This window comes from Collinsella sp. HCP28S3_B9 (assembly GCF_052066095.1).
GTDB lineage: Bacteria > Actinomycetota > Coriobacteriia > Coriobacteriales > Coriobacteriaceae > Collinsella.
This window is the reverse complement of record NZ_JBQHST010000021.1, coordinates 1-40906: the sequence shown is the minus strand read 5'-3', so window position 1 is coordinate 40906 and position 40906 is coordinate 1. Positions and strand designations below refer to the sequence as shown.

Here is a 40906-nt window from a genome sequence, read left to right as displayed (position 1 = left end):
GGACATGTCGAAGCTGGAGGAGATGGACGAGCTGAGGGGAAAGACGGAGGGCTAGAAGAGGACGGGGCCGGAGACGGCTAAATCAATTTGCGAAAGAATCTTGACGGTACCTGCCCCTTTCGCTGTTTCGCGGCTTTGCCGCGAAAGTCGCGCTACTTTGGGGATGGATGGAGGATTTGGCTGTTGCCGCTTCTTATCCCTTTGCTTTTTCGCGGCTTTGCCGCGAAACGCGCAGCACCTTGGGAAATGCATTGATGCGTGGGCGGGGCTGGATTGCGGATTCAAATGGCTAGAGAGATATGGGTGCGAACGAGAAATCGTTATTGGGGTCATCCTTTTCCATAAACTCATCGAGACAAAACGTCATGTAGATTGGAACGTACAGAACCTTGCCCTCTTTGCTGAGATTCTCGTGGCTCAGTACAACGGCCTCGGGAATTTTGTACTCGCCTACACTCATCAGACGATCGAGGGCCGCATGCGCTCGAACTTTCTTGCCCGATTTGACCTCGATTGGGACAACATGCCCGTGGGCGCCTTCGATCACAAAGTCAACTTCACCGACCTCACGCGTTTGGTAGTACCATGCATCCGCCCCGAGGGCAACGAGTTCCTGCGCGACCACGTTCTCATAGAGACCACCAAGGTTGGGAGTTTTCATATCAAGATAGACAGCGCGTGCAGTGCTACCGGGGTATCGCGATGCGAGCATGCCTGTATCAGACTCGTATAGTTTGAAGGCTGTCGTTTTCTCCGTCCTCTTGAGAGGACTCCGTGGCTCCGTCACCCTGGCGACCATCAATCCAACACCTGCGTTAACAAGCCACAGGAAATCCTGCTCATATTTTTTAAGGCGAGCTCCCTCACCCAGAGACGAAACAACAAAGCGATGAGACTCCGCCTCAAGCTGAACGGGAATTTGCTCAAAAATCGACCGAACGTTAAACGCTCGAGTCGATGCATATTTTGAGATATCGCTTTTGTACTGATCGACCAACTGAGTTTGAAGCTCACGTGTGCTCACGAGCGAATAACCCGAATCAATATAATTCTGAACGACCTCCGGCATGCCGCCGCAAACGATATAAGCTCTATAGTTCTTGAGCATCGCCTCATGAATATAGTTTTCGACAGGATGTTTCTCGACAAGGCAGCTGCGAATGCCTGCAAGCACATTCTCGCTAACGCTGTTTGCCCAACAAAACTCTTCAAAATCCATCGGGCGCATAACAATGTGCTCTACATACCCCACCGGAAAAGAAGAGATCCCCTTAAACTCAGTCCCAAGCATAGACCCCGAGAAGACATAGCTAAAGCGCCCATCCTCGACCAACGCCTTCATGAGTGTAACGATCTGCGGATACTCCTGAATCTCATCGACAAAGACAAGCGTATCGCCCTCAACAAGCGGCGCATCCGCAAGAAGGGCTACGCGGTTGATAAAGTCAACGGAGTTCTTTGCGCCAACAAGTGCATTCCTTGCTTCGATATCGAGTAGTAAATTGACCTCAAAATACGAAGCGTAGTTGCTTTTTCCAAACGCGCGAATCGCATAGCTCTTGCCGATCTGACGCGCACCAGTAACAAGTAATGCCTTATTGGAGTTATTCTTCCAGCTCAAAAGCCTATCAGTGACCTTACGGCGTAGCATTAAACCCCCAAATGACAAAAATTGACAGATAGAGTCGCCTAAAATCATACAAAAATTGGCAGATAATAACGTCGTAAATATACAAAAATTGGAAGATAGCAAAGGTCCGATAAGGTCTCAAAGCCACTGAAACAGCGCTCTACTTTGCGAAGGGGCTGGGGACGCTGTTGCGTGCGTCTCCAGCCCTCTGATTCTTACTTTGGGTCCCGTGGTGGGACTATGTTGGTGCTACCTGGCTGTTTTTACCTTGTCTCGCCGCTCTCTGTGCGTAGGCGGTAGCCGTGGACGAGGTCGCTAATAGCCGGCCAGGGAATCTGGCGGTCGACCCAAAATTGGAGCTGGACCAGATAGCGCTCAGTGGCACGGGTGAGGGCCGCGAACTGTTCGTGAGTCTCTACCTGGGCGTAGAGGTCGCGGCTGTGGGCGAGGATTGCCGTAGTGTCATTCATTTTGCCGGTGACGTCAAAGGCGCCCGAGAACCAGTCGCACAGGCGCGCGGCACTGTTGTTGATTGTTGCGAGGTCGGCGGTGCCGTCGTTGGCGTTTTCGTTGGCCTGGGCACGCAAGAGGGAGAGGGCGTCGGCGGCGTTCATACAGTAGCCGACGGTGAAGTTCCAGACGGCGAATTCGCGGCCTGTGTCGAGCTTGCGGCGGCGCATGTAGTCGATATCGCGCGGTTCCTCGAGCATCATTTGGTCGGCGAGGGCCTCAAGTGCAGTGGTGTACTCGGCAAGGTCGAGTGTGAGCAGGGTGTTGATATCCATCATCTTTAGGCCTCCGTTTCGATCTCGACGATTTCGTTTTTAATGTACATGCCCTGGTTGTCCCAGACATTGCGGCAGGCGGCGGCAAAACGCTCGCGGTCGGCTTCGCAGATGCGGGCGAACATGTTGCAGGTGCCAAAGGGCTCGCACACGTCAAAGAAGATGCAAATTGACGACCAGCCGCCATACCAGCTCACGGCGCCCGCCGGCTCGTGAAAGACGGGGTTCTCGATGTGCTCGTAATTGGCGATGGGGCCCGATACGGGATAGGTTACCTCGGCATCGCAGATCTTGGCCGAAAAGATACGTGACTCGACCGGACAGGACGATTCGAACAGCTTGCATGCCTCGGGAGCCTTGTCCCAGAGCATGTCGGCGAGAAACGTCTCGCCATTTAGCGTGATCTTGAGCATTTTTGTCATAGTAAGGACCTCCTCAATCCGTCGCTCAAGGGGTTCGCTGGCGGATAAGGAGAAGACAGCAGCGGGGTCGCCGAACCCAAACTTCACGACAGATCTCTGTCGCCCCAGCCCGTGCTGTTCCTCGCTAAAGTACCATGCCGCAATTGCGCGCGCAATATCAGTTTTTGAATTTCTGGAAGCGGCAATCGACGAGACGGCTCGCCGGCTACCGGCCGACGCGCGGTATGAACACTTGTCTATTCCTTATGCTGGATGAAAAACGCCATGTTATTGCAGGGCTGCATACTCGTCTTATAAATGCATAGAATCTCGTATAGTGCGAGTAAGATATTGCGCTGTCTGTTTTGTGTTTAGCAAAGATATAGTTTGCATAATCTGGTCTAATCCCTGCTCTATCAAAATAAAGTAGCACGTAAATAGCTTAGATATGCTTGAGCTGGGCATCTTTACGCTGAACGGGTAAAAACGACCGTTCACCGTTCAACTGTTTTCAAAATGAATAAAATGAGCGATAAAGAGAATATAAACCTTAATAAACTCGCGTATTGCACGGACGTGGGTTATTAATGGGATGTAGGCCTTTTACAGAAAGGATTCCAGCAATGTCTAAGCCTCTTGGCAAGCCCGATCGTATTGTCGTCGCCCTTGGCGGCAACGCCCTCGGCAACAACCCCGTCGAGCAGATCGAGGCCGTGAGCAACACCGCCCACGCACTCCTTGGTCTCATCGAGCAGGGTAACGAGATCATCATCACCCACGGCAACGGCCCGCAGGTCGGCATGATCCAGAATGCCTTCGCCGCCGCCCACGACGCCATCGGCACCCCCGAGATGCCGCTGCCCGAGTGCGGCGCCATGTCCCAGGGCTACATTGGTTATCACCTGCAGCAGGGCATCGGCCGCGAGATGCACAAGCGCTATAAGCGTTGGCACGCCGCCACCGTCGTCACCCAGATCGAGTGCGATCCCGACGATCCCGCGTTCAAGAACCCGACCAAGCCGATCGGCCCCTTCTACACCGAGGAGCAGGCCAAGGAGTTCATGGCCGAGGATCCCTCCAAGGTCTTCGTCGAGGATTCCGGCCGCGGCTGGCGCCGCGTCGTCGCCTCCCCCGATCCCAAGAAGATCGTAGAGGCCGACTCCATCCTCAACCTGCTCGACAACGAGTTCATCGTCATCGCCTGCGGTGGCGGCGGCATTCCCGTCGTCCGCGACTACGAGAACAAGGGTTGCTACAAGGGCGTTCCCGCCGTCATCGACAAGGACCTGGGCGGCGAGCTGCTGGCCGAGGACTGCGACGCCGACGTTCTGTTCCTGCTGACCGCCGTTGAGCATGTCGCCATCAACTTTGGCAAGCCCAACCAGGAGGAGCTCGAGGACCTCACCGCCGACGAGGCCGAGCGCCTGGCCGACGAGGGCCAGTTCGGTAAGGGTTCCATGGAGCCCAAGGTCCGCGCTGCCATCAAGTTTGCCCGTTCCCGCAAGGGCCGCACCTGCATTATCGGCGCCCTGGACAAGGCCGCCGAGACCATGGCCGGCCTCTCCGGTACCCGCATCCACGAGTAGTCTCTACTCTGTTGCCTCTCTTGTGGGCGCCAGGCAAAGCGACCACAAACTAGCCTCTCTTCATGAGCCCCGCAGTCCGCTCCGACTGCGGGGCTTTTGTTATTGAGGTGACTGTTCATGAGAAGCGCTGAAGACCGCGGAAACCCGGCACTTGGGGACGTTCCTTTTCTGCCGGCATCTTGGGACAGTCCTTTTCGACAGCGCGAGCGGTCCTCTGCAAAGACGTCCCCAGTGGCTAGTCATTTAATGGCTGGTCATTTAAGTCTGTCCCCAATGACTAGTAGTAGGCCCACATGGCTTCGATTTCGTTGAGGACTTCTACGATGCCCCAACGGCGGGCGCTACGGCTGGGCGAATTGGGATCGTAGACACCGATTTGGTCGGCGTCGTCAATGCCGTAGAGGACGATGTAATGACCCACGTTGGTAAACGTGCCGGGACGCACGACGGCGATTACGGGAGCACCCGAGCGCAAGGCCTGGACCATCGAGTCTCGGTCGTTGTAGAGCTGCGTCCCGTTAAGCCCCAGCTGCGCGGCGCCGCTCGTCATAAACGACCACTCGGTGGCACCGGTGGGGGCATAGTTGCCCGCCTCGGAAAGGGCGCACATATCGACCGGCGTCATATCGGTGCGTCCCGTCTTAAAGATGTAGACCATGGTGAGGCACGTAGGCCCGCAGGCATTTTGGCGGATGGTGCCGCCGGCGTAAGGCAGCTCCGACCACGCAGGGTCGATCTGATAGACATGGGGCATCGTGCCGGCTTGCCATTGCGAGCGCGGGGTCGAAAAGGCGAAAGAATAACCGGGCGCGACGGGGGCCTTGAGCAGCTTGTCCTCGGCGGTGGGCTCGAGACCGGCCAAGCCGTGGGACATACAGGAGCTCATAAACACAAAGACCAGACAGGTGAGGATAGAGCACAGTGCGAGGCGAAGTCGACGAGCCGGCAGGGCGGGGGCATTCACGTGCGATGTCGAGCGGTAAGGCTTGCCGTTGCGTCCGCCTTGGGGATGCGAAAAGAAGCGGTTGATATGGATGCCGGGCTGACGTACGCCGTTGCGGCGCAGCTGCGGAACCTCGGCCTGACGCTGTCGAGTGCGCGCGCCCAAGCGGCTATCTTGCTGCGCGCTTGTGCCTATGCTCGGACGGCCACTCTGCCGCGTTCTGCTTGTCTGCTGCCGAGACGAAGGCCTGGGTTGCTCTTGAGGGCGTTGCGGATTGCTGCTCGTGGCACTTCTGGGCGTCGGCGTGGTACGGCCAGCAAGGCGAACGCTTTGTCGCCGTTGATCACCGTCGTTATATCCGTATGCCATTCGTACCGCCTTGTCTCATGTATAACCTGTCTATCCTACAAAAAAGATGTGCAACAAATGGGTCTGCGCGTCGAAAGCTCGGTAAACGGTACGAAAGGCGCAAAACACACGGCTTCAAAAACATCTCTCTATGCGTTCGATGAACGTACGCCCGTCGGGCGGGCGGCAGCAATGAGCGGCAAACCGTGCCGTTCGTCCCAAAAACGGCGCCGCTCGTTTTGCAGTTCTGCCTTCGGTCGAGCTACGAGTGGCGTTGCCGTGCCAGGGCCGTATCTTAAAGCCATGAAATAAAAGTGCGCGGCAAAACAGGCCGTGCAAGGGGTGACGCCAAGGGGCGTCAGAAAGGAAAGGAGGGGAACAATGGCGGACAAGAACGCAGAAGTTGCAGTCGAGGATACCGGCGGCATGAAGAAAACGCTTTCGCTCTGGAACTTCTTCACCATCGGTTTCGGTGCCATCATCGGTACCGGTTGGGTTCTGCAGGTCGGCGACTGGATGGTCGTGGGCGGCGGTCCCGTTCCCGCTATGATCGCATTCCTCTTGGGTGCAATCTTCCTCGTGCCCGTCGGAGCTGTTTTCGGTGAACTTACGGCTGCTATCCCCATCTCGGGCGGCATCGTCGAGTATGTCGATCGTAGCTTTGGCCGTACACTGAGCTACATTACCGGTTGGCTCCTGGCCCTGGGCAACGGCATCCTATGCCCGTGGGAGGCCATTGCCATTTCGACTCTCGTGTCCGAGATGTTCGGTAGCCTGCCCGGTCTTGAGTGGCTGCGCGCCGTCAAGCTCTACACCATCCTGGGCGCCGACGTTTACCTGTTCCCGACGCTGATCGCGCTCGGCTTTGCAGTCTACGTCATCTTCCTCAATTTCCGCGGTGCCAGCTCGGCCGCCAAGCTCCAAGCCTTCCTGACCAAGGCCCTGCTCTGCGGCATGCTACTCGCCATGGGCGTCTCGCTGTTCACCGGCTCGCCGAACAACGCCATGCCTGTGTTCTCCCAGGTCGCCGGTGCTGGCGGCGGTAAGGCCGCCACCGAGGGCACCAGCCTGTTCGCCGGTATCGTGTCGGTCCTGGTTCTGACCCCGTTCTTCTACGCCGGTTTCGACACCATTCCTCAGCAGGCTGAGGAAGCAGCCGAGGGCCTTAACTGGAACAAGTTCGGCAAGATCATCTCCCTGGCCCTGCTGGCCGCCGGCGGCTTCTACATGGTCTGCATTTACTGTTTCGCACTATCCTTGACTGGCATGAGTTTGTTAAGAGCCCCGTTCCCGCGCTTGCCTGTCTTAAGGGCATCAACATGCTCCTGTACCTGGCCATGCTCGTCATCGCCACGCTTGGACCCATGGGCCCGATGAACTCCTTCTACGGCGCCACGAGCCGCATTATGCTCGCCATGGGCCGCAAGGGCCAGCTGCCCGAGAAGTTTGCCGAGGTCGATCCCAATTCCGGCGCTCCCAAGCTCGCCTGCGTCGTTCTGGCCATCATCACCGTCGTCGGTCCGTTCCTGGGCAAGAACATGCTCATCCCTCTGACCAATGTGTCGGCTCTCGCCTTCATCTTCTCTTGCGGCATGGTCGCTCTTGCCTGCCTGCGCATGCGCCTCACCGAGCCCGACCTACCTCGTCCCTACGAGGTACCCGGCGGCAAGTTTGGCATCTGTCTCGCCATCGCTGCCTGCGCCATCATCATCGGCCTGCTCGTGATTCCGTTCTCTCCCGCCTCCCTCAACATGGTGGAGTGGAGCATCGTGATCGGCTGGTTGGCTATTGGCCTGGCTCTCATGGCTTTCACCAATTCCCGTAAAAAGTAACGCCTAACCGGGGCGGATTGGGTGCGCGGTGCCCTCTCTCCCGCGTACCGAATCCGGCATCACTTGGGTAGCTTTGTGAGGCCTTAACCCAACACGGCCTCACCCACTATATGGATCCATAAGGAGGAACCATGTCCACTAAGTATGCAATCGTTGGCGGCAAGCTCATCGACGGTACCGGTGCCGAGCCGGTCGAGAACTCCCTCGTTCTCGTCGACGACAACGGCAAGATCGAGTACGCCGGTGTTATGCAGGACCTTCCCGAGGGCGTTGAGGTTATCGACGCCGCCGGCAAGACTGTCCTTCCCGGCCTGATCGACACCCACCTGCACTTCTCGGGCAACCTGACCGACGATGATACCGATTGGGTCATGCAGCCGCTCCTCGAGAAGCAGGCCGTCGCCGTCAAGCAGGCCTACGACTGCCTCACCCGCGGCCTCACCACCGTCTGCGAGATCGGCCGCTTTGGTATCCAGATTCGCGACTGCATCGACAAGGGCGTCTTTAAGGGCCCGCGCGTTCTGGCCACCGGCCTCGGCTTCTGCCGTGTTGCCGGTCACGGTGACTCCCACCACTGCACCCAGGAGCTCAACAAGGAATCCCATCCCTGGGGCGACCAGGTCGACGGTCCTTGGGATCTGCGCAAGGCCGTCCGTCGTCGCCTGCGCGAGAACCCCGATGCCATCAAGATCTGGGCTACCGGTGGCGGCATCTGGCGCTGGGACTCCGGTCGCGACCAGCACTATTGCTCCGAGGAGATCCAGGCCGTGGTCGAAGAGGCCAAGATGGTCGGTATCCCCGTGTGGAGCCACTGCTACAACAACCATGCCGCCGCCTACGATTCCGTTCGCTTTGGCTGCGAGCAGTTGATTCACGGCTTCGATATCGATGAGCGCACCATGGACCTCATGGCCGAGCAGGGCACCTTCTTCACCCCGACGATCGCCTTCCTGCCCACCTGGTACGCCACCTATCCTCCCGTCTATGTCCCCGAGCTGCACGACAAGTACGAGGGTACCCTGGTCGAGAAGGAGCTGCAGCGCAACTATGACTGCCTGCGCGAGGCCAAGAAGCGCGGCGTCGTCATGACGATCGGCTCTGACTCCTTCTCCTTCGTCACCCCGTACGGCACCTGCTCCATCGAGGAGATGTACGAGTTCGTCGACAAGATCGGCTTCACCCCGGTCGAGACCATCACCTGCGCCACCCTCAACGGTGCCAAGATGTGCCACATCGAGGACGAGACCGGTTCCATCGAGGCCGGCAAGTGCGCCGACCTGCTGGTCGTCAACGGTGACGTCGCCGCCGACATCCACGTGCTCAACACCGATAACATGGACGTCATCATGAAGGACGGCTGGATTGTCGAGGCCGGCACCTTCGGCAAGCCAAACAAGTACAGCGCCTAGAGTTCATCATCGAGCTAAGAGAAAGGGGCTCTGTGAGCCCCTTTCTAAAGATGCGATATGCAATGTACCTGGCGATTACAAAACGAGCATTAGAACGGTGACAAACGAAACGGTAATCACGGTAAGCAAGGCCATGTATTTGGCGGCCGTCTTGATGTAAGTTGCGTAGCTTACCTGAGCAAGCTCGAGACCGGCCATGATGGATCCACAAGTGGGAGTAATCATGGCTACGACACCATGTGTGGCGAGGTAGATTGCGATCATGGCTTCGGGGGCAAAGCCCAGCGATGCCGCCAACGGTCCCATGATGGGCATGGAAACGGTTGCCATGCCGGTGCTCGAGGGGATCAAGAAGGATAACGCAAAGTACAGGGCGTACGAGAGCGGCGCGAACACTGCGGCGGATACGCCGGCGAGCGCGTTGGCGGCGTTGGTGAGGATCCACACGTCGAGTCCGGTGATGGACATGAGTACGGAGACGCCGCGGGCAACGGCGACGACGAGCGCGACGGAAACCAGGTCGGCACAGCCATGAAGGATAGTATCGACGAGCTCTTTCTCCTGCATGCCGGCAACCTTGCCGATGATGATCGTCATCGTGAAGAACCAGATGCCGCATTCGGTAAAGTACCACTGGCCAAGCGGCAGGCCGGTCAAAAGCGCGCTCCATGCGGTGCTGAGGTCATCGCCTGTGGCGCCGATATCAAATAGGCCAACTCCGAACGTCTGCCACGGAATAAAGCCGATAATCATGACGACAAACGTGAGGGCGAAGAGAACAAGAACGCGCTTTTGAATCTTGGAAAGCTCGACGTGCGTGTCCTCGGCGGAATCGCCGCCCTTATCGCCGTAGAGGCGTTCTGCGGTCTTCCATTCCTCGGGGGTGAGCGATGAGGCGGCGCGGTCGGCGCGAACGCGCTTGGCATACCGCATGACAAAAATGATGCCCGAAATCTCGGCAATGGCGAACATTGCCAGGCCGATACCGATCATGAGTCCCTGGTCATAGGGGATGCCGGCCGCCTTGAGAGCATCGAGTGCGAGTCCGGTCGAAAACGGGTTGACCGTCGACCCCAAAACGCCAAGGCCGCAGCCCATCAGGACGACCATGCATCCTACGAGCGGATCCCAGCCCATGGCAAACGTGACCGATGCCAGGAGCAGGTAGAAGGGGACGGATTCCTCGAGCATGCCGTATGTGGATCCGCAGATGCCAAAAGCGAGCATGAGAACGGGGACGAGCAACAGGTCGTTGCTGCCCAGCCTGCGGACGAGCACGGCGATGCCGGTGTCGAGTGCGCCCGTTTTTTGGACGACGCCCAAAAAACCGCCGAGCACAAGAATGAACACGCAGACCTGCATGGCGCTCTCGAAGCCCAAGAAGGGGGAGGCCATAAAGTTGCCAAGCGTTGCAGCCTGCACATCGGGACTAAATGACGAAACGACCCACGAGGCGATGGCCACGAGCAGCAGGCAGCCAAAGAGGATGGTAAAAGATGATGGCATCTGGCGTGGCTTGCGCTCTTTGCCAGATGCGGCAGCCTTATCGAACATACCGAGCTCCTTCACGACGAAACACGTCCCCGCGAGGGGGATGCGCCTCTAAATTTAGTGGTGAGGTCTTGACTCTGTTGTCGACTTGAAGGCTGCACCCTTCATGTCGGGGAAGCGATGCGTTTAATAATACGTGCATCACATATCAATGATATCATCTGGGGAGTATGTGAGAACGTCTTTGGCGGCATGTATTCCGCAAACGAGCCGACCTATCGGTAAACGTACAATGCGATATACGTTATTGCAATATATATGCAGGTACTTTAAAGGACTATCCCCTAAAGATCCCTTTGCTGTTGGTCTTGTGGCCCCTGCTATTTAGGTTTGTGGTGACTGTATGTCGCTTTAGCGATAGGGGGGAGCAATAAAACGGGATGAAGGTCAGACCTTCATCCCGTTGGGCCACATGTTTTGGAAACCGTTTGGACTCCTACAGCACGTTTGCGACGGGAACGTCGTTAACCAGCTTGAAAAGCTGGTCCTTTTCACCCTTTAGGAAATGACCGATGTTGTTGCACGGGAAGATCATGAGGTCGCGCAACGATGAAGACGAATAGAACGCGGAGTGCGGCGTGATAATCACGTTGTCGCGGCCGACGAGCGGATGATTGGCAAGGTCGGGGGTCTCGTCGTAGAGCACATCGGCGCCAAATGCGCGAATCTGGCCCGAGTCGAGCGCCTCGATAAGAGCGGGCTCGTCCATGCAGAGGCCACGGCCCAGATTGATCACGATCGGCTTTTTCTTCATCTTGGCGAACTTCTCGGCATCAAAGTAATGGTAGTTCGTCTCGTTGAGGTTCATATGATTGATGATGATGTCGGCCTCGGCCAATACCTCATCGATTTCTGCCTGTTCAACACCGTTTTGCTCAAAGAGATCCTGATCGATAAACGGGTCGTTGGACACAATGCGCTTGACGAGGCCCTTGGCTTTGCGGGCGGTGCACTTGCCGATTTTTCCAAAGCCAAAGATGCCGAGCGTTTGGTCTTCTAGGCGAGGGACTTCGGGCGCCGCCGCGTAGTCCCAGCGATGCTCTTGCTCGATCTGCCCGATGTAGAACTTAAAGTTCTTGTTGAGGGCATACATGTAGGCGATGGCGCTTTCGGAAACATCCCAGGTGCAGTACTCGCCGACGGGGCAGACTCCGACGCCGCGCGCGGTAGCCTCGTCCATGTCGACGTTGTCGTAGCCGGTTGCGTTAATGGCGATAACTTTAAGCTTGGGGGCGTGCTCGAACGCTTCCTTGTCTACCTTGATGAACGCAGTGAGCAGGGCGTCGGCGTCGGCAAGGTGCTCATAAAACTCCTCGCGCGCCTCGTCGGTATACGCGTAGACCTCAACATCGATATCCTCACCCAGATGGGATTTGAGGGTCTCAGTCTCGAGGTCGTGCTGGGGCATCATGCTCTCGGCATAATCGCTGATCAGGATCTTCATGGGTGTTTCCTTTCCCCTTTGAGGGGCTTGTGGGTAAAAAGGGGCGCCGCTGCGCCGGAATCCAGCAGAGCGGCGCCCCATGAGAGGCTCGGACAAACTGTCCAGGCGAAACGTTCGGACTACGGACGCTCGATCGGCTGGGTCAGGCAGTGCGGACCGCCACCGGCGTGCAGAATCTGGTCGAGCGGCACGTCGATGACCTCGATGCCCAGGGCGCGCATCTTGTCGTTGATGTGCTTGTTCTTCTCGATGGCGATGACCTTGTTGTTGCCGATGCACTGGACGTTGCAGCCGTGCTTGTACATATCCTCACTGGCGACGGGGATGAGCTCAAAGCCGCGGCGCTTGAGCATCTGCAGGAAGTTATAGGGCAGCTGGTCAATGCAGGCGAGTGCAACTTGGGGGGCGACGATGTTAAAGATCATGTCGAGGTGCAGGTTGTCGGGCGGGCAGGGAACGCCAACGACGGTATAGCCAAACTTCTCGAGCTGATGGCGGAGGCTGGCGACTCCCTGTTCATCGGTACGATCGACCATGCCCCAGGCGAGCGTATGCTCATCGATCATCCAGAAGTCGCCACCCTCCATGCAGCCTGCGTTAACGCGGGCGACGATGGGGACACCCATCTCCTTGAGCTTTGCCTCATAGGACTGGGCCTCGATCTGGCGGACCGGATGACGGAAGTGGCCCATGACGGCGCCTTCCTTGATCATGCAGCCGTAGTCGCGGGCAAAGGTCATGACCTCGTACTTGGGGTTAGCTTCGACCTCGACGACCTCGATGCCGTTATCCTTGTAGGCGTCAACGAGCATCTGCCATTCCTTGACCATGATGTCGTTTTGCTCGGTGTCGCCCTTCTTCATCCACTCGGAAGTGATGACGTTGATGCCGTTGAAGGTGTAGTACTTCGGCGAGCACATCATGACCTTTTTGAGCGGATTGGTGGCGTTGGAGACGTAGATTTTCTCTTCAGACATGGCAGGTTCCTTTCTGTAAGACCTTACATACCTTAGGTGGAATGCGCGCGGCGGGAAAAACGGAGGGGCTTGCCCGCCGCGCGAGAATCCCCGCGGGGGAGGGCGCCTAGAGCATCACGAGGACGCAGAGGAAGGCGCAGCAGGCGGCGAACAGGATGGCGACGATGGGGGCGATCTTCTTGACCCAGTCGCCGTAGCTCATGTGCGCCGCGGCCGTGCACGTCATGACGACGATGGAGCACGGGGTGATCATCTTGGCCAGGCCGAGCGCCATGAGGTAGATGATGACCATGATGTAGACGTCGACGCCGGCGAAGGTGGACAGCGTGCCCATGATGCCCATGGTGGCGGCGGCCAGACCGGTGGAGCTGGGGATCAGGCAGGCGATGAGGAAGTAGCAGACCAGGGCGACGACGACGAAGGCGAAGGGCGGCAGGGAGGCAAGCGCGTTCTCGCACATGTTGAGGATGGACGGGGTGATCTGGCCGTTGTCCATGACGACTTGGATGCCGCGGGCCAGCGGCACGACGAAGGCGGTGGAGACCAGGCCGGAAGCGCCCTTGAGAATCGTGTCGATGATGGCGTCGGCGTCATAGCGCATAACCACGCCGATAAGGATGACCATGATCAGGGTGATCATCGAGAGTTCGGGGAAGTACCAATTCCCGAAGGCGGTGATGTCGGTGCCCAGGATGTTGCGCAGGACCGGGGTGGCGGCGATCCAGGCGGTAAAGTCCTCGAAGAATGTCCACTCGGGATTGAGAGAGGTCCAGGGAGTCAAGCCGACAATCATAAAAGCGAAGGTGAGTACGAACAGTACGAGCGCGCCCTTCTGACGACCAGTGAGGGTGAGGTCCTCGTCGTCGGCGGCGGGGAACTCCTTGAGGTCCTGCTCGCGGCGGAAGAACTGGACGGACTTCTCGGGATGCGCCTTGATCTTGTCGGCATAGCGGCAGATGAGAAGGATGACAAGGCCGGTGAAGATGATGAACATCGCGATGCGGGGAATCATGCCCTCGCCGGGGGAGATGCCGGCGATGCCCGATGCGATACCCGTGGAGAACGGGTTGATGATCGAGGAGAGGCAGCCGATCTGGGTGCCGAGGACGACAATCATGATCGCGGTGACCGTATCGAGGCCGAGTGCCAGGATGACGGGCACGAACATCAGGAAGTAGACGATGCCTTCCTCATAGGCGCCTTCGAGTGTGCCGAAGAAGGCCATTAGGATAACGAGGATGGCGATGAGCGCATGCATGTTGTTCTGATTGGCTATGGTGATGCGCTTAATGGCCGTCTTGAGGGCGCAAGTGCGATCCATCATCTCGAGCAAGCTGCCGAACAGCATGATGGTGAGGGAGATGGAAATGGCGCCGGAGACTGTGCCGCCACCGAGCATGCCGGTGATGGGTGCCATGAAGATGTCCCAGAGGCCCTGGGGGTTGCTCTCGACCACGTGGTAGGTGCCGGCGATGGCATCGCCGCCCTCGGAGAGCTCGTAGGCTCCGCCGGGGACGAACCAGGTCAGGAGGGCGATGAAGGCGATGACGGCGAACAGGATCACGTACGTGTTCGGCATCTGGAATTTCTTCTTCGCCGTCTTTTCCTTAATTTCTTCAGCCATGGTGTGTTTCCTTACATGAGGCGCCGCGGCCCGGAGGGGGCGGGTCGCGGCGTGCGGTCGGTCCGTGGCGCGGCTAGACGCGCGGGATATAGAGGTTGCCGAGGGTCGCGGCCATGATGGCCTTGATGGTGTGCATGCGGTTCTCGGCCTCCTCGAAGCAGCGGGAGTGCTCGCTGTAGATCACGTCGTCGGTGCACTCCATCGCCTCGATGCCGTGCTCCTCCTTGATCTTGGCGGCGTACTCGGTCTCGGCGTTGTGGAAGGCCGGGAGGCAGTGCAGGAAGATCCAGTCGGGGTTCTCGATGTGGGAGACGAGCTCGGCGTTGACCTGGAACGGGGACATCAGGCGGACGCGCTCAGCGAACTGGGACTCCTCGCCCATGGCCGCCCAGACGTTGGTATAGACGGCGTCGGCGCCGCGGACGGCGTCCACGGGGTCGTTGGTGACGCGGATGGTGGCGCCGGACTCGGCGGCGAACTCCTGCGCGAGGGCGACGATCTCGGGGTCGGGCTCGAGCTCCTTGGGTGTGGCGTTGACGTAGTTCACGCCCAGAATGGCGGAGGTGATCATGAGAGAGTTCTGGACGTTGTTGCGACCCTGGCCGCAGTAGGCGAGCGTGAGGCCCTCGAGCTCGCCGAAGTGCTCCTTGATGGTCATGAAGTCGGCCAGCATCTGGGTGGGGTGTTCGCGGTCGGTGAGGCCGTTCCACACAGGGACGCCGGAATACTTGGCGAGCTGTTCGACGTGATCCTGCTTGAAGCCGCGGAACTCGATGGCGTCGAACATGGAGCCGAGCACCTTGGCGGTGTCGAGGACTGTCTCCTTCTTGCCCAGCTGGATGTCGCCCTTGCCCAGGTACTCCGGATGGGCGCCCAGGTCGATGCAGGCGGTGGTGAAGGCGGCGCGGGTGCGCGTGGAGGTCTTCTCGAAGAGGAGCGCGACGTTCTTGCCCTCGAGGTAGCGGTGCGGGATGTTGCGCTTCTTGAGGTCCTTGAGGTGCTCGGCGAAGCCGATGAGCCACATCAGCTCGTCCTTGGTGTAGTCCCTCGTGGAGAGCAGGTGGCGACCCTGGAAAACCGATTCAGTCATAGTTTGTCCCCTTTCATCGGTTCTTGCCCTATCCCCGACGGACGCCCGCGCGGGCCCCTCCAGACAGGTCAGGCGTTTCGTTCGCCCCGGTTGGGGCATCGATACCTGTTATCGGGTGCCGGTGCAGCGGCACGTCGAATCCATGACTCAAAGTCTAGGAGCGCCAAGATGTCGCGTCTTTGGTGCCAACTCAAAGTCTTCTAGGGGTCTATTTGTCACTATTTACAAATGAACAGGTTTTAGGAGCGATTGAGGACTTGTATGGCCAATCATTTAGGCATATTCAGAGTCATTTTGTGAGATATAACGATTTGGCTCAGCTTGTTTTATCTGTTGAGGAATGCAAGCGAAAGGAAGACGAGTAACTCGCGATCGCGTGAGTCGCTCATGTCGAGGAGTGTGCGAATACGCCGCAGACGGTATCGGACGGTGTTGGGGTGTTGATGCAGGTGCTTAGCGGTGTCGACGATATCGCCGCTGCAGTGCACAAAGGCGCGTGCCGTCTGGACTAGTTCGGTAGAGTTTTGTGCGTCATATTTTTCGATACGGCTACGGAAGCCCCGTGCGGTGCGCTCGAACATGGGGTTGGTCTGAGCCGCGTACGAGAAGGCGTCCATTGACAGGTCCGACCACTCGAGTCTGCGTGTTCCACGCAGATGGGCTTCGTTGAGCAGGATAGTTGCCTGGCGAATAGAGATATCAGCCTCGCCCAAGGGTACTAGGTCGCCCACGCCATAATAGTTGACGCCAACGCCTCGAATCGCATTCTCCAGGTCATGGAAGATGTCATCATGCTGTTCATCGATAGCGTACGAGACAAAAACCAGTAGTGCGTCGTGGTATCGAAATGCGCAAGCGTTTTGGACCTCTTCGTGCCGCTGACGAAACGAGTTGAGAAAATCGTTAAGTGTATCTTGAATTGCGTACAGTGAGCATCGGTCATCCTTTTCAGCCGAGATGGCGATGCAACGCATCGTCGAGCCGGTAAGACCTGCCAGTTTGTTGATTTCTTGCCGTACTTGAGACTTCGATCTTCCCACCAAGAACTGATCAACGGCATCGCTTTTGTCAGATGCGTCAAGATCGCGTTGAAGGAGATTGAGCGATTCGAAAGCGACGCGTTCGTGGTAAGCACCGGAATAGAGGTACACCGGGACACCCATACGCACACTTGCTCGGGCGACTGCATCGGTGAAGCAAGGCGAGTACACGCGTTTGACCGCAATGGCTGCGACGCGCCGCTCGATCATGGCAATGAGCGACGCGTCGGAGAGGGCGGGGTCATCGTAGCAAAAGCCTAGATTGGTGAGGATGAACTCGCCGGGCATGTACGCGTCGTAGCCGTTGATCGAGGGAGGGCAATCTAGGATGCCGACGTTGTAGACGCGGTGTTCTCCGGCGTCTTTGATAGGCGCGACTAGGTTGATTTGCTCAAATGCCGGTAGGGCCAAAATATCGGCGACTGTAATCATGGGTGTCTCCGTGCGACGTGAGGCTGTTTAATGGATGCGAGGCAAGCGCTGCCTGTTCATTAGATAGTATGACGGGAATTGGGTGCGAGGTGCACATGTTGATATTAAACGATAACCCCTGCTCCACATCGGGGCCGCAGTGGAGAAGGCGTGGGCAGTGGAAAAGACTGGCTGCAGTCCGCATGCCATCGTTTGCCGACGCAGGTTTGGCATGGGCGCGCGGTGGGCATAATGGGTGACATCGAATGAAATCGAAAGGATCATTATGCCTGCGCTTATTACGCATCATCTGTTTGGCGAGGAAAGCATCGATCATCTGCCGCAGGGCGTCATTACGTCCGACGAGGAACGCATTGCCTTTATCCTGGGCAACCAGGGTCCCGATCCGTTTTTCTTCCACATCCTGACGCCGCGCGTTTCCGACTGCACGCTGCTGGCGCAGGCCATGCATCGCTCGCGCATGTCGCGCCAGTTCTCGTGCCTGCGCGACGGCGTGTCCCATCTGCTCCCGCGCGATGCCAACTTGGGCCGCGCCTTTGCGCTGGGCCTGCTGTCGCACTACGTTCTCGACCGTAATGCGCACCCCTTTGTCTACGAGCAGCAGTTTGGCATTGTCGAGTCCGATCCCGAGCTGGAGGATTCGGGCAGCCAGGTCCATGCGGTGCTCGAAAGTGACCTGGACGTGTTGATGCTGCAGCTCAAGCGCGACGGGGCCACGGTCGAGGACTATCCGCCGGCGGGCGAGATCGTCACCACCGACCGCATCAATCGCGTGGCCGGCGTGCTGATGAGCTATGTTGCCGGGCGTGTGTACGGTATCGATATCCCAGCGGGGGAGTACGGTGCCGCCGTTGCCGACATGCAGCTGCTCTATCGCGCCATTGAACCGGCGGGCTCGGCCAAGACGCGTGCAATTGCCTTGGTCGAGGGCCTAGTACACGACTACTCCCTGCTCGATGGCCTTGCTCACCGCGTGACGACCGAGCCGCCCGAGCGCACCGGCAATCTGGGCCATCTGACGTGGAAGAATCCCTTTACCGATGAGGTCTCGAACGAGAGCTTCCCCGAGGTCTTTGACCGCGCGCTGGTCGATTACGAGTGCACGGTCACCCGCTTTATCGAGACCGGCGATATGGAGGCCGTGACCAACCACGTCAATTACAGCGGTCGCGTACTCGGCGCTGACGAAGAGTTCGACCGCGAGGAGTAGGGTTCGTGCGTGTCCCTTTGCCGAATCCTTACCGGTGCCTCTGTGCAATTGGGGTACGATGAACTGACTGCATATCGGGCGAATACGAAGGGTCCCTGTCCATGAAATACACCAAGCTCGAGCGTAACTGGGTTATGTACGATGTGGGCAATTCGGCCCTCGTGTTGCTCAACACTTCGGTGGTGCCCATCTACTTTAACGCCATCAATACCGGTGCTTCCTCGGCCGACCTGGTAGTCGCTTGGGGTAGCGCGCAGACGATTGCCTCGCTGGTCATTGCCATGCTCATGCCCATTCTGGGCGCGCTTGCCGATTACGCCGGCAACAAGATCAAGTTCTTCTTGGGCTTCTTCCTCACGGGCTTGGTGCTTTGCCTGGCGCAGGCTATCCCAATGTCCGCCATGGCATTTTTGGCCGTGTACGTGCTGTGCACCATCGGCCTTAACTCTTCTATGACGTTCTATGACGCCATGCTGCCCGACATTACCACCGACGAGCGCATGGACGCCGTGTCCAGCTCGGGCTATGCCTGGGGCTACATCGGTTCCACCGTGCCGTTCATCATCTGCCTGGCGCTTATCATGGGTGGTCCCGCTCTTGGCGTCCCCACCATGCTGGCAACGCGTCTGTCGTTTGTCATCACTGGCGCCTGGTGGCTCATCTTTACCCTGCCGCTCATTCGCACCTATAAGCAAAAGTACGGTCGCGAGCGCGGTCCCGAGGACACCATCGGCCACATCGTGGGCGGCGTGTTCTCCGAAGTCGTACACACCATGCGCGAGATCGCCCACAACAAGACCGTGCTGGTCTACATGATCGCGTTCTTCTTCTACATCGACGGTGTGCACACGGTCATTTCCATGGCAACCAGCTACGGTTCGGCTCTGGGCATCGACTCGACCCAGCTGGTACTGGCCCTGCTCGTTACACAGTTCGTGGCCTTTCCGTCCGCCATCATCTACGGCAAGCTCGCCGGACGCGTGGGCACGCTCAACATGATCCTGGTGGCGGTCGCCGCCTACATGGGCATTGTGCTGTTCGCCGCGTTTTTCCTCAAGACCGCCTTTGAATTCTGGGTGCTTGCCATTATGGTCGGCCTGTTCCAGGGTGGCGTGCAGGCACTCAGCCGTAGCTACTTTGGCCGCATCATCCCCAAGGAAAAGTCCAACGAGTACTACGGCTTCTTTGACATCTTTGGGCGCTATGCAAGCGTTATGGGCACCTTTCTGGTGTCGGTCGTCACCTCGCTGACCGGCAACCCGTCGCTGGGCGTTCTTTCCATTGCTGTGCTGCTGGTCGTTGGCTTTATGCTGCTGGCCCGCCTGTCTCGCATGACTCGAGCGGCAGAGCATGCCGCATAGGAGCGAGCGGCTATTGTGCCTGTCCGCGGTACTCTTTTGGGGTTATCCGCAATAAACATTGCGACTTGCGAGCAATGATTTGCCCAAGTGGGTATGATGGAATCAGCTAGGTCGCGGGGCGTCGCCTGTGTTTGGCGGCGCCTCGTTTTTGTGTTGCAGGGAGGGAAGGCATGAACGCCACGGTTGTGATTCCAACATATTGGGCGGGCGATGATGCCCATGCAAACGCTCCCGGTGTCTATGACCACTCGACGAAGCTCAACGCCACCAATCCCGAGCTCGATCACTGTCTTGCTTCGCTCGAGCAGGTACGCGATATTCCGCGAATCATCCTTTTGGTGGTCTGTCCCATCTCGGCCACGGCGGATGTGTCGAAGCGTGTACGCGAAATCGTCGACGCGCACCCTACGCTCAAAGTTACCGTAGTCACCAATACCCAGGCATCGCGTATCGCCGACCGCGTAGCGCAGATTGCGCCCAAGGGTTCGGGAGAATGCGTGAGCCTGCGCGGCTATGGCGCCATCCGCAATATGGGACTTGCCTGTGCCGCCGTGCTGGGTCACGATGCCGTCATCTTTTTGGATGACGACGAGACTGTCATCGATGCCGACTTTATGAAACGCGCGACTTACGCGTTGGGGCAGCAGACGCGTCAGGGCCTGCCGATCTTGGTTAAGAGCGGCTACTTTTACGATCGAGACGGATCGCCGCTGGCCCCCACGGACAAGGTGGGCATCTGCCACCGTTGGTGGACCAAGCGTATTGAGTTCAATCGCTGGATGAAAAAGGCGCTCTCGGGCACCCGTATTTCGCGTTCAAACTATGTGTGCGGCGGCCTTATGGCCCTCCATGCCCGCGCCTTTACCCGCGTGGCATTTGACCCGTTTATCACTCGTGGCGAGGACCTGGACTACCTCTTTAATATGCGCATATTTGGCTACGACGTATGGTTTGATAACGAGTGGACCGTGCGCCATCTGCCGCCCGAGTCCGAGAAACGCTCGCCGCGCTTTATGCAGGACGTGTACCGTTGGTACTACGAACGTGCCAAGCTAACGTTTGCCGCGCATCAGAAAGAGCTCATTCCCGTTACAGCCGCGTCTCTCATGCCCTATCCGGGCCCGTGGATTTCGCGCGAGCTTGACGATCGCGTGCGTAAGACTGCCATGGTCCGCAGCATTTTTACCCGCGAGCACGAGGGATACCTACGCATTTGGCGCCACGGTATTGACGAGGCCAGGACCTACGCACGCCAAAACGCCGCAAGCTACCTGCGTTTCCAGAGCTTCTGGCCCAAGATTATGGATGAGCTCTGGCGTGACGCCCAGCTGACCAGCATCCTGGAGGGGACTGAATGATCGACCGCCGCGCCCAGCGCGATAGTTCAATGTCAATCTTTCGCATCATTGCCGTATCCTGCGCCATTTGTGTGCTGGTGTACTTTGTTTTTGCCCTGGCGACTGGAATCGAGCCAATCGCGACCGTGGTCGCCTGTACGCTGCTATGCATCTTCCTGTGTATCTTTATCTTTTTGACGCTCAATCCCGATTCGGTTCGCTCGCAGTACACCGAGGAGACGCTCTCGGTGGCCTCGGCCATGCTCGAGGACATTAAAGGCGGTCTGACGCAGGAGTCAGCACGTCTGGTGTGCCAGCGCATTTTGCCCGAGACACGCGCCATGACAGTTGCCGTTACCGACGAGAGCAACGTACTGGCCTGCGCGGGCGAGTTTGAGGAAAAGCTGCTGCCCAATTCTCCCATTCATACGCTCGCCACGCGCTACGTCATCGAACACGGTATCGTCCAGTCGTTCAACCGCGTGGTGGACGTGGTGGGTTCGGATGGCTCACACAACCAGGTCCCCGCTGGCATCATCGCACCCATCAAGGTGGGCGACCGCACCGTCGGCACGCTCAAGTTTTATTACAAGACCCTGCGTGCCGTCGACCGTACCCAGTATGCGCTCGCCTCGGGTTTTGCCGAAATCCTGTCCACGCAGCTCGCCATTCACGAGCTCGAGGTGCAAAAGGAGCTCACGGCCCGTGCCGAGGTGCGTGCCCTGCAGGCGCAGATTAACCCGCACTTCCTGTTCAACACGCTCAACACCATCGCATCGTTTACGCGTACCGACCCGCTGCGCGCCCGCGAGCTGCTGCGCGAGTTCTCCTCGTTCTATCGCGCAACGCTCGACAATTCGGGCTCGCTCATTCCCGTGTCGCGCGAGGTCGCACAGACCAAGCGCTACCTGACGTTTGAGAAGGCGCGCTTTGGCGAGGATCGCGTGCTGGCGACCTTTGACGTGTCCGAGGACGTCGAGGACACGCTGGTCCCGGCATTTGTGATCCAACCGATTGTCGAGAACGCCGTGCGTCACGGCATGGGTGATGCCAGTGCGCTGAAGATTGACGTGACGGTGCGCAGGGATGGTGACGATGCGATTTTGATTTCGGTGGCCGATGACGGTGTGGGCATGGACGAGGGCATCGCTGCCAGACTGTTTGACGAGCGCTCTGCCCGTCCCGACGCCAGCTCCCCGCAGGGTGGCGGCGCCGGCGTTGCCATGCACAATATTTCGGAGCGCATTCATCGCTTTTATGGGCCGCACTCCTATACGCGCGTCGAATCGGCGCCGGGTAAGGGCGCTAAAGTGCTCCTACATCTCGATTTGTCGGAGAGCATCTTCGACATTCAAGAGTAGAATAATTGGTCACGGGCTTAACGCCGGTTGGCGTATGCCCGACGTAGTTAGTTGACGAAAGGTTTTATCCCCATGCTGCGTGCGATGATTGTGGATGATGAGGCACCGGCCCGTTCGGAACTTCGCTTCTTGCTCGAGCAGACGGGCAAGATCGGCACGATCACAGAAGCGTCGAGCGTTCGCTCCGCCATCGAGATGCTTATGGAGAGTCGCGTTGATGTCGTGTTCCTCGATATTTCGATGCCTGGCGCTTCGGGTCTGCAACTTGCCGAGGCGCTGCATAAGCTTAAGAATCCGCCGGCGATCGTGTTTGTGACCGCGTACAGCGATCATGCGGTTGAGGCGTTTGATGTGGATGCCGTCGACTATCTGATGAAGCCGGTAGAGGAAGCCCGCCTGGATCGTGCAATCGAGAAGGTCATGCAGCGCACGAAGCCCGTTGCGGACAGCAAGGTGACCATCGAGCGCATCCCGGTGGAGAAGGGCGGCCGCAAGGTGCTCATCCCCGTGGACGACATTCGCTTCATTATGGCCAAGGACGATTACTCCTGTATCTATACCGTCGACGATCGTTTTTTGTCGACGACCTCGCTGGCACAGTTCGAGGCCAAGCTTTGTGATTTTGGCTTCTTCCGCGTTCACCGCCGCTATATCGTTAACTTGGCGTGTGTTACCGACGTCGAGACGGTTCCCTCGGGCGCTATCCAGCTGGGCATTACGGGCGTCGACGAACGCGTACCGGTTTCGCGCCGTCGCGTCGTACCGCTCAAGAAGGCCCTGAGCCTCTAGCACACCGGCTCCGCAGCCCTGTAGACCAAAATCGTCTGCGGAGCCGCGGGGCTTTTTGTATGAATGCACCAAATCGTTTGCGGAAGGGATCCCATGAACAGTGCAAGCGCCAAGCGTATCGACATCATCTCGGACACCCACGGTTATCTGTCGCCCGCGCTTTTAGATGAGTTGAGCGGCGCGGACCTGATTATCCATGCCGGCGATCTTACGTCGGAGATGGACTACGAACATCTGCGAACCATTGCCCCTGTGCGAGCGGTTCTGGGCAATAACGACTACTACCGTGATTACGGCCCCGAAGTGGACCGTCTGGCGCTCTTTAGCTACGAGGGCCTTAAGTTTGCCGTAGCCCACTACCGCGAGGACCTCCCGGTGGGATCCGTAGACGTAGCCATCAACGGTCACACTCACGTAACCAAAGAGGCCCAGGTGGGCCGCTGCTTGGTCCTCAACCCAGGCAGCGCCAGCTACCCCAGGGGTACCCGGGGCCCCACCATGGCCAGAATGCTCGTCAAGGACGGCAAGATTCTCAGCACCAAATTTATTGACCTAGAGTAAACGCAACAAAAACGGGGGATGCAGATTGCATCTCCCGTTTATCTTTGAGCCAAAGGCCGAAGTTCAACAACAACCATCAGGCAACCCGCCCAGGAGAACGGGGGTCCCGAGCCGCGAAGCGGCGAGCAACAAAGTCTTCGAACAAAGTGACGGCAGGGAGGGTCTCCGGGGCCGGCTGGCGCGGGTTACGTTTGTCGCGAGTTCCGCACGCAAAGGAAAGCACTTAATGTGCTTTCCGTCTTGCGCAGGACTGTAGAGCAGCAAACTTAACCCGCGCCAGCCGGCCCCGGAGACCCTCCCGGAGGGACCCAAAAAATATTTTCAAAAAAGTTGTTGCGCGGCGAACAGACTTCTGTGTATACTAATCCCCGCAGCGCACGCGAGCGGAAACAAACGCGAACGACTGCCTGGGGAGTTAGCTCAGTTTGGTTAGAGCGCCGGCCTGTCACGTCGGAGGTCGCGGGTTCGAGCCCCGTACTTCCCGCCAACGCAATTAAAGCCACGTCTTCGGACGTGGCTTTTTGCGTTAAATAGGACAACCGCTCGGCCGTCCCTTTCATTCAGCTCCTTGTTTCCGAGATGCGGAAAAGAATTAAGTATATCGGTTTAAACAAGGGGGGTTTGTTGCGCAACACTCGTTCAATGAAACAGGGGGTTAGGTTATACTAAATTCCACTGCAGGCCTAATCTGATGCAATTTGCTTTGGATCCGACCTTCAGCGGACATCTAATTCACTATTTGGTTGTCCCGGCGGTTATTTAGCGTCTCGACGTAAGCTCGGCCCCGAAGCCCGTTCGAGCTGTTCGTATTCCTTGAAAGGGGAAACATGGACATATCGAGGAAGACTGATTATGCCCTCCGCATGCTTGCGATGCTTGCCGAGGAGCCGGAGCGGTTGCTTTCTGTTCGCACTGCTGCCGAAGAGGTCAATGTTCCGTATTCGTTTGCCCGTTCGATCCAACACGGTTTGGTTCAGGCCGGTATTGTGGAGAGCCTGCGTGGCGTCCACGGCGGTATGCGTCTTAAGGTCAACCCGAGCGAGGTCACTATCCGTCAGGTCGTCGAGGCCGTTCAAGGCCCTATGGTTATGAATGATTGCACGGCACTCGATGGCGACTGTGCGCGCAGGGGCACGTGCTGCTATCATCCCCTGTGGGCTGGGGCTCAGGCGCTGATGCGTGACTACCTCGATTCCGTTTCGCTGGACGATGTCGTCGCTCGCCGCCAGTTCCCCGCCGTCGATCCCAAGTTCGCCGACCGCGACGCCTTTCCCGAGTATGCCGTTTGCGCGTGTGCTTGCCGGGAGGAGTAGCGCCGCATAAGGAGCATAGCTATGATTCAGGACCCCTTTCGTTCGATGATTCGTTCGGAAGGGGTTCTGCGTTATCGCGACCTTCCGTGGCGCCGCACACGCGACCCGTACATCATCTGGCTTTCCGAGGTCATGCTGCAGCAGACGCAGGTTCCACGCGTAGAGATGCGCATGCCGGCATGGCTCGACCGCTTTCCGACCGTGCATTCTCTCGCCCAGGCCGCTCCTTCTGATGTTTTGGACGCTTGGCAGGGCATGGGCTACAACCGCCGTGCTTTGGCGCTCCATAAGGCCGCGCAGCGACTCGTGGAGGACTGGGATGGGGAGTTTCCGCGTGATACATGCGACCTGGTCGCGCTGCCCGGTATTGGGCCCGCAACGGCGCAGGGCATTCGGTCGTTTGCGTTTGATCTTCCGGGAGTGTACCTGGAGACCAATGTGCGCACGGTCTTTCTGCATCACTTTTTTCCTGACGTTCCGTCTGTTCCCGATCGCGAGCTAGTGCCGTTGATCCAGGCGGCCTGCCCGGCGGCGCCCGGTGCGGCGGCGGATGAGGTCGCTCCCTTTGCCGTGCCGCTCGACGATGCCGATACGCCGCGCGCGTGGTATTACGCGCTGCTGGATTACGGCGCGTATCTTAAAAAGACGCTGCCCAATCCGTCTAGGCGCTCGGCGGGCTACAGCCGCCAGTCCAAGTTTGAGGGCTCGCGTCGGCAAAAGCGTGCCCATATCGTGCGCATGCTGCTTGCAGCTCGCGACGGACAGCCGGCGGGCATAACGCTTGTTGAAGCTGTTGCAGGCGTTAACAAGATGGAGGCCGCAGCGGGTCGCGAACCGGTTGGTTGCGATTTTATTGCGGGCATTCTTGCCGACCTGGAGCGCGAAGGCTTTTGTCGTGCCGAAGGCGAGCGCTGGCTGAGTGTGTGATGAAATGAATTTGCAGAACAGGATAGTAAGGTTTAGATTCTCGGCATGAGGGTATCCTAAAGGCAATGCCGCTCAAAGTCTGTGGGCGGCGCGTATTGAAGGGAAGTACACCTATGGATTTTGAGAATTCTCAAACCAAGAAGAACCTCGAGACCGCTTTTGCCGGTGAGTCCCAGGCGCACACCAAGTATCGTTACTATGCATCCAAGGCCAAAAAGGACGGCTACGTTCAGATTTCGAATATCTTTGCCGAGACGGCGGGCAACGAGTCCGAGCATGCCAAGCTGTGGTTTAAGTACCTGCACGACGGTGCTGTTCCGGATACGCTGGACAACCTGCGCGATGCCGCCGCGGGCGAGAACTACGAGTGGACCACGATGTATGACGAGTTCGCCAAGACCGCCGAAGAGGAGGGTTTTGCCGAGATTGCCGCGAAGTTCCGTGGCGTTGGCGCTGTCGAGAAGGCTCACGAGGAGCGCTATAACAAGCTCGTCGAGCGCATTGAATCGGGCGAGGTGTTTGAGCGCGAGGGCGTAAAGGTGTGGAAGTGCCTGAACTGCGGGCACCTGCATGTTGGTGCCAAGGCGCCCGAGGTGTGCCCGGTTTGCAACCATCCCAAGGCGTACTTTGAGGAGCAGGTGGTGAACTACTAGCGCGTGGCGCTGGCTGCGCTCCGGCTTCGGGCCGTCGCGTGCTCGCTACAGAAAAGCTGATAAGAAGTTTGCGTGGGGGCCCGGATGGGGGGGGCCCCGTTTTTTTTGGGGTCCCTGTTTACACAATTTCCGTCAAGCTTTTGGTTAGGTTTTGGTCGGATGGTGCAAGGGCAAAAGGGCAAAAGATTGATGGCGAAAAAAGCTCAAAGAAAGTGCTGGTAGGGGAGTTGTTGAACTTTTCGACAGTTTTCTGACAAAAGAATCTTTGCGGCTATTGCCGCGGATTTCGTTGCCGCGGCCGCGATGGTGCGGGATGCTGGGCGCAAGCATCGAATGCTCCTATTGAGGAGGCCAACATGGATCTGTTTCTTGAGACCCCGCAGCAACAAGCCGAGCGCATGCTGCGCCAACAGCAGCGGCTTATGGAGATGCAAATGCAAGGGGCGGCCGTCCAGCCTCCTGCGCAAAACGCCGCGCCCGCGGTATCGTCTGCGGGTGAGGTGGACCCAGGAGCCTATTCCGTACAGCAAGATTCATATGCGCAGGAGCTTGCGTTCGACAAGCGTCGTGCGCGTCGCCGTCGCTGGGCCCAGCGCCTGCGTACGCTGGCGATGATCGTGCTGATCCCGTTGGGACTCGCGGCAATCTTCTTGGCCTCATATGCCCTCACGTGCATTCTCAACGGCGCCTCGCCCAGCGAAGTGCTCCAACATTTAACAGCTCTCGGCCAGCGCCTGGGCGATGTCGTAACAACCATCCGCGCCGGCTGGGAGAGTTAGCGTTTGTCACATTAGGACTTCTAGGGTGCAGGGATTATCGCCACGAGTAGAATTCTTGCATCCTTTGGGTCCTGTCGTGCGACTAAATAGTATTATTGATGATAATTAATAATAGGATTTGCTATACATAAGCAGGATTTAGAGCAGACTCTTTTGGATATTGACGAAGAGGCGGAGCTGGAAATAGGTCCAAGAGACGATAGACCGAGCGTTGTATTGGTGGGAGGGAGCGCCTTCATGCTTAACGATGTGACGAATCGGTCGGTTACACATGACATTGATGTGTTTGAGGCAGACAGGTGCCTCCGCGAGATCATAGCTCGATATCCCGAGGTGAATGGTATGGTGGCGGCATATTGTAATCAGATGCCATTCAATTACGAAGATCGTTTGATTCCCTTGGATATTGGGGCGCGTTTTATCAGGTACTTTACGCCATCCTTGGAAGACCTAGCGGTAATGAAGCTCTATGCCTACCGTCCGAACGACATCGTCGATCTTCATAGCCAGGCATTCGTCGACCGACTTGATTGGGGACTGCTCGAACGGCTTATATTCGACGAGGGCGAGGCGCTGGCGTCGTCGCCTTCGGAGCGGAGTTATCAAGAGATGGTCTGCGCATACAGGCAATACAAAAAGGAGGTGCTCGGTTGAATCTGACCTTTGAGGGATTCTTAAAAGGCTATTGCCGAGAGCTATCCGGACAGCAGTCGCTCAGTTTTAGAAAACTGGTTAAGCAGGCGACGACGGTTGCGCCGCGCGTGGCGGAGCCCCTGTTTTTGCTCGCTTTGGCGCAGGGTAAAGCCGAATACGTTCTGGGCTTATCCGAGGGTTCGTGGATGGAAGAGGGTTACCGAGGCGTTTTGTCCTTGTACGCCCAAACGGGTAGCCTGGCATCTCTATGCGCCGAGGACAAACTCCCTAATCGTTATGCCAACGTTTGGCGTGCGTATAGAGCGGTGAAGGAAAAGCCAGTGGCGGACAGAAGGATCAACGCTCTGATGCGAAAAAGAACGTTGGGAGCGCTAGGGGAATCGGGCGTAACGCGCTACGGTCTCTGCCGCGATTTGAATCTGAATAAGGGAAACGTGTACGCATACTTAGCCGGCGATGACTCAAAGGTGAGCAGGGAGACGGCGCGCCGCATTATGGAATATGCGGAGGAGAGGGGCGCCCAAGAAGGGGCCGGGCGCCCGGTGCGTGTGGCGGGGTAAGATTGATCGCGGTTTTGATTGATGATCGATTGGGTTTGTTGGGCGGAGTCTATGTCTGCTGTTGATATTGTGCTGGTCGTGATCGCCTTGGTAACGGTAGGAGTGGCTGTGGCTTGCGCCCTGCAGCTCAAGGGCCTTCGCGCCGAGCTGCGAGAGCGCGGCGATGGCGGTGCGGAGGCGATGGCGGCACTCGAGCAGGCCAACAACGCGCTCGATGCCCTGAACGTCGCGCTGGCAGAAACCCGCCGCACGGCCAATGCCATCGCGCAGCAGCAGACGACAGATGCGGCCGTGGAGCAGCAACGTTACCTGAACATCGCACGCGAGTTTTCGCAAGCTGGTGACCGGATGGATGACCTGCGCCGCGAGACGGCCCAACAACTCGGTGCCAACCGCGAGGGCATCGAGCACCGCCTGGACAAGGTGCGCGAGACGGTCGATGCCCAGCTGGGTGCTATCCGCAAAGATAACAACGTGCAACTCGATCAGATGCGCGCGACGGTGGACGAGAAGCTCTCCCGCACGCTCAACGATCGCCTGTCGGCATCGTTTAAGCAGGTGAGCGACCAGCTCGAGGCCGTGTACAAGGGCCTGGGCGACATGCAGTCCATCGCCACCGGCGTGGGCGACCTTAAGCGCGTGCTGGGCAACGTAAAGGCGCGTGGCATTTTGGGCGAGGTGCAGCTGGGTGCAATCCTGGCGGACATCCTTACACCCGACCAGTATCTGGAAAACGTCGCCACCAAGCCCGGTGCCTCGGAGCGCGTTGAGTTTGCCGTCAAGCTGCCGGTAGACGAGGACGATCCCGTGCTGCTGCCGATCGACTCCAAATTCCCGGGCGATGCGTACGAGCATCTGCTCGACGCCCAGGAGTCGGGTGACGCTGAGGCCGTCGCCGCTGCGCGTAAGACGCTCGATGCCATGGTCAAGCGCGAGGCCAAGGACATCTGCGAAAAGTACCTGAGTGTGCCGGCAACGACCAACTTTGGCATTATGTTCGTGCCGTTTGAGGGGCTGTACGCCGAGGTTGTCAGTCGTCCGGGACTTATCGAGACCCTGGGCCGCGACTATCACGTCAACGTTGCCGGTCCCAGCACCATGGCGGCTATCCTTAACAGTCTACAGATGAGCTACCAGACGTTTAGGCTGCAAAAACGCACCGATGACGTGCTGCGCGTGCTTTCTGCCGTCAAGGCCGAGCTGCCGCGCTATCAGGCGGCGCTGCGCCGCGCCCAGCAGCAAATCGAGACCGCGGGAAAGACGGTCGAGGGCATCATCACCACGCGCACCAACGTCATGGAGCGCAAACTCAAGGACATCGACGCGCTGGAAGACGCCGACCAAGCTGATGAGATCTTGGGACTCACGCCCGCGGGCCTTCTCACAGACCAAGAAGACGAGGAATAATTACAACAAGACGGTGGGGCACCGGCGCAAACGCGGGCGCCCCGCTGCTTTTCGCATCGTGCTTGCCTGAAGTGCGCTTTAGTATGCAACAATGACGTTTAGCCCCGCCATATGTGAAAGGAAGCCCATGTCACAGAGAAGCACCAGTCCGCTCAAACGCTCAACCGTGCGCCGCACGCTACAGCGTTTCTGGGACGTTACGCGCACGCAGCCGCTGATCGTCTTTCTCTCGGTGCTCTCGTCGGCGGGCTACATCTTTTTGCTCACGTTTGCCAACACCTACGTGATGGCCCTTATCGTCGACCGCGTCCAGGCCGGCCCCGTGGCGGGCGACCGGGTGTTTGAGGTCTTTGGCCCCTACATTCTGGCGCTCGTGCTCGTTAACCTGGTAGGCCAGATCCTCTCCAAGCTGCAGGACTACACCGTCTACAAGCTCGAGATTGCGGGTAACTATCACTTGGCGCGCCTGTGCTTCGACACGCTCTCCAATCAATCCATGACATTTCACACCAGCCGTTTTGGCGGATCGCTTGTGAGCCAGACAAGCCGTTTTATGAGCGGCTACACGGGGCTGGTGGACGTGACGGTGTATTCGCTCATTCCCACTGTCACCTCGGTTGTCTGCACGGTGGCGGCGCTCGCTCCGGTGGTGCCGACGTTTACCGTGATCCTGGTGGGCATTATGGTCGTCTACATTGCGTTTGTCTGGCTCATGTATAAGCGCATCATGCCGCTTTCGGCCGCGACGTCCGCCGCGCAGAACAAACTGTCGGGCGTGCTGTCCGACGCGGTTACGAACATCCTGGCCGTCAAGACCTGCGGGCGCGAAGACTTTGAGCGCGACCTGTTCGATGCTGCCGACCGCGCCGCGCGCGACGCCGAAACGGTTTCGATGCACGCCATGATGCAGCGCAACTTTACGACCTCGGGCCTTATCGTCATCACCATGGCTGTGGTGAGCGTGTTCGTCGCGGGCGGCAACGCGTGGTTTGGCATCTCGGCCGGCTCGCTTGTCATGATCTTTACCTATACGTACAACCTCACCATGCGCCTGAACTACGTAAGCTCCATGATGCAGCGCATCAACCGCGCGCTGGGCGATGCGGCCGAGATGACGCGCGTGCTGGACGAGCCGCGTCTGGTGGCAGACGACGAGAACGCTCCCGAGCTCAAGGTGGGCGAGGGCGCGATTGATTTTGAGCACCTGAGCTTTGCATACCGTGACGCCGCGGCGGGCGAGAGCGTGTTCGACGACCTGACGCTCCATGTGGCGGCGGGCCAGCGCGTGGGCCTGGTGGGCAAATCGGGCTCGGGCAAGACGACGCTCACCAAGCTGCTGCTGCGCCTGGACGACGTACAGGGCGGTCGCGTACTCGTGGACGGTCAGGATGTCTCGCGCTGCACGCAGCAGAGCCTGCGCCGCCAGGTTGCCTACGTGCCGCAGGAGGCACTGCTGTTTCACCGCTCAATTCGCGAGAACATCGCCTACGGCCGCCCCGATGCCACCGACGAACAGATCCGCGAGGCGGCCCGCTTGGCCAATGCCCTGGAGTTTATCGACCGCCTGCCCCGGGGCTTTGACACCATGGTGGGCGAGCGCGGCGTTAAGCTTTCGGGCGGCCAACGCCAGCGCGTGGCCATCGCCCGTGCCATCCTCACCGACGCGCCGATTCTGGTGCTCGACGAGGCGACCTCTGCCCTGGACAGTGAGTCCGAGGCGCTGGTGCAGGAGGCGCTTGAGAACCTGATGCGCGGCCGCACCTCTATTGTGGTGGCACATCGCCTGTCCACCGTGGCGGCGCTCGACCGCATCGTGGTGCTGGCGGACGGCGAGATTGTCGAGGACGGTACGCATGCGCAGCTTGTCGAGGCAGGCGGCGAGTATGCGAGCTTGTGGGGCCGCCAGACCGGCGCATTTTTGGAGGCGTAAAGACCCCATACGTGGGACAATCGTGCCCATAGGTAAGTTATGCCGCTGATCCGAGGAGTCGTTATGCCACGCGAGACCAATGCCGCCAAACGCGAGCGCGCCGTTGAGGTGTGCGAGCGCCTTAACCGTCGCTATGGCCCGGTTGAGTGTTTTTTGGACCACGAGAATCCCTATAGGCTGCTCATAGCGGTGTTGCTCTCGGCGCAGACGACCGACGCGCAGGTCAACAAGGTGACGCCGAAGCTGTTTGCCCAGTGGCCCACGCCCGAGGCCATGGCGGGGGCGAGCGTTGCCGATGTGGCAGATACCATTAAGTCGCTCGGCTTCTATAAGAGCAAAGCCAAGCACGCCGTGGAGGCCGCACAGATGATTGTCGCCGATTACGGCGGCGAGGTGCCGGCCGACATGAAGGAGCTTGTCAAGCTGCCGGGCGTTGGGCGCAAGACGGCGAACATCGTGCTCAACGTTGGGTTTGGCATTGTCGAGGGCATCGCGGTCGATACGCACGTCAACCGCATCGCGCACCGTCTGATGCTGAGCCCCAAGACGCATGCCAAGGAGCCGCTCAAGACCGAGCAGGATCTGCTCAAGATCTTGCCGCACGAGTATTGGGAGTCGGTCAACCACCAGTGGATCACCTTTGGCCGCGAGATCTGCGACGCCCGTAAGCCCAAGTGCGACGAGTGCCCGCTGGCGGATTTGTGCCCCAGCGTGCGCGTGACGGGGTAGGGACTACCGCGTTTTGCCGGCGTCCGAAGGCTGTGGCCAATGTTGCGCAACACATTTGGGCCGCGAAGGCTCAATATGATGGCGACAGATGCCGTTTGTTGTGAGGGGATGCTCGAATATGTTTTGCACCAAGTGTGGTTCCGAGATGCCCGATGGAACTGAATATTGCACGAACTGCGGGGCGCGCATCGGCGCTGCCTCCCCGGCTGCCGCGCCCGCCGAGCCCGCACCGATGCCGGCGGCAGGGATGCCTCCCGTGCAGAAGAAGTCGCATAAGCGCGCGGTGATTGTCGGCATGTGCGTGGCGGGCGTGCTCGTTGCCGGCGGTGCCGCCCTGGCGCTGACCGGCGTACTGGGTCCGCTTGGGCAGGGCAACTCGTCGCAGATTACGGTGCTGGGGTCCGACGAGGGTTCGGCCGAGCATGAGGACCAGGGAAGCGCCAAGAAGAAGCCTGCCGCCGACGAGGACGAGGCGGAAGGGCCCGAGCAGACGGGCAGCAGCGTAAAGGTCGACCTCAATGACCAGGCAACCTATGCCGCCGCAAACCTGTTTCTGTCGAACTTTACGGAGGGGCACTTCGATCGGGACTGGTATCAGACGGGTACTTTCGATTCGACTGATGGGCTTTCGGATGACGAGAAATATAAGCTGGTCAAGTTTATCTGGTGCCATTTTATTGACAACGCGCCGTATCGAATCGAGAAAGGCGACTATGACAACGGTAATCGCCAGCGTATGGCGACTGATGTGGTCAATAGGGAACTCAGCCGCTTGACGGGCCTGACGCTTTCCGATGCCGATATGACGTATGACAGAACGCCGGAGGGGCAGGCGATTCCTGATTCGGCCGAAGCACATGACGGGTACCTGTATTTGAAGCAGGAATACGGCCAGGGAAATTACAACCCAGCGTGTGCCATCGTTACGGGCGCGACTGACCTTGGCGATAACATCTACGAGCTCACCTATGAGGTCTACAGTGCTGGCGGTTCGTTACTTCCTTCCGACATCCCCGAGAGCACCTACGGCCTGCCAAAGGATCAGTTCATCGCTGCAATTCAAGCGGACGCATCTAGGGGCCGTACCGAGACTTGTACGGTCCGCGTCGCGCAGGGTGACGGCGCTCCGACCTTCACACTGCTTAAAATGGGCGTCTACGATTAGGCTCGGCGTATGGCTCACTCTGATAACGCCAAGCGGCTCGTCCGTCTGGCGTTTTTTGCGGGGCTGGGCGTACGCTTGAGCTGGAGTCCTCTCCATGCGCTACCATGACAAACAATGATCTTTGACGCACGACCCGCCGAGCTTGCCCCGGCGGGCTTTTGGCGTTGCGATGCCGGAGGAACAGCATGCTCATTCACCGTATAGCCGCGCAGCTCTACACTGCCGAGGCCTTGCAGACCGTCGAGGCCGGGCTCGACGCCGGCGAGGATGTGACGCTGGCCGTGTCGCAGTCGGGCCGCACGCTTATGGCGGCTGCTCAGTTTGCGCGCCGCCCGCGCCCTACGGTCTACATTGTGAGCGGCGAGGACGCGGCCGATCGCGCCGCGCGCAGCCTGGCCGCCTACGTGGGCCTGGCGCACGTGTGCCGCTTTCCCGAGCGCAAGGACTATCCGTGGCGCGAGCAGGCGCCCGACGATGCCGTGGTGGCGCAGCGCTGCGAGGCTCTGGGGCGCATCGTGCGCGGGGACAACTGCATCATGGTTGCCTCGGCCCGTGCATTGCTGCGTTGCGTGCCGCCAGTCGAGAGCCGCTACTGGGAGTCCACGACCTTTGCGGTGGGCGAGGAGATTCCTTTTGACGAAGTGCCGCAGCGCCTGGTGGGCATGGGCTACACCAATGCCGGCGCCGCCGACGCACCCGGCCTGTTCCGCGTGCACGGCGACACCGTCGAGGTATTCCCCGCACAAGAGAAAGGGCCCGTGCGCATTGAGTTCTTTGGCGACGAAATTGATCGCATTCGCCGTATGGTGAGCTCTACGGGCCAAACCATCGGCAACGAGGACAGCATCGAGATCTTCCCGTGCCGCGAGCTGGCGCTTACCGACGAAGCCGTTCACAACATGCACGTGGCGCTCTATCGCGCAAGCCAGAGCGACAGCAAGCTGGCGGCACTGCTCGAGATGGTTGATGCGCGTATCGTCACACCCGAGCTCGACCGCTTTTTGCCGGTGATGTACGGCCAGACCGTGAGCCCGTTGGCGCACGTGAGCGGCAAGGCGCTTGTGGTTCTGTCCGAGCCGCGCTCGCTGTTCGACGACTGCCTGCGTGCCTACGAGGATATCGAGGCGCGCGCCGGCGAGGCGGGGATTGACCGCTTGGACGGCCTGTACGTGCGCGCCCAGCAGCTCGACTTTGGTGCTCAGCAGCGCCTGAACTACGTGAGCCTGATCCGCGCCGGCGGTGCGGTTACGGCAGAGCTCAAGATTGAGCAGCCGGCTATCGCAGGCTCGGACAACCGCTTTATGACGCGCGTTCAGGAAGTCGTGGGCAAGCGCTATGCCTGCGTGTTTGCCATTCCCGACCGCGGAGCGCGCGAGTCGATGGAGCTCACCTTTGGCGACGAGGGCATTACCTTTGAGGAGTCGCTGACGACCGCCCCCGAAAACGCCGGCGTTATTGGCGAGCGCGTACGCGTGGCAGCGGCAGATTCTGCCGACCGTGCTGTCCGCCAGGAGGCCCATGCCTCGATCCGCGAGCGCCGCGTCGACGCACTCAACGCCCGCTCGCTCGAGGCGGGCGCCGCCCAGGCTGCCGCCGGTGCTGCCGTACCCACCATCTCGCGCGGACGCGTGACCTTTGTGGATGCTGCCCTGCCGCAGGGCGTGGTGGTGCCCGATGCCAACCTAGCCGTGTTCTCGATCGCCGATCTCAATGCCCGCATGGACGCCAACCGCGTGCGCAGCCGTCGCAAGGTGGACATTACGCAGATTACGTTTCCGTTTAAGCCGGGCGACTACGTGGTGCACGCTACCCACGGCATCGCGCTCTTTAGCGAGATCGCGCGCCAGGAAGTGGGCGGCAAGGAGCGCGACTACTTTTTGCTGGAATATGCCGACGGCGACAAGCTCTACGTGCCGCTCGAGCAGGTCGACCGCATCACGCGCTATGTTGGTCCCGACGGCGACAAGCCGCGCCTGACTAGGCTCAACACCGCCGACTGGACGCGTGCCACCAACAAGGCGCGCAAGAACGCCAAAAAGCTGGCGTTTGACCTGGTCGATCTGTATACGCGCCGTTCTTCGATTACCGGTATCGCCTGCCCGCCCGACACGCCCGAGCAGATCGAGATGGAGGAGAGCTTTCCTTACGACGAGACGCGCGACCAGCTGGAGGCCATCGCCGATATTAAGGCCGACATGGAGGCGCCCAAGCCCATGGACCGCCTGCTCTGCGGCGACGTGGGCTTTGGCAAGACCGAGGTCGCCCTGCGCGCGGCGTTTAAGTGCGTGGACTCCGGCCGTCAGGTCATGGTGCTCTGCCCCACGACCATTCTGGCCCAACAGCACTACGAGACCTTCTTTGAGCGCTTTGCCCCGTTTGGCCTCGAGGTCGAGGTGCTCAGCCGCTTTCGCACGCCGGCGCAGCAGAAGCGCGCGCTCAAGGCGTTTGCCGAGGGCACGATCGACGTGCTCATCGGCACGCACCGCCTGCTTTCGGCCGATGTGAACCCCAAGAACCTGGGTTTGGTGATCATCGACGAGGAGCAGCGCTTTGGCGTGCAGCACAAGGAGCAGCTCAAAAACCTGCGCGAGCAGATTGACGTGCTCACGCTTTCGGCAACGCCTATTCCGCGAACCATGCAGATGGCCACGAGCGGCGTGCGCGACATGAGCCTGATCACCACGCCACCGACCGGGCGCCGCCCCGTGATCGTGCACGTGGGGGAGTACGACCCCGACGTGGTGAGCGCGGCGATTCGCCTGGAGGTGGGCCGCGGCGGCCAGGTGTACTACGTGTCCAACCGCGTCAAGACCATCGACGACGCCGTGGCGCGCGTGCACGAGGCCGCGCCCGAGGCGCGCGTGGGCGTGGCGCACGGCAAGATGAGCCCGCGCGAGGTCGAGGACGTGATGATCGAGTTCGCGACCAAAAAGATCGACGTGCTCATCGCCACGACCATCGTGGAGAGCGGCATCGACAACGCGACCGCCAACACGCTGATCATCGAGGATTCGCAGCGCTTGGGTCTGGCGCAGCTCTACCAGCTCAAGGGCCGCGTGGGCCGTTCTGCCACGCAAGCCTACGCGTACTTTATGTTCCCGGGCGAGCTGCCGCTCACCGAGGAGGCTACGGCACGCCTGACCGCACTCTCCGAGTTCCAGGACCTGGGCAGCGGCATGCGTATCGCCATGCGCGACCTGGAGATTCGCGGCGCCGGCTCGCTCATGGGCGCCGAGCAGCACGGCAATCTGTCGAGCGTGGGCTTTGACCTGTTTACGCAGATGCTGGGTCAGGCCGTGGCCGAGGCGCGTGGCGACGACGATGCCGGTGTGGAGGCGGCGAGCGTGGGCATCAACCTGCCGGCCGACTACTTCTTGTCCGAGGAGTACCTGCCGGCGGTGGATCAGCGCGTGCTCGTATACCGTAAGCTTGCGGCGGCCGGGGACCTGGAGAGCATCGACGAGGTGCAGGAAGAGACCGAGGCCGCGCATGGCGAGCTGCCGTTGGCGGGACTCAACCTGTTCAATCGCGCGCGAATCCGCATTCGCGGCGAGCGCCTGGGGCTCGAGAGCGTTACGCTCAGCGGCGGTCGCATCACGTTTTTGGGCGTCGACGTTCCCAAGAAGGTGGCCTATGAGCTTAAGACCCGCTATGGAGCGGTGAACTTCCCCAAGAGCCGCAAACTGTCGGTGCCCTACAAGGCGGGCGCCGGCGCGGGCAGCGGCCTGGGTCGCGGTCTCGACGCCAACGACGGCACCGGCCCCGTGGCCGCGGCACTCATGCTGCTGCAGCAGCTGGGCACGTCCGACGATGACTAACGGGTCGACGCCGTAAACGCCCCATTTGGGCAATCTGGTTCCATCGAAAGGAAAGCATGTTCGGGTACATCTATAAGAAAGATGCCGCTGCTATCGCGGTTATCCTTGCCCTCTGCCTGGGCGTGGGCAGTTTCTTCGATTATCAGATCTCGAGCGCGCTGTTCAACATCGGCAGCGTGTACGGCCGCTTTATCGAGGCGGCCGGCGAGCTGCCGTTTGAGCTGACGGCGAGCGTCGCGGGCGTTATGCTCGTGCGTGCGGTGCGTCCCGACTCCAGGGGGAGCAAATGGCTCGCCGTGCTCGGCATCCTCGTCAATGTTGGCCTGACCGGCTACGAGATCGTTTCGTCCCTGAGGGTTGGCGGCAAACTCATCGCGGCTCAGTTGGTGCTGACGTTTGTGCTGGCCATCGTCGCCAACCTTATCGTCTATCGCCTCACGCGCACGACCGAGCCCGACGAGCTCACACGCTGGGCGCTCATGGTGCTTGCCGTGTGGGTCGCTCAGGCCATCATCCTTAACGTGATCGTCAAGCCGCTGTGGTCGCGCCCGCGCATGCGCGTGGTCGAGGTGACGCCGGGGCTCGAGTTTCAGCCGTGGTGGGTGATCGGCAACCCCGACAAGCGGGCCTATATTGCCGCCGGTGTAGTCAAGGACGGCTTTAAGTCGTTTGCGAGCGGACACGCGGCGCACGCGGCGATCGGCCTTATGCTCGCCGGGCTTCCCGCAGCGGCCTTTAAGGAAAAGCCGTCGCGCCGTCGTGTGGTCTTTTGGACGGCGGCTGTGGTTGTCGCGTTCGTCGCGTTTGGCCGCATCGTGATCGGAGCGCACTTTTTGAGTGATGTGAGCTGCGGTTTTGCTCTGGTGCTGGCACTTGAGTGCCTTGCCGCGCGCATTGCCTATCCCAGCGGCGTACAATAGCTCCGTTTGAATCATCTGGCCGATACCCGGTAAGAGAGGATTGCCATGCTCGCGTTTAACAACGATTATTCCCACGGCGCACACCCGGCGGTGCTGCAGGCGCTCGTCGACACCAATATGGAGCCGCAGCCCGGATACGGTACCGATGCGCATACCGAGCGTGCCAAGCAGCTTATCCGCGAGGCCTGTCAGGCCCCCGATGCCGACGTGTTTTTTCTGGTGGGCGGCACGCAGGCCAACGCGACGGTGATCGACATGCTGCTCGCGCCGTACGAGGGCGTCGTTGCTGCCGAGACTGGCCACGTCGCCTGCCACGAGGCGGGCGCCATCGAGTTTGGCGGCCACAAGGTGCTCACCATCCCCGGCTACGAGGGCAAGATGCACGCCGAGGACCTTGAGAACTATATCCAGGTGTTCTACGAAAACGAGAGCTACGAGCACACGGTGTTCCCGGGTGCCGTGTACGTGAGCCTATCGACCGAGTACGGCACGCTGTACTCCAAGGCCGAGCTCGCGGCGATTCACGCAGTGTGCCAGAAGCGCGAGATTCCGCTGTTTGTGGACGGTGCTCGCCTGGCCTATGCGCTGGCGGCCGATGAATGCGACATCACCCTGCCCGAGCTGGCGCAGCTGTGCGATGTGTTCTACATCGGCGGTACCAAGTGCGGCGCGCTCTGCGGCGAGGCTGTGGTGTTCTGCGGTGTGCACGCCCCGGCGCATCCCATTCCGCGTATCAAGCAGCATGGCGCGCTGCTTGCCAAAGGCCGCCTGACGGGCGTGCAGTTCGAGGCTCTTTTTACCGACGGCCTGTATTTTGAGATTGGTCGCCAGGCGATCGAGACCGCTCAGGCGCTTCGTCGCGTGCTGCACGAGCGCGGCTACCAGTTCTTTTTGGAGACGCCGACCAACCAGCAGTTTGTGATTCTGCCCAACGAGGACATGGGCCGCATTCGCGAGCATGCCTCGATTGAGTACTGGGAAAAGTACGACGAGACCCACACGGTGGTGCGCTTTTGTACCAGCTGGGCCACGACGCAGGAGGACATCGACGCGTTGGCGGCTGTCCTGTAGCCTGATGTGGTGACAAGGGGCTGCCCTGCGCCTGAGCTTGGCGCAGGGCAGCCTTTGTTTTGAGGGGGAAGGGTTGTATGACCGAAATGTCCGAGCCGACGATTCGCCTGGCGACGCCCGACGATGCGCCGGCGTTGCTTGCCATCTATGAGCCGTATGTGCGCCATACGGCGATTACCTGCGAATACGAGGTGCCGAGCGTTGAGGAGTTCGCCGGGCGTATCGAGCGTACGCTCAAGCGCTACCCGTATTTGGTGATGGAGCTGGACGGGCGTCCGGTAGGCTATGCCTATGTGAGCCCGCTCAACAGCCGCGAGGCATACGACTGGTCGGTCGAGACGTCGATCTACCTGGCGCGCGATGTGCGCCACGGCGGGCTGGGCCGCAAGCTGCACGATGCGCTCAAGCAATGCCTGATCGCGATGGGCATCACCAACATGTGCGCGCTCATCGCCGTGCCGCACGACAAGGACGACGAGTACCTGACGCACAACAGCCAGGATTTCCATGCCCATATGGGATATCGCCTGGTGGGCACCTTCGATCGCTGCGCCCAAAAGTTCGGTCGCTGGTACGACATGTGTTGGATGGAGTTGGTCCTAGCCGAGCGCACGCCCAACCAACCCAAACCAACCTGGTTCCCCGACCTCCCCAAACCTACCATTTAGGGACAGGTTTATTTTGGCAGGTTAGCCGATGGGTTCGATGTATTTGGCGCGGTCGGTGCGTTGGATGCGCTTGGAGACATGGAGCGGTCGGCCGTCGGTGTCGTAGACGTAGTCGGTGATCAGGATCAGCGCCTGTCCGCGCTCAACGTTGAGCAAAAACGCCTCGTTTTGCGAGGCATAGCACACCTCAAAGGTCTTATGCCCCTGTGCCGGTGCGCGATGGAACTCCTGTCGCAGCGTGGCGTAGAGCGAGCCGTTGATATCGCGATCGATGAGCGTCTCGAAGCTTGGCGGCAGGTAGGTGGTCTCCAGGCACAGCGGCGCGTCGTCCAGGTAGCGCAGGCGGACAAGTTTGACGAGCTTGCTGCCCACGGCGGCGTCAAAGAACTTAGCTATGCTGCCGGCCGCCTTGGCAAAGCCCGAGTCCACGGTGCGCGTGGTGGGCTTCATGCCCTGGCCTTCGACCTGCTTGGTATAGCTCGAAAACACCAGGTTGTTCTCGTGGAGGGGGGGGGGGGGGGGGCCCCAAACGCCCCCCCCCCCCCCGGCCCCCGCCCCCCCCCCCACAAAACCCACACAAAAAGTCGGGGGGGCTCGGGCG

The 40906-nt window shown here is 59.5% G+C and carries 34 protein-coding genes, 1 tRNA gene and 1 pseudogene; 24 read left to right on the top strand and 12 right to left on the bottom strand.

Features of this window, described 5'->3' with window-relative positions:
* Nucleotides 1-289: 289 nt before the first annotated feature.
* The 3 genes from ACTNBB_RS06370 to ACTNBB_RS06360 form a co-directional block, all read right to left on the bottom strand.
* Nucleotides 290-1651, bottom strand: a complete 1362-nt coding sequence (locus ACTNBB_RS06370) for an ATP-binding protein (protein WP_441064199.1) — start codon at nucleotides 1649-1651, stop codon at nucleotides 290-292.
* A gap of 242 nt (nucleotides 1652-1893) precedes the next feature.
* The gene (locus tag ACTNBB_RS06365; protein ID WP_441071050.1) at nucleotides 1894-2418 is read right to left on the bottom strand and encodes a hypothetical protein; all 525 of its coding nucleotides are present in this window, start codon (nucleotides 2416-2418) and stop codon (nucleotides 1894-1896) included.
* Nucleotides 2419-2420: 2 nt separating this feature from the next.
* Nucleotides 2421-2837, bottom strand: a complete 417-nt coding sequence (locus ACTNBB_RS06360; RefSeq protein WP_154518619.1) for a DUF3830 family protein — start codon at nucleotides 2835-2837, stop codon at nucleotides 2421-2423.
* Between the two features lie 602 nt (nucleotides 2838-3439).
* Here ACTNBB_RS06360 and arcC point away from each other — a divergent pair.
* Entirely contained in the window at nucleotides 3440-4402 is a 963-nt protein-coding gene (gene arcC, locus ACTNBB_RS06355) for a carbamate kinase (protein WP_006235166.1), read from the top strand.
* Between the two features lie 277 nt (nucleotides 4403-4679).
* On the opposite strand, the gene ACTNBB_RS06350 is transcribed toward arcC, so the two are convergent.
* Nucleotides 4680-5510: a C39 family peptidase gene (locus ACTNBB_RS06350; protein ID WP_441057213.1), complete on the bottom strand. Its 831-nt coding sequence runs from the start codon at nucleotides 5508-5510 to the stop codon at nucleotides 4680-4682.
* Between the two features lie 564 nt (nucleotides 5511-6074).
* Here ACTNBB_RS06350 and ACTNBB_RS06345 point away from each other — a divergent pair.
* Nucleotides 6075-7525 (top strand): annotated as a pseudogene (locus tag ACTNBB_RS06345) (APC family permease).
* A gap of 131 nt (nucleotides 7526-7656) precedes the next feature.
* A complete protein-coding gene (locus ACTNBB_RS06340; protein ID WP_441057215.1) occupies nucleotides 7657-8934 on the top strand; it encodes an amidohydrolase family protein in 1278 nt (425 codons plus the stop codon).
* A 75-nt stretch (nucleotides 8935-9009) separates the two neighbouring features.
* Here ACTNBB_RS06340 and ACTNBB_RS06335 read toward each other — a convergent pair whose 3' ends face one another.
* The 6 genes from ACTNBB_RS06335 to ACTNBB_RS06310 form a co-directional block, all read right to left on the bottom strand.
* The gene (locus ACTNBB_RS06335; RefSeq protein WP_441057217.1) at nucleotides 9010-10488 is read right to left on the bottom strand and encodes a YfcC family protein; all 1479 of its coding nucleotides are present in this window, start codon (nucleotides 10486-10488) and stop codon (nucleotides 9010-9012) included.
* A 433-nt stretch (nucleotides 10489-10921) separates the two neighbouring features.
* A complete protein-coding gene (locus ACTNBB_RS06330; protein WP_441057219.1) occupies nucleotides 10922-11929 on the bottom strand; it encodes an NAD(P)-dependent oxidoreductase in 1008 nt (335 codons plus the stop codon).
* 119 nt (nucleotides 11930-12048) lie between these two features.
* A complete protein-coding gene (locus ACTNBB_RS06325) occupies nucleotides 12049-12906 on the bottom strand; it encodes a dimethylarginine dimethylaminohydrolase family protein (RefSeq protein ID WP_441057221.1) in 858 nt (285 codons plus the stop codon).
* Between the two features lie 106 nt (nucleotides 12907-13012).
* Nucleotides 13013-14530 (bottom strand): YfcC family protein, encoded by a 1518-nt coding sequence (locus ACTNBB_RS06320; RefSeq protein WP_441057223.1) that lies wholly within the window; start codon nucleotides 14528-14530, stop codon nucleotides 13013-13015.
* Nucleotides 14531-14603: 73 nt separating this feature from the next.
* Nucleotides 14604-15620 carry an ornithine carbamoyltransferase gene (argF, locus tag ACTNBB_RS06315; RefSeq protein WP_441057225.1) on the bottom strand — a complete coding sequence of 339 codons (1017 nt, stop codon included), beginning with the start codon at nucleotides 15618-15620 and terminating at the stop codon, nucleotides 14604-14606.
* Between the two features lie 326 nt (nucleotides 15621-15946).
* A complete protein-coding gene (locus ACTNBB_RS06310) occupies nucleotides 15947-17092 on the bottom strand; it encodes a helix-turn-helix domain-containing protein (RefSeq protein WP_441057227.1) in 1146 nt (381 codons plus the stop codon).
* A 265-nt stretch (nucleotides 17093-17357) separates the two neighbouring features.
* On the opposite strand from ACTNBB_RS06310, the gene ACTNBB_RS06305 reads away from it, so the two are divergent.
* From ACTNBB_RS06305 to rbr, 10 genes are all read left to right on the top strand, one after another.
* Nucleotides 17358-18302, top strand: a complete 945-nt coding sequence (locus ACTNBB_RS06305; protein WP_441057229.1) for a zinc dependent phospholipase C family protein — start codon at nucleotides 17358-17360, stop codon at nucleotides 18300-18302.
* Nucleotides 18303-18403: 101 nt separating this feature from the next.
* Entirely contained in the window at nucleotides 18404-19663 is a 1260-nt protein-coding gene (locus tag ACTNBB_RS06300; protein ID WP_427728898.1) for an MFS transporter, read from the top strand.
* 170 nt (nucleotides 19664-19833) lie between these two features.
* Nucleotides 19834-21021, top strand: a complete 1188-nt coding sequence (locus tag ACTNBB_RS06295) for a glycosyltransferase (protein ID WP_441057231.1) — start codon at nucleotides 19834-19836, stop codon at nucleotides 21019-21021.
* Nucleotides 21018-22361 carry a histidine kinase gene (locus ACTNBB_RS06290; RefSeq protein ID WP_441057233.1) on the top strand — a complete coding sequence of 448 codons (1344 nt, stop codon included), beginning with the start codon at nucleotides 21018-21020 and terminating at the stop codon, nucleotides 22359-22361. Before ACTNBB_RS06295 ends, ACTNBB_RS06290 begins: the two co-directional genes overlap by 4 nt.
* Before the next feature lie 72 nt (nucleotides 22362-22433).
* Nucleotides 22434-23150 (top strand): LytR/AlgR family response regulator transcription factor, encoded by a 717-nt coding sequence (locus tag ACTNBB_RS06285; RefSeq protein ID WP_154518646.1) that lies wholly within the window; start codon nucleotides 22434-22436, stop codon nucleotides 23148-23150.
* 93 nt (nucleotides 23151-23243) lie between these two features.
* The gene (locus ACTNBB_RS06280; RefSeq protein WP_427719507.1) at nucleotides 23244-23711 is read left to right on the top strand and encodes a YfcE family phosphodiesterase; all 468 of its coding nucleotides are present in this window, start codon (nucleotides 23244-23246) and stop codon (nucleotides 23709-23711) included.
* A gap of 409 nt (nucleotides 23712-24120) precedes the next feature.
* Nucleotides 24121-24198: transfer RNA gene (locus ACTNBB_RS06275), tRNA-Asp, on the top strand.
* 340 nt (nucleotides 24199-24538) lie between these two features.
* Entirely contained in the window at nucleotides 24539-25024 is a 486-nt protein-coding gene (locus ACTNBB_RS06270; RefSeq protein WP_154518481.1) for an RrF2 family transcriptional regulator, read from the top strand.
* A gap of 21 nt (nucleotides 25025-25045) precedes the next feature.
* Entirely contained in the window at nucleotides 25046-25951 is a 906-nt protein-coding gene (locus ACTNBB_RS06265; RefSeq protein ID WP_441057236.1) for an adenine glycosylase, read from the top strand.
* 113 nt (nucleotides 25952-26064) lie between these two features.
* Entirely contained in the window at nucleotides 26065-26604 is a 540-nt protein-coding gene (gene rbr, locus ACTNBB_RS06260) for a rubrerythrin (protein ID WP_154518486.1), read from the top strand.
* A gap of 144 nt (nucleotides 26605-26748) precedes the next feature.
* Here rbr and ACTNBB_RS06255 read toward each other — a convergent pair whose 3' ends face one another.
* Nucleotides 26749-26934 carry a hypothetical protein gene (locus tag ACTNBB_RS06255; RefSeq protein ID WP_441057238.1) on the bottom strand — a complete coding sequence of 62 codons (186 nt, stop codon included), beginning with the start codon at nucleotides 26932-26934 and terminating at the stop codon, nucleotides 26749-26751.
* A 26-nt stretch (nucleotides 26935-26960) separates the two neighbouring features.
* Here ACTNBB_RS06255 and ACTNBB_RS06250 point away from each other — a divergent pair, with 26 nt between their 5' ends.
* From ACTNBB_RS06250 to ACTNBB_RS06200, 11 genes are all read left to right on the top strand, one after another.
* Nucleotides 26961-27383: a hypothetical protein gene (locus ACTNBB_RS06250; RefSeq protein ID WP_154518493.1), complete on the top strand. Its 423-nt coding sequence runs from the start codon at nucleotides 26961-26963 to the stop codon at nucleotides 27381-27383.
* Between the two features lie 153 nt (nucleotides 27384-27536).
* Nucleotides 27537-28037, top strand: coding sequence for a DUF6036 family nucleotidyltransferase (locus ACTNBB_RS06245; protein WP_441057240.1), 501 nt, complete (start codon nucleotides 27537-27539; stop codon nucleotides 28035-28037).
* Nucleotides 28034-28597, top strand: a complete 564-nt coding sequence (locus tag ACTNBB_RS06240) for a hypothetical protein (protein ID WP_427719501.1) — start codon at nucleotides 28034-28036, stop codon at nucleotides 28595-28597. Before ACTNBB_RS06245 ends, ACTNBB_RS06240 begins: the two co-directional genes overlap by 4 nt.
* A 51-nt stretch (nucleotides 28598-28648) precedes the next feature.
* Nucleotides 28649-30004 (top strand): DNA recombination protein RmuC, encoded by a 1356-nt coding sequence (locus tag ACTNBB_RS06235; protein ID WP_441057242.1) that lies wholly within the window; start codon nucleotides 28649-28651, stop codon nucleotides 30002-30004.
* A gap of 127 nt (nucleotides 30005-30131) precedes the next feature.
* Complete coding sequence (locus ACTNBB_RS06230) at nucleotides 30132-31934, top strand: ABC transporter ATP-binding protein (protein WP_427793967.1); 1803 nt, start codon at nucleotides 30132-30134, stop codon at nucleotides 31932-31934.
* A 63-nt stretch (nucleotides 31935-31997) separates the two neighbouring features.
* On the top strand, nucleotides 31998-32663 hold the full coding sequence (nth, locus tag ACTNBB_RS06225) for an endonuclease III (RefSeq protein ID WP_441057244.1): 666 nt from the start codon (nucleotides 31998-32000) through the stop codon (nucleotides 32661-32663).
* Nucleotides 32664-32781: 118 nt separating this feature from the next.
* On the top strand, nucleotides 32782-33828 hold the full coding sequence (locus ACTNBB_RS06220; RefSeq protein ID WP_441057246.1) for a zinc-ribbon domain-containing protein: 1047 nt from the start codon (nucleotides 32782-32784) through the stop codon (nucleotides 33826-33828).
* 185 nt (nucleotides 33829-34013) lie between these two features.
* Nucleotides 34014-37646 (top strand): transcription-repair coupling factor, encoded by a 3633-nt coding sequence (mfd, locus tag ACTNBB_RS06215; protein WP_441057248.1) that lies wholly within the window; start codon nucleotides 34014-34016, stop codon nucleotides 37644-37646.
* A gap of 56 nt (nucleotides 37647-37702) precedes the next feature.
* Nucleotides 37703-38566 carry a phosphatase PAP2 family protein gene (locus ACTNBB_RS06210; protein WP_441042291.1) on the top strand — a complete coding sequence of 288 codons (864 nt, stop codon included), beginning with the start codon at nucleotides 37703-37705 and terminating at the stop codon, nucleotides 38564-38566.
* Between the two features lie 45 nt (nucleotides 38567-38611).
* A complete protein-coding gene (locus ACTNBB_RS06205; protein ID WP_441057250.1) occupies nucleotides 38612-39637 on the top strand; it encodes a threonine aldolase family protein in 1026 nt (341 codons plus the stop codon).
* 77 nt (nucleotides 39638-39714) lie between these two features.
* Entirely contained in the window at nucleotides 39715-40305 is a 591-nt protein-coding gene (locus ACTNBB_RS06200; RefSeq protein WP_441015576.1) for an N-acetyltransferase family protein, read from the top strand.
* Between the two features lie 21 nt (nucleotides 40306-40326).
* On the opposite strand, the gene ACTNBB_RS06195 is transcribed toward ACTNBB_RS06200, so the two are convergent.
* Entirely contained in the window at nucleotides 40327-40794 is a 468-nt protein-coding gene (locus ACTNBB_RS06195; protein ID WP_441071048.1) for a GntR family transcriptional regulator, read from the bottom strand.
* Between the last annotated feature and the right edge of the window lie 112 nt (nucleotides 40795-40906).

What these genes read in the sequence shown, in the direction of transcription:
- ACTNBB_RS06310 (WP_441057227.1), bottom strand. Translation starts at nt 17,092, where the DNA reads ATGATTACAGTCGCCGATATTTTGGCCCTACCGGCATTTGAGCAAATC.
- ACTNBB_RS06270 (WP_154518481.1), top strand. Translation starts at nt 24,539, where the DNA reads ATGGACATATCGAGGAAGACTGATTATGCCCTCCGCATGCTTGCGATG.
- ACTNBB_RS06250 (WP_154518493.1), top strand. Translation starts at nt 26,961, where the DNA reads ATGGATCTGTTTCTTGAGACCCCGCAGCAACAAGCCGAGCGCATGCTG.
- ACTNBB_RS06295 (WP_441057231.1), top strand. Translation starts at nt 19,834, where the DNA reads ATGAACGCCACGGTTGTGATTCCAACATATTGGGCGGGCGATGATGCC.
- ACTNBB_RS06360 (WP_154518619.1), bottom strand. Translation starts at nt 2,837, where the DNA reads ATGACAAAAATGCTCAAGATCACGCTAAATGGCGAGACGTTTCTCGCC.
- ACTNBB_RS06255 (WP_441057238.1), bottom strand. Translation starts at nt 26,934, where the DNA reads ATGCTTGCGCCCAGCATCCCGCACCATCGCGGCCGCGGCAACGAAATC.
- ACTNBB_RS06210 (WP_441042291.1), top strand. Translation starts at nt 37,703, where the DNA reads ATGTTCGGGTACATCTATAAGAAAGATGCCGCTGCTATCGCGGTTATC.
- ACTNBB_RS06365 (WP_441071050.1), bottom strand. Translation starts at nt 2,418, where the DNA reads ATGATGGATATCAACACCCTGCTCACACTCGACCTTGCCGAGTACACC.
- ACTNBB_RS06305 (WP_441057229.1), top strand. Translation starts at nt 17,358, where the DNA reads ATGCCTGCGCTTATTACGCATCATCTGTTTGGCGAGGAAAGCATCGAT.
- ACTNBB_RS06220 (WP_441057246.1), top strand. Translation starts at nt 32,782, where the DNA reads ATGTTTTGCACCAAGTGTGGTTCCGAGATGCCCGATGGAACTGAATAT.
- argF (WP_441057225.1), bottom strand. Translation starts at nt 15,620, where the DNA reads ATGACTGAATCGGTTTTCCAGGGTCGCCACCTGCTCTCCACGAGGGAC.
- ACTNBB_RS06280 (WP_427719507.1), top strand. Translation starts at nt 23,244, where the DNA reads ATGAACAGTGCAAGCGCCAAGCGTATCGACATCATCTCGGACACCCAC.
- ACTNBB_RS06205 (WP_441057250.1), top strand. Translation starts at nt 38,612, where the DNA reads ATGCTCGCGTTTAACAACGATTATTCCCACGGCGCACACCCGGCGGTG.
- mfd (WP_441057248.1), top strand. Translation starts at nt 34,014, where the DNA reads ATGCTCATTCACCGTATAGCCGCGCAGCTCTACACTGCCGAGGCCTTG.
- ACTNBB_RS06290 (WP_441057233.1), top strand. Translation starts at nt 21,018, where the DNA reads ATGATCGACCGCCGCGCCCAGCGCGATAGTTCAATGTCAATCTTTCGC.
- ACTNBB_RS06265 (WP_441057236.1), top strand. Translation starts at nt 25,046, where the DNA reads ATGATTCAGGACCCCTTTCGTTCGATGATTCGTTCGGAAGGGGTTCTG.
- rbr (WP_154518486.1), top strand. Translation starts at nt 26,065, where the DNA reads ATGGATTTTGAGAATTCTCAAACCAAGAAGAACCTCGAGACCGCTTTT.
- ACTNBB_RS06335 (WP_441057217.1), bottom strand. Translation starts at nt 10,488, where the DNA reads ATGTTCGATAAGGCTGCCGCATCTGGCAAAGAGCGCAAGCCACGCCAG.
- ACTNBB_RS06235 (WP_441057242.1), top strand. Translation starts at nt 28,649, where the DNA reads ATGTCTGCTGTTGATATTGTGCTGGTCGTGATCGCCTTGGTAACGGTA.
- ACTNBB_RS06330 (WP_441057219.1), bottom strand. Translation starts at nt 11,929, where the DNA reads ATGAAGATCCTGATCAGCGATTATGCCGAGAGCATGATGCCCCAGCAC.
- arcC (WP_006235166.1), top strand. Translation starts at nt 3,440, where the DNA reads ATGTCTAAGCCTCTTGGCAAGCCCGATCGTATTGTCGTCGCCCTTGGC.
- ACTNBB_RS06320 (WP_441057223.1), bottom strand. Translation starts at nt 14,530, where the DNA reads ATGGCTGAAGAAATTAAGGAAAAGACGGCGAAGAAGAAATTCCAGATG.
- ACTNBB_RS06300 (WP_427728898.1), top strand. Translation starts at nt 18,404, where the DNA reads ATGAAATACACCAAGCTCGAGCGTAACTGGGTTATGTACGATGTGGGC.
- ACTNBB_RS06285 (WP_154518646.1), top strand. Translation starts at nt 22,434, where the DNA reads ATGCTGCGTGCGATGATTGTGGATGATGAGGCACCGGCCCGTTCGGAA.
- ACTNBB_RS06200 (WP_441015576.1), top strand. Translation starts at nt 39,715, where the DNA reads ATGACCGAAATGTCCGAGCCGACGATTCGCCTGGCGACGCCCGACGAT.
- nth (WP_441057244.1), top strand. Translation starts at nt 31,998, where the DNA reads ATGCCACGCGAGACCAATGCCGCCAAACGCGAGCGCGCCGTTGAGGTG.
- ACTNBB_RS06325 (WP_441057221.1), bottom strand. Translation starts at nt 12,906, where the DNA reads ATGTCTGAAGAGAAAATCTACGTCTCCAACGCCACCAATCCGCTCAAA.
- ACTNBB_RS06370 (WP_441064199.1), bottom strand. Translation starts at nt 1,651, where the DNA reads ATGCTACGCCGTAAGGTCACTGATAGGCTTTTGAGCTGGAAGAATAAC.
- ACTNBB_RS06230 (WP_427793967.1), top strand. Translation starts at nt 30,132, where the DNA reads ATGTCACAGAGAAGCACCAGTCCGCTCAAACGCTCAACCGTGCGCCGC.
- ACTNBB_RS06340 (WP_441057215.1), top strand. Translation starts at nt 7,657, where the DNA reads ATGTCCACTAAGTATGCAATCGTTGGCGGCAAGCTCATCGACGGTACC.